At 41.7% G+C, this 54,418-nt stretch carries 23 protein-coding genes; 14 read left to right on the plus strand and 9 right to left on the minus strand.

Going from position 1 to position 54,418, the window contains the following annotated elements; all coding sequences use genetic code 11:
* The coding region (locus PY364_RS18920) for a zinc ribbon domain-containing protein (protein ID WP_275524812.1) at positions 1-354 on the plus strand (354 nt) is incomplete at its 5' end.
* Between the two features lie 78 nt (positions 355-432).
* Here PY364_RS18920 and PY364_RS18925 read toward each other — a convergent pair.
* A complete protein-coding gene (locus PY364_RS18925) occupies positions 433-1,743 on the minus strand; it encodes a photosystem II assembly protein (protein ID WP_275524813.1) in 1,311 nt (436 codons plus the stop codon).
* A complete protein-coding gene (locus PY364_RS18930; protein WP_275524815.1) occupies positions 1,736-2,656 on the minus strand; it encodes a radical SAM protein in 921 nt (306 codons plus the stop codon). The genes PY364_RS18925 and PY364_RS18930 overlap by 8 nt, the downstream gene beginning before the upstream one ends.
* A gap of 331 nt (positions 2,657-2,987) precedes the next feature.
* Between PY364_RS18930 and PY364_RS18935 the strand changes: the two genes are divergently transcribed.
* The 4 genes from PY364_RS18935 to PY364_RS18950 all read left to right on the plus strand — a co-directional run bounded on the left by PY364_RS18935 (position 2,988) and on the right by PY364_RS18950 (position 6,628).
* Complete coding sequence (locus tag PY364_RS18935) at positions 2,988-4,754, plus strand: ATP-binding protein (RefSeq protein ID WP_275524816.1); 1,767 nt, start codon at positions 2,988-2,990, stop codon at positions 4,752-4,754.
* A gap of 274 nt (positions 4,755-5,028) precedes the next feature.
* On the plus strand, positions 5,029-5,364 hold the full coding sequence (gene psb28, locus PY364_RS18940) for a photosystem II reaction center protein Psb28 (protein WP_275524818.1): 336 nt from the start codon (positions 5,029-5,031) through the stop codon (positions 5,362-5,364).
* A 78-nt stretch (positions 5,365-5,442) separates the two neighbouring features.
* A complete protein-coding gene (locus PY364_RS18945) occupies positions 5,443-5,973 on the plus strand; it encodes a MogA/MoaB family molybdenum cofactor biosynthesis protein (RefSeq protein WP_275524820.1) in 531 nt (176 codons plus the stop codon).
* A gap of 298 nt (positions 5,974-6,271) precedes the next feature.
* On the plus strand, positions 6,272-6,628 hold the full coding sequence (locus tag PY364_RS18950) for a hypothetical protein (RefSeq protein ID WP_275524821.1): 357 nt from the start codon (positions 6,272-6,274) through the stop codon (positions 6,626-6,628).
* A 195-nt stretch (positions 6,629-6,823) separates the two neighbouring features.
* On the opposite strand, the gene PY364_RS18955 is transcribed toward PY364_RS18950, so the two are convergent.
* Positions 6,824-7,369 carry a cyclic nucleotide-binding domain-containing protein gene (locus tag PY364_RS18955; RefSeq protein WP_275524823.1) on the minus strand — a complete coding sequence of 182 codons (546 nt, stop codon included), beginning with the start codon at positions 7,367-7,369 and terminating at the stop codon, positions 6,824-6,826.
* 378 nt (positions 7,370-7,747) lie between these two features.
* Entirely contained in the window at positions 7,748-8,740 is a 993-nt protein-coding gene (locus PY364_RS18960; RefSeq protein WP_275524825.1) for a DUF1517 domain-containing protein, read from the minus strand.
* 449 nt (positions 8,741-9,189) lie between these two features.
* Here PY364_RS18960 and PY364_RS18965 point away from each other — a divergent pair, with 449 nt between their 5' ends.
* The 6 genes from PY364_RS18965 to PY364_RS18990 all read left to right on the plus strand — a co-directional run bounded on the left by PY364_RS18965 (position 9,190) and on the right by PY364_RS18990 (position 43,514).
* On the plus strand, positions 9,190-15,468 hold the full coding sequence (locus PY364_RS18965) for a trifunctional serine/threonine-protein kinase/ATP-binding protein/sensor histidine kinase (RefSeq protein ID WP_275524827.1): 6,279 nt from the start codon (positions 9,190-9,192) through the stop codon (positions 15,466-15,468).
* A 61-nt stretch (positions 15,469-15,529) separates the two neighbouring features.
* Positions 15,530-20,938: an ATP-binding sensor histidine kinase gene (locus PY364_RS18970; RefSeq protein ID WP_275524829.1), complete on the plus strand. Its 5,409-nt coding sequence runs from the start codon at positions 15,530-15,532 to the stop codon at positions 20,936-20,938.
* Between the two features lie 69 nt (positions 20,939-21,007).
* Positions 21,008-26,467, plus strand: a complete 5,460-nt coding sequence (locus PY364_RS18975; RefSeq protein WP_275524830.1) for an ATP-binding sensor histidine kinase — start codon at positions 21,008-21,010, stop codon at positions 26,465-26,467.
* 70 nt (positions 26,468-26,537) lie between these two features.
* The gene (locus PY364_RS18980) at positions 26,538-32,435 is read left to right on the plus strand and encodes an AAA family ATPase (RefSeq protein WP_275524832.1); all 5,898 of its coding nucleotides are present in this window, start codon (positions 26,538-26,540) and stop codon (positions 32,433-32,435) included.
* Positions 32,436-32,505: 70 nt separating this feature from the next.
* Positions 32,506-37,995 (plus strand): ATP-binding sensor histidine kinase, encoded by a 5,490-nt coding sequence (locus PY364_RS18985; protein WP_275524834.1) that lies wholly within the window; start codon positions 32,506-32,508, stop codon positions 37,993-37,995.
* Between the two features lie 74 nt (positions 37,996-38,069).
* Positions 38,070-43,514, plus strand: coding sequence for an ATP-binding sensor histidine kinase (locus PY364_RS18990; RefSeq protein ID WP_275524836.1), 5,445 nt, complete (start codon positions 38,070-38,072; stop codon positions 43,512-43,514).
* A gap of 100 nt (positions 43,515-43,614) precedes the next feature.
* Here PY364_RS18990 and thiS read toward each other — a convergent pair whose 3' ends face one another.
* Positions 43,615-43,827 (minus strand): sulfur carrier protein ThiS, encoded by a 213-nt coding sequence (gene thiS, locus PY364_RS18995; RefSeq protein ID WP_275524837.1) that lies wholly within the window; start codon positions 43,825-43,827, stop codon positions 43,615-43,617.
* Between the two features lie 232 nt (positions 43,828-44,059).
* Positions 44,060-45,142, minus strand: coding sequence for a thiamine phosphate synthase (locus tag PY364_RS19000; RefSeq protein ID WP_275524839.1), 1,083 nt, complete (start codon positions 45,140-45,142; stop codon positions 44,060-44,062).
* Between the two features lie 333 nt (positions 45,143-45,475).
* Between PY364_RS19000 and PY364_RS19005 the strand changes: the two genes are divergently transcribed.
* Positions 45,476-47,341 (plus strand): DUF1565 domain-containing protein, encoded by a 1,866-nt coding sequence (locus tag PY364_RS19005; RefSeq protein WP_275524840.1) that lies wholly within the window; start codon positions 45,476-45,478, stop codon positions 47,339-47,341.
* A gap of 377 nt (positions 47,342-47,718) precedes the next feature.
* On the plus strand, positions 47,719-48,207 hold the full coding sequence (locus PY364_RS19010) for an FHA domain-containing protein (protein WP_343278040.1): 489 nt from the start codon (positions 47,719-47,721) through the stop codon (positions 48,205-48,207).
* Here PY364_RS19010 and PY364_RS19015 read toward each other — a convergent pair.
* A complete protein-coding gene (locus PY364_RS19015; RefSeq protein WP_275524841.1) occupies positions 48,091-48,450 on the minus strand; it encodes a transposase in 360 nt (119 codons plus the stop codon). The genes PY364_RS19010 and PY364_RS19015 overlap by 117 nt on opposite strands.
* Positions 48,451-48,769: 319 nt before the next feature.
* Between PY364_RS19015 and PY364_RS19020 the strand changes: the two genes are divergently transcribed.
* The gene (locus PY364_RS19020; protein ID WP_275524842.1) at positions 48,770-49,558 is read left to right on the plus strand and encodes a phage Gp37/Gp68 family protein; all 789 of its coding nucleotides are present in this window, start codon (positions 48,770-48,772) and stop codon (positions 49,556-49,558) included.
* Here the strand turns inward: PY364_RS19020 and PY364_RS19025 are convergent.
* Together PY364_RS19025 and PY364_RS19030 are read right to left on the minus strand one after the other, a co-directional pair.
* Positions 49,539-50,666, minus strand: a complete 1,128-nt coding sequence (locus tag PY364_RS19025) for a three-Cys-motif partner protein TcmP (RefSeq protein WP_275524844.1) — start codon at positions 50,664-50,666, stop codon at positions 49,539-49,541. The two genes, PY364_RS19020 and PY364_RS19025, sit on opposite strands and share 20 nt — an antisense overlap.
* A 52-nt stretch (positions 50,667-50,718) precedes the next feature.
* Entirely contained in the window at positions 50,719-54,369 is a 3,651-nt protein-coding gene (locus PY364_RS19030) for a hydantoinase B/oxoprolinase family protein (RefSeq protein ID WP_275524845.1), read from the minus strand.
* Positions 54,370-54,418 lie beyond the last annotated feature (49 nt).

The raw sequence follows: 54,418 nt of genomic DNA on the forward strand, positions 1-54,418 counted from the left end.
GTTAATCAACCGCCCAGAGGGCGGCGTTACGAGAAAAATTGCATAATTCCTGTAAACGTTCAAATCCTCAGTCTCAAAGTCAAAATAGATATGCCTCTTTACGATTTTCGCTGTGAAACTTGCGGTCTTTTTGAGAAATGGCGGGCCCTTGCAGAAGTAGATAGTCCTGTGGTTTGTCCTACCTGCGAAACTGTTGCTAAACGTATTTTTTCGCCACCGATGATTTTAACGGGAAATTTGAGATTGAAAGCTGAGGAAAATAAGGAACCGCAAGTGATAAAACGTTCTGAGGAACCTAAACCGCAGCGGAATCGCGAACACCAAGGGGGACGGCCTTGGATGATTGGTCACTAAGATTTGGGAATTACGATCGCGCACTATTTCCTAATCCCCTATCGTTACTAGCTAAGTGTAAAATTAGGTTGTGACACCTTATCTTTTTGCCAAAATTACATAATCATCAAGTCCATAGTGGAAGTCAAAATTTAATCCCAAATACTTACGTGCTAGGGGACTCATATATCGTTGTGCATATAGATTTTCTCTAGCAAACTTTCCAAAGTCAGAAATAGAAGTTCTTTTACCTGTTGAACTTAAATATTTGTACCAAACCAACTTTAATCCTAACTCTTCAATAAATCTAGTAACTACACTTAACTCCTGCATTTCATCATCATCTTGACGAATATTGTACGGCTTAAATAACTTTTTATCTTGAATGATTAGCAAGACGTAACTAGACTCTTTAAGACTGTTCGTACATATTTCATTAAAAACTCGGCTGGATTCACGTCTTTTGTCTCCATCGGAAAAGAAACAGTGAGAAATCACAATAAAATCAAAGAACTTTTTGGGCAACCTTCTATAATTATTATCATAATCAAAAATGTTCGCAGTATCAAAGCGAAAATAAGCATTCATAGCTAATGGTTCCATGTATTGCCGCCAAAACTGAAGACCTCGATACTGAAATGCTTTTTGCTGTTCCAAAGAGTAATAAGAAATGTGCATCGAAGGCATGGCAAAAAAGCCACTGGTACTCTGTAATAACAAAGCTAATCCATAGGCGGCGGTTCCAGGGCCAGCAGCAATATCAAGGATATTTACTTGAGTTGGCAATAACCCTGATTTGTAGATGAAAAACCAGGCTAGATAGGCACAATAAACATTATCTAAAAAATATCTAATTAAATAAATATGAGGACTTAACTCAAACCTATATTCAGGGTCTTGTCCAATCTTTAATTTATTAATATCATCAACAGCTTCTTTAACTAAAATATTTAATTTTTTTTGCCAACTATGGTGTTTAAACTCTTCCTTTATATATTCAGCCAAATTTGCCTCGAAATCATCAAATACTCTGTCGTCAATGCCCGTGCATTGCACTAAATTTTGATCGTGTTCAATCAAATTAAAGCTACTTACAATAAATTCAATAAACTTGGGATCAGGAATTAAGTTTAAATCATCAATTTGCTTCTTAAAATCATCAAATTGCCCAAAGCCTAGTTGCAGTTCTAATTCTTGTACGCGGCAGTCAACTTCTCTGATACGTTCATTTTTATCATCTAATAATTCCTCAAGCTGTAGCTTATCTCTAAATAGTTTCTCTTGCCATGACAGATTTGCCCTGGATTTTTCTATTTGCTTTAATAGTTTCTTCGCAAGGCGATTGTCTCCCTGTTTAAGTGCAGTGATAAATTTTTGAGAACGCCACCAATTTGCCAATAAATTACTCATAGCCAAAACCTTCTTTACCTTCCATAATTTCAACACCAGGAAGCATCATAATTAATTTATTTTTAAAATTATGATAACTTTCTCTTCCCGTATCATACCACCATGCGTACTTCTCTTTAAGAGCTAATGCTTCAGAGCGAGTTGACGCTACAAGCGATCGCGAGTTGCTGGCATGAAAATCCTGGATTACTACTCGATCTACAACTTCTAATTTACCAATAAAAGTAGCTTCATCTTCTGGTAGTATAGGTAGTAATGGCGTGATAGTCACAGAAAATCTAACTTCAGAATTTTCTCGATAAGGAAAGCTATATCTCAGTTTACCAATGGCTTTAAGTCTAGCAGGAATACTCGGCGATTTTGGCTCAAAATCTTTCCTAATTTTTTCGCTACCAGTGGGAATACTTATATTGATTCGCAAGCGCTTAAAGTTTTGTAAAATATCAATATCTCTGGCGATCATTGGGCTACGAGTTTGGATTACTAGGGTCGGTTGATAGGCAACCATAATCTCTAATAATTGCCGAGTAATTTGTTCTTTAGATTCAATTGGCTGATAGGGATCGGTGACACTACTCATGTAAATGCTAGGTGGAATATCAGGATTTTTATTGTACCAACTTTCTAGCTCCCTTTTTAAAATTTCGGCAGCATTTTGCTTGATAATTACCCAATTTCCCCAATCAGCCCGCATTTTTGAATTGGGGCTAAAAGCAGCAGCATAGCAATAGCTACATCCGTATTGACAACCACGATAAGGGTTTAGCGTGAAATCGTAAGCACTGATAAATCCACTAGCTTTATTGAGGATAGAACGTGCATTTTGTGCATATACTTTGGCACTTCCAAAGTTTTCACGGAGTGATATAGTGTATTTGCTTACGCAATATTCCTGATACTGAGGTTTTGCCATAATTAAACTTACTACATCGTAAAATTAGTAACCCTATTTTAATGAAAATGCTGCAATTAAACCTAGAACTAGCAGAAAAAGAAAAGCGAAGTGAATCAGTACTAGGGCCATTTGCCCCCAGTTGACTAAACGTAGGAAACATACTACAAGCTATTTTAAAATTTTGTGTACAATCACACAAAATACTGATATAGATCACAAACCTTTTACCCAAAAAAGATACATACTAAGTAATAACACTGGTAAATCAAGCCCATCGACTGCGATCGCGCAGATTTAGCTGGTTAAGTTGGCAGGAGTCTACTCCTGATGAGCTTGGGAGGAGCTTGTGATGTTGCTATTAACCCCCGGAAAGCCTACAAAAAGCAAAGGCAAAGCTGATAACTTCCCTCAGAAGCCGACATTCACAAATTCAGCTAAACCGAAAAATGTGACAAAACGAATATTTAGCCGATTACGAATCAGCCAAAAAATTGGCTACGGCTATGCTTTGGCCATTGGGATTGCAATTTTGGGAACGGGAATAGGCATGGGAGTAGGAGACTACTTTCGCAAGCAAGCTTTGTATCAGCTAAACATCGCTCAGCAGCAACAAGAACTTCTGCAAAGTTTACAGAATACTGTCTTTCAGGCGCGATCGCACGCCTCGCGACTGCCTGTTGTTATGGGAGATTTGGTTTGGCTAAAATATGAAAATTCTCAGTTTTTAGAGCAAATCAATTCCGCTAAAATCCTGATATCGAGAAGCCAAGCTTTTATAGAAACCAACAGCTCAAATTTACCACTTAACAGAGATGAATTGCTAAGTTTATTGAAAAAATACGCCATCACTATTGATTACTATGGCGAGATGATTAAGTTGCAGTTAAAAGAATCCAACGCTTGGAATATAAAGCCCAACCAGATCGTGCCAACACAGCTAAAAATATTAAGGAATATTAGCGGTGAAGAGGCATTGCTACTAGATCGACTTTCCGATAGTTTAACTCAACAAATTTCAGCAATCGGCATTCAAAAGCTGCAAGGAGTAGAAGGTGTACAGGATGCAGAAGCACTCAGATTCAGAATAATTCTTGGCAGTATGCTGATTTCCGCAGTAATAGCAGCCGCTCTTGCCTACCATACCAGCCGCGCGATCGCACAACCTTTAGAAACTGTTACTAATGTTGCTCAGCAAGCCGCTCGCGAATCAAATTTTCGCCTACAAACACCAGTCACAACCGAAGACGAAGTAGGAATTTTAGCCGCATCTTTTAATCAGCTAATCCAGCGAGTTGGCGACTATACTCAAGAATTAAAGCAAACTCAATCTCAATTAATTCAAACTGAAAAAATGTCCTCTCTTGGTCAAATGGTTGCAGGTATTGCTCACGAAATTAATAATCCGATTAACTTCATTTATGGTAATATTGAATATGCTGACGGCTATATTCACGATTTAATAGAATTATTATCCCTTTATCAGCAGCAATATCCGCAACCAACCGCTGCAATTCAAGACAAAGCCGAAGCGATCGAACTAGATTTTATTAGTGAGGATTTGCCGAAAACATTATCCTCTATGAAAATAGGCGCTGACAGAATTCGCGAGTTAGTCATCTCTCTGCGTAATTTTTCCCGCCTTGATGAATGTGAAATGAAGCTTACTGATATTCGTGAGGGGATTGATAGCACTCTCGTTATTCTTAACTATCGGGTAAAACATGGAATTAAAATCATCAAAGAATACGGCGAATTACCGCTGATTGATTGTTATCCTGCCCAACTCAATCAGGTATTTATGAACATCATTAGTAATGGAATTGATGCCCTAGAAGAATTAAAAAACCACCCATTCCCTACTATCTGGATTAATGCAGAAGCTTCTGAATCTAATTGTATCAGGGTGAAAATCCGAGATAATGGCCCTGGGATGCCGCCAGAGGTTCAAGAGAATATTTTCGATCCATTTTTTACCACTAAATCCATTGGTAAAGGTACTGGTTTAGGACTTGCCATTTCTCACCAAATTATCACCAAACATCAGGGTACAATCGAGGTTAATTCTGAACCAGGAGAGGGGACAGAATTTGTTATTACCTTGCCAATTAGTGCTTAAAAGTGATAATTGCTAATTGCTAATTGCTAATTGCTAATTTATGGCTGATATTTAGCTCTGCTAAAATTTGAGAATGAAACAGCCCTGGGGGGGCAGGGGAGCGGGGGAGCGGGGGAGCGGGGGAGCGCGGGAGATAGGGTAGCTAAATCCGCCTCATCCTTCCCATCCTCCCCATCCTCCCCCTCTTCCATCTCTTCCCTCTACAGATACCCACGCCGTTTTATGATTAAAGTAATGACAATTTAAGCAATCTTTAAGGTTCGATCGCAAAATCATGGCTAAAATTCAATTTTCCAGAGGTATTGACGAAGAAGTAGTGCCAGATGTGCGCCTCACTCGCTCTAAAACAGGCAATCAAGGTACTGCTACATTTATCTTTGAAAATCCCAAGGCTCTGAGTAACAGCAGTACCGAAGACATTACTGGGATGTATCTGATTGATGAAGAAGGCGAAATTACGACGCGGGAAGTTAAAGCTAAATTCATAAATGGTCAGCCGGCATCCCTGGAAGCACTATACTTGATGAAATCTGTAGAGGATTGGGATCGGTTTATGCGTTTCATGGAACGCTATTCCGAAGAACACGGCTTAGGATTCAGCAAGGCTTAAGCGGTACGAGCTAATTAGTGGTAATTGGGGATTGGTAATTTCCCAGTCCCGATTACCTACGATTTCACGGAAATATTTATGACACTAATTCCTCACCCTGATAGTTCTAAAATAAGTGTGAATTGTGCTGCGATTACTGTCAGCGACACGCGATCGCAGGAAACAGATAAGAGCGGTCAATTAATTAAACAATTACTTTTAGATGCTGGTCATTTTGTAGGGTTTTATAATATCGTCAAAGACGAACCCGATCGAATTATATCCCAGGCGCGATCGCTATGCCAGCGCTCGGACTTGGATGCGGTAATTTTCAACGGGGGTACTGGGATTGCGCCGCGAGATCATACCTACGATGCGATCGAGGGTTTGCTAGAAAAGACTTTACCGGGGTTTGGAGAGTTGTTTCGCTGGCTGAGTTATCAGGAAATAGGATCTAGAGCGATCGCATCTCGCGCTACGGCTGGGGTTTGTCAAGGAAAGTTGGTGTTTTCTCTTCCCGGTTCTAGCAATGCCGTACAACTAGCTCTCCAAAAGCTAATTTTACCAGAGTTAACTCACTTAGTGGGACAGTTGCGCCCTGAAAAGAACAAAAACAATAGTAAGACTTAGGTATCCCTGTAACGCCGCCCTCTGGGCGGTATCTTTACCGACCAGAGGGCGACGTTACGTTAGAAATGCGTAAATATTATATTACTAGGTGTACCAGTTCAGAAATCGTCTACATTCAGCCTCTAGCTTCGCATCTGCCTAACCGAATGTCAATTTAAACAGCATCAGGATTTCAGCCGCATCGCAGAGTTACTGTTTCCAGAGATTGATAATGTGGAGGTCAAGATAGTGTCATTTTCAAGATACTATTCGGGAGAGATACTTCATAAAGTAGAACCATAGAACAAAGGAACTACCAATGAAATCTACACTTTGCTTTCCCGAAACTCCTATTCAGTCTGACTCTGTTTATTATAATGATTCTAATGATTCTATTGATGCCTGTATCGCTAAGGCATGGTTTGAATTAGTAGCACAAGATGTAGAATCTCTGGGAGGAGATGACTGGCTTTCTCTCTGTGGCGATATTGATGATGGTGAAATTTATCAAGATTGGTTCTTGTGGGAAGATACTGATGTTACCCAACAATGGGAAGCTTACGATTCTTTGACTGATTTTCGATTAGTTGCGGCTGACAAACAATCGCTTATTTTGAAAATTGACCAAATAGAAGCCGATCGAAAAGAGCTCTCGGCGTTACTACCTAGGGGCTAGGGGCTAGGGGCTAGGGGCTAGGGAAGGAGAGGGGGAGATGGGGAGATGAGGAAGATTTTTCCCAGTTAGCAATTACCAGTTAGCAATTACCAATTACCAGTTAGCAATTACCAGTTAGCAATTACCAATTACCAATTAGCAATTACCAATTACCAATTACCAATTACCAAAAATTATTGAATATCCCTCAATTCTTCACCCTCTAGCATTTTGCATCAGCCAATTAAATTTGGCTTGAGCTAAGGCTAAATTGTCAAGTACACTAGGATTTACATCTTCCTCTTCTGTGTCGCCTTCGTCTATAGTTCTGCCGTATTCCAAACGCCTGACAGTACCGCGCATTCGGTCTGAAAGACAGAGGGAAATTCCATAATAAAATCGGGAAGCAAAGCCTGTATCTTGTTGGATTTTAGTAATTAGCTGCCGCCGAGGAATAGCTAAAACCTGAGTTTCTTCGATCGCCTTAACTGTTGCTAAAGGGGGACGGGTATCAATGAAAGAAATTTCACCGACAAGTTCTCCGCCTGATATCCGCGCGAGTTCCTTGTTGCCTTCAGGATCGATTAATACGGTCAAAATGCCCTTCAAAACGATGTAGAGAGCATCAATTTGTCTGCCTTCGTAGATCAAAGTCGCACCGGGCTGGAGAATTTCCTTTTTGGCTTTTTGGATAATCCAGTCTAGGTCGTCATTGTTTAATTCGCCCAAAATGAAAAGTGCTTTTTTCCTGCGGTCGGTCATAGATGTGGCTCCGTCTCACTGCTCCTCTACTGGTAAACTCTGCACATTATCTTTTATATCAACCAGAGGGAGCGCGATTGCAACTTTATCCCTGTGAACCGACTTTTTGCTATGCACCCTATTCCTCCATAAGTTTTATGCACAACGCCCGTACACCTCTGAACTGAATAGCTGTTGCACCTGAATTGGCAGAATTTATCAATAATAACACTGATTTAAGGATGTTTTGAGGATTTACCTAAAACTATAGGTAAGTCTTAATATTCATAACGCTGCTGTCCTGGCGGTTCCTTTCGGGCCAGGACAGCGAAAAGACGTTGAGGATTGGTAAATTCTGTCTTAATTTGGCCCCCCTAAAAATTCGGGGTCGATTTTGGATTAGACCAACTTCAGGTCAGAGTAGCCAGCTAACATATCGTCAGAGGTCAAGGTGTCGCCGCTGGCTTGAGGTGTCCAGAGAATCTCGACTGTTAAGAGGCGATCGCTCGATATGCCACCGATTTGACGCAAGGCTTGGCGCAAATCCTCGGAATTATTGACTACAGGTAGTTGTAGCGTTCCTTCAACACCTACCAAAATTGTGACTACGATGTATTCGCCAGGGTCTTGAGTCAAGTCAGGTTGACTAACTAATTCCCCATCTTGGTGAGGAACTGGCAGAGATTTGTTGGTAGCCGCTTGCCTTAACTGATTGTTAACATTAGAGAGCGTTTCTTCAGTAAATTTGCTCCTTTCTGCCAACAGCAGTTGGTTGAATTTTGCTTCAGCAGCTTCTAACCGAGCTTGCTGAGATTCGGCTCCAGCATAAACCCAATATTCAGGATGGCGCAATAAGGCCAGACTTGCTTCTTGCAGAAGTTGAGCGCGGCCGATGGCGGAACCAGTATCGGCAGTTTCGGCTAATTGGTCGAGCTCTGCTTGTAAATTTCTAGCGTCTGAGAGCAAACCTACTTGCACGCGACCGACGGAAACGCTGGGGTTGCTAGTGTAGCCTAGTTCCCCGGTTTCTTCTCCGGTGCGGCGGAAACTGGAAACTAGGAAGTTAGCGATCGCAATAAAAATCAAAATCGTAAACAAACCCCCAAATCCGCCTCCGAAGCCAAAGAAAGGAAGCAAGAAGGGAAAACCGAAGCCACCGCCGCCGGGATAATAGCCACCACCGGGATAATATCCCCCTCCCGGAGAGCTGTAAGTTCGGCTAGGAGACGAATAACTGCGAGACGGAGAGCTGAAAGAACCACCACCCATACGGCCGCCACTGCGAGCCGCCATTGCATCGTTAGCGTGACCTAGGGCCAAAACGAGTACCAGCGCGATCGCCAATAAAGGTTTCAAAAACGGTTTGATGGTTGAAAGCAGTTTTTTGTGCATAAGACCCTTAAATATTCAATACTTCTAATTTACCGCTTTGTCTCTCCATTGGGCAGCCAGCTTTCTGGTCTATTGCTAGTGGGATATCCGTACCAAGAAAAGCTTTGTGCTTTTTGACCTAAATTTTTACCCATTTAGACTGTAGCAGAAAGTGAGCTATAACTGTTGCTCTACAAAGATTTTCAATACTTAATACAACTTACGTAATTCGCATCAACGACTATACAGACCATTAGCCAATAAAGTTAAAGACATTAGTATTAATAGGGGAGGTTTCCCGATCTGGTTGATAAACTATAAGGTGTAGCCGGGAGCATCCCATTTTTGCCAAAGACCTAACCCCCCATCTCCCTTCCCTACAGGGGAGGGGGGAGAGGTCAAATTCGATCTTCATGCAGTATCGGGACGCTCCCGCATAGTCAGCCAAATTTTTTTTGAGGACTTGAATAATGGATGTCATCACTCACCTACCTGGATATCTGATCGCAGAAAGAATCTATACAGGCTCTCGCACCCTTGTCTATCAAGGTGTTCGAGAGAGCGATCGTAGAAGCCTCATTATCAAACTACTGCGAAACGAATACCCTAGCTTCAATGAATTGATGCAGTTTCGCAATCAGTACACCATTGCTAAAAATCTTAACTTTCCTAGTATTGTTAAACCTCTAACTCTAGAAGCATATCACAATAGCTATGCCCTGATCATGGAGGACTTTGGCGGAGTTTCCCTGTCTAATTATCTGAAGATGACAACAGATGAAAGCCAACAGTATAAATCTTTAACTTTGGCAGAATTTCTCAATTTGGCACTGCAACTAACAGATATTCTCCACTATCTCTACCAAAACCGAGTCATTCACAAAGATATCAAACCCAGTAATATTTTAATTAATCCAGATACCAAACAAATTAAATTAATTGACTTTAGTATTTCTTCCCTACTGCCACGAGAAACCCAGGAAATTCAGAATCCCAACGTCTTAGAGGGCACATTAGCCTATCTATCTCCAGAACAAACCGGGAGAATGAATCGAGGCATTGACTATCGCAGTGACTTTTATTCTCTAGGAGTTACATTCTATGAATTATTGACAGGATTATTACCCTTTGACTCAGAAGATCCGATGGAATTAGTGCATTGTCATCTCGCCAAACAACCCATACCCCTTCATCAAGTTAAGCCAGAAATTCCTCTGGTTTTATCAGAAATTGTCAGTAAGTTGATGGCAAAAAATGCCGAAGACCGCTATCAGAGTGCATTAGGACTAAAATACGATCTAGAGATATGTCTAGATCGATTAGAAAAAACAGGTGAGATTGAGGCATTTGGCTTAGGACAAGGAGATATTACCGATCGCTTTCTCATACCAGAAAAGCTCTACGGTAGAGAAAAAGAAATTGTTCGCCTATTAGCTGCATTTGAGCGAGTCGCAAACCCCCCTGAATCCCCCCTTAGCAAGGGGGGAAATAGGGGGGTAGAAATGATGCTAGTAGCAGGTTTTTCTGGTATTGGGAAAACCGCTGTTGTTAATGAAGTGCATAAACCCATTGTTAGGCAAAGAGGTTATTTCATTAAAGGCAAATATGACCAATTTCAGCGCAACCTTCCCTTTTCAGCCTTTGTACAAGCCTTTCGGGATTTAATCGGACAGTTATTATCAGAATCGGATGCACAACTGCAAACATGGAAAAATCAAATATTAGCAGCTTTGGGAGATAGCGGACAAGTCTTAATTGATGTAATTCCTGAATTAGAAAATATTATCGGCAAACAGCCACCAGCCATAGAATTATCAGGCAGTTCCGCCCAAAATCGCTTTAATTTGCTGTTTCAAAAATTTGTGCAAGTTTTCACAAGCATTGAACATCCATTAGTAATGTTTTTGGATGACTGGCAATGGGCAGATTCCGCCTCACTAAATTTATTGAAATTACTGCTACAAGATACGGGATACTTATTAGTATTAGGAGCTTATCGGGATAATGAAGTCTCCCCAGTACATCCATTTATCTTAACTGTAGATGAGATTATCAAAACCGGGACAACAGTAAATACAATTACTTTGCCACCGTTAAGGGAATCAGAGATGAATTGCTTGGTAGCAGATACCCTGAATTGCGAGTTTTCTCTGGCAAAACCTTTAACCAAATTAGTCTATCAAAAAACCAAGGGAAATCCTTTCTTTGCTACCCAGTTTCTCAAAGCATTGCATGATGATAAGTTAATTAGTTTTGATTGGGATATTCAGCATTGGCAATGCGATATTGCCAAAGTCAACGCCTTAGCACTTACTGATGATGTGGTAGAGTTCATGGCTTTACAATTGCAGAAATTGCCATTAGAAGCTCAGGAGATGCTCAAACTAGCAGCTTGTATTGGGGCTGAATTTGATTTGAATACCTTAGTAATTGTCAGCGAGAAATCTGCGATTGTAACTGCTGCAACTTTATGGAAAGCATTGCAGGAAGGCTTGGTAATTCCAACTACCAGAATCTATAAGTTTTTTACTCAATTGGAGAGTGAAGAAGCCTTTAATAGTTCAGCCAATCCCACTTATCGATTTTTGCATGACCGCGTTCAACAAGCTGCCTATTCTTTAATTTCTGACGATCAAAAGCAAGAAACTCATCTTAAAATAGGGCATTTACTTCTCAAAAATTTCTCTGAGCTAGAACAAGAGGAAAAACTGTTTGATATTGTTGGGCATTTGAATCTAGGGCAAAAGCTAATTACTCAACCGGGTGAACTCGAAGAACTAGCTCAAATGAATTTGAAAGCAGGAGTGAAGGCGAGAAATTCTACAGCTTACGCTACAGCAAGAATTTATCTTCAAACAGGAATTGAACTACTCGATATAAACTGCTGGAAACATCAGTATGAATTGACTCTGAATCTGTATGTTGCTGCTGCCGAAGCTGCCTATTTGAATTCTGATTTCGAGGGCATGGAACAGATAGCCGCACTGGTGTTACAAAATGCTCAGACGATTTTTGACAAAATCAAAATTTATGAAATTAAAATCGCTGCACTGACAGCCCAGAGCAAGATATTAGAAGCCATTGCAGTGGGAAGAGATGCACTCTTTCAATTAGGGGTTGAACTCCCCACTGCACCTGACGAAGCCAAAATTGCTAAAGCCCTACAAACCGTAGCTAGTCTTCAAGGTGATAGAGGAATTGAGGAATTAGTCGATCTACCTGTAATGAGCGATGCCTGCGGCGGGCTACGCCAACGCCAGACTCAGGCAGCTATGCAACTGTTAGGAATATTATTTTCACCGATTCTACAGGCAATGCCCGGGTTAATGCCCATACTGAGCGCAACGATGGTGAGTTTATCAATCCAGTTTGGGAATACACCAGGATCGACGGTGGGGTATGCGATTCACAGTATGGTGTTGTGTGCTTTTTTAGGAGAAGTGAAATCCGGGTATAGCTTTGGGCGATTAGCAATAAACTTGCTCGATCGATTGAATGTCAAGGAATTGAAGTCTAAAGTTCTACTTCTGTTTGCTGCTTGGGTTCAACATCATCAGGAATCTCTAAGGGCAACGATGGTGACGATGAAAGATGGCTATGCAACTGGTATAGAAACTGGTGATTTTCTCAACGCTGGCTACAACTCCCTCAATTACCTCATTGCCAAACTTTTTGCTGGGGTAGAACTGGACATTTGGGAACCCGAAATAGCAGCTTACAGAGCTGTATTAGTGCAGATAAAACAACATTCTGCCCTGATTTTTTTGGATATGATGCAGCAGACTGTGCAGAACTTGAGGGAAGGCCGTATTCTGTCGGATTGCTTAATTGGCACTGCCTACGATGAAACGGTGATGCTTTCTAAGCACCATCAGGACAACGATCTCACAGCGATCGCTATTGCTTACACTTACAAACTGATGCTTGCCTATATTTTTGGTAATTACACGGCTGCCCTAGAACATAGCGTCCAAGCCAAACAGTATTTAATGGCAGTATCAGGGATGATTTTTATTCCCATTTTTCATTTCTATGCAGCCTTGACGTACCTGGCAATCTTCCCCACAAAGCCAGAGCCAGAGCAATCCGAAATCCTCGCCTTGATGGAAACCCATCAAACTACTTTGCACCAATGGGCGCAAAATGCTCCCATGAATCATTTGCATAAATGGTATTTGGTTGAAGCCGAAAAGTATCGGGTTTTGGGTAATAAAGCCGAAGCAATTGACTTTTATGACCGCGCTATAGCGGGAGCTAAAGAAAACGAATATCTCAACGAAGAAGCTATTGCTAATGAACTTGCAGCAAAATTTTATCTCGATTGGGGTAAAGAAAAAATTGCCCAAGCTTACATGACTGAAGCCTACTATTGCTATGCTCGATGGGGAGCCAAAGCCAAAGTTACTAATTTAGAAAAACTTTATCCTCAACTACTTGCGCCCATCTTTGAACAATCTGACCGTGCTGACTCCTTGAAGGATGGGATACCTACGATAGGCTTCGTTAACGCACGGGGAACGATTGCTTCCACCAAAACCTCTAGCAGTATTTCTGAAGTGCTAGATTTGGCAACTCTGCTCAAAGCTTCTCAAGCTATTTTTGAGGAAATTGAACTTGATAAACTTCTAACTACTCTTCTAGAAATAGTCATTATTAATGCTGGGGCAAGTAAGTGTGTTTTGCTGCTGAAACAAGATAGCGAATTAAAAATAGTAGCGCTCTTAGAAGAAGGAGAATTGCCACAACTATTGCCATCAATTCCCCTAGAATCAAGCAGAGATATAGCGATTAGTTTGGTAAATAATGTTAAGCGAACCTTGAAACCTCTGGTACTGGGAGATGCTAGTATAAATCCTCAGTTTGCTGCTGATAGTTACATAGAAAAAAACCAGCCTAAAAGCATTTTTTGTAGCCCAATTTTGAATCAAGGACTATTGATAGGAGTTTTATATTTAGAAAATAATTTGACGGTGGGAGCCTTTACAAGCGATCGTGTTGAGCTGCTCAACTTGCTTTGTGCCCAAGCTGCAATTTCTCTGGAAAATGCTCGACTTTATCGAAATTCCCAGAATTATACACAAGAGTTAACACAATCTTTAGCAAAATTGCAGGCAACTGAAACCCGCTTCCAAAATTTAGCTAATAATATTCCTGGGATGGTGTACCAATTCCGTCTGGGGACAGATGGTTCAGTTTCTACCCCCTACGTTAGTTCTGGTTGTTTGGATTTGTATGAGGTAGAGCCAGAATTGGTGATGGGAGGAAAGTTTAGTCTTTACACTCTACATCATCCTGACGATAACCCAGCTATTGAAAAAGCGATCGCCTACTCTGCCCAAAATCTCACGCCATTTGAGCAAGAATGGCGAATTATTCTGCCTTCAGGAACCATGAAATGGATTCAATCTGCGGCTCGACCTGAGCGACAAGCTGATGGCTCAATTCTATGGGATGGAGTGGTGATTGATATTAGCGATCGCAAACATATTGAAGCTGAACAAACCCGCCTGTTAGCAATTTTAGAAAGCACACCAGACTTAATTGGCACTGCCGATCCAACAGGGAAAAATCTTTATCTCAACCGAGCTTGGCGGCATTTTTTAGGTTTAGAAAATGAGGTAGAAGAGAGGGGGACTGAAATCACTAAATATCACCCGGACTGGGCAACGGAGATAATTGTAAATCAGGGATTGCCCGAAGCTATCCACTCTGGCATTTGGGTGGGTGAGACAGCGGTTATCGATCGAAATGGACGGGAAATTCCCGTTTCTCAACTTATACTTTCCCATAAATCGAGGGATGGCGAGTTAGAGTATTTTTCCACGATTATTAGAGATATTAGCGATCGCAAACAAGCTGAGTCAGCCATCCTGCAAAAATCTCAAGAACTCGAACAAGCTGTGGAAGCTTTACAACAAGCACAATTGCACATTGTCCAAAGTGAGAAAATGTCAGCATTAGGTAATCTTGTTGCTGGGGTAGCCCATGAGATGAATAATCCTTTGGGGTTTATTTCTGCTAGTCTCAAACAAGCTAAGCCTACTCTTTCTGAGCTGATAGAACACTTAAGATTGTATCAAGAAATCGTCCCCGATCCGAATGAAAAAATTATCGATCATGCGGACGAAATCGACTTAGATTATACCTTGGAAGACTTCCCCAAGGTCATTGATTCAATGGAGATGGCTTGCGATCGCCTCAAAAATATCAGCACTTCACTCCGCACTTTTTCCCGGGCCGATCGAGATTATAAAGTCCCATTTAATATCCATGAAGGTATTGATAGTACAATTTTAATTCTCAAACATCGCCTGAAAGGGAACGATCGCCGTCCGGCTATTGAAGTGGTAACTGAGTATGGAAATTTACCTAAAATAGATTGTTTTCCCGGTCAATTAAATCAGGTATTTATCAATATATTAGCGAATGCTATTGATGCGTTAGATGAATCAAGTATAGGTCTAAGCTTTGAAGAGGTTAAGCTTAATAGTAGCCGAATTATAATTAAAACATCACTAGAAAATACAGTCGTAAAAATTGCCATTGCTGATAATGGTATGGGGATGAGTGAATCAGTCAAACAAAAAATATTTGACCATTTATTTACGACGAAAGCGGTGGGTAAAGGGACAGGATTAGGATTGGCAATCGCTCGTCAAATCGTCGTCGAAAAACATCAGGGACAAATTACTGTTAATTCTGTACCTGCTGAGGGTACTGTGTTTGAGATCACTCTTCCTGTTAAATAATAGAATAGAATGGAATCAAATATTCTAATTTAACTGTTATCTAATAAAGGATGAACTAATTATGAACCAGCACCCAAATCTGTCAGGCTATCAAATAACAGAAGAACTTTATATAGGTACTCGTACCCTTGTCTACCGAGGCATCCGTACTAGCGATCAACAGCCAATCATCATCAAAATACTGCGAAACGAGTACCCCAAATTCAACGAACTTGTCCAATTTCGCAACCAATATACTATTACCAAAAATCTCGACTTCTCTTACATCGTCAAACCCCTGAATCTAGAAGCATACCACAATAGCTATGCCTTAGTCATGGAAGATTTTGGTGGAATCTCCCTATCTACTTATCGACCGATGGCAACAGATCCAAGCAAAATTAATCAAAACTTACCTTTAGCAGAATTTCTCCAAATCGCTATACAACTGACAGATATTCTTAACTATCTCTATCAAAACCGAGTCATTCACAAAGATATTAAACCTGCGAATATTCTGATTAATCCAGATACCAAAGTAGTCAAATTAATTGACTTTAGTATTTCTTCTCTGCTACCACGAGAAACCCAAGAAATCCAAAATCCTAAAGTTTTAGAAGGAACCTTAGCCTATATTTCTCCCGAACAAACCGGGAGAATGAATCGAGGTATTGACTATCGTAGTGACTTTTATTCCTTGGGAGTAACCTTCTATGAATTGTTGACAGGAAGATTACCCTTTATCTCAACAGATGCAATGGAATTGGTACATTGTCATTTGGCAAAACAGGCGATAACTATTCACGATATCAATCCCGAACTTCCCCTAATTTTGTCAAAAATTATTAGTAAACTAATGGCAAAAAATGCCGAAGGACGCTATCAAACTGCCTTGGGAATTAAGCACGATTTAGAGATTTGTTTAGAACAATTACAAACAACAGGTAATATACAAACCTTTAAACTAGGAGAGCGAGATATTAGCGATCGCTTTACGCTACCCGAAAAACTCTATGGTCGAGAACAAGAAGTAAAAATTCTGCTGCAAGCATTTGAAAGAGTTGCTAACCCCCCTATATCCCCCCTTACCAAGGGGGGACATAGAGGGGTCGAAATGATGCTAGTGGCAGGTTTTTCGGGAATTGGTAAAACAGCAGTTATCAATGAAGTTCATAAACCTATTGTCCGTCAGCGTGGCTACTTCATTAAAGGCAAATATGACCAATTTCAACGCAATATTCCCTTTTCTGCTTTTGTCCAAGCCTTCCGCGACTTAATCGGACAGTTATTATCAGAATCGGATCTACAACTGCAAACATGGAAAACTCAGATTTTAGCAGCATTGGGAAACAACGGACAAGTCTTAATTGATGTGATTCCTGAGTTGGAAAATATCATCGGTAAACAGCCACCAGCAACAACATTGTCAGGAAGTGCTGCTCAAAATCGTTTTAATCTGCTCATGCAGAAATTTGTGCAAGTTTTTACGCGCAAAGAACATCCGTTAGTGATGTTTTTAGATGACTGGCAATGGGCGGATTCAGCCTCAATGAATTTGTTACAACTATTGATGCAAGATACGGAATATTTATTAATATTAGGTGCTTATCGAGATCGTGAAGTTTCTCCAGTCCATCCATTTATATTAACAGTAGATGAAATTGTCAAAACTGGGGCAAAAGTAAATACAATTACTTTGTCACCATTAAGCGAAGTAGATATGAATCGGTTGGTGGCAGATACTCTGAATTGCGAATTATCCCTTGCCAAAACTTTAACTAAATTAGTCTATCAAAAAACCAAGGGTAATCCTTTTTTTGCTACCCAGTTTCTCAAAGCATTATATGACGATCGACTCATTAGCTTTGATTGGAATATCCAGCATTGGCAATGCGATATTGCTCAAGTCAAAGCCTTGGCAATTACTGATGATGTAGTGGAGTTTATGGCGTTGCAATTGCAGAAATTGCCGATAGAAACTCAGGATGTTCTCAAACTGGCGGCTTGTATTGGTGCTGAGTTTGATTTGAATACCTTGGTAATTGTCAGTGAAAAATCTACAGGAAAAACGGCGACAGCTTTATGGAAAGCATTACAAGAAAACTTGGTAATTCCGACAACCAAAATCTATAAATTCTTTACGCAGTCAGATAGTAATGAAGTCTTTAAGGCTTCAGCTAATCCCACTTATCGATTTTTGCACGATCGCGTCCAACAAGCCGCCTATTCTCTAATTCCCGAACAAGATCGTGCGATCGTTCACTATCAGATTGGTCAATTACTGCTTCAGCAAATAGAGCCGGAAGCCAGAGAAGAGCGAATCTTTGCTTTGGTCAATCAGTTGAATTATGGAATTGCGCTGATTGAAGACCAAACCGAACGGGATAACCTGGCACAACTAAATCTCTTGGCTTGCCAAAAAGCTAGAGTTGCAACTGCCTATCAAGCGGCTCGCAAGTATACTGAACTTGGGCTAAATTTGCTCGGTAGTGAAGCTTGGCAAAGAAATTACCAGATGACATTAAGCTTACACGAACTAGGTGCAGAAGTAGCTTCTCTCTGTGGAGAATTCGAGCAGATGAATCAGTGGATTGAAACCGCGATTTGTCATGCTAGGACTTCCCTAGAACAAGTAAACGTTTACACTGTAAAAATTCAGGCATTAACGTCACAGAATAAATTTTTAGAAGCAATATCGATCGCTCAGTCTATTCTCAAAGAATTAGGGGTTGAGTTTCCCGAACGACCAACCTTGGAGGATATTCAGCAGGCAGTGCAGGAAATTAACGCCTCCATCGGAGATCGCCCCATTGAAGGTTTATTTAACCTACCAGCAATGGTAGATGCCGAAAAGCTGGCTACGATGCAGGTGGCAGCAAGTATTCTATCAGCTTGTTATCTAGTTGGTTCGCCCCTCTATTCCCTGGCGATCGCCCTACAAGTAAATCTATCACTTCAGTATGGTAACAGCCCCACTTCCGCCTTCAGCTATGGAATTTATGGCGCTCTTGTCATCAACCTACTACAAGATGTGACGGCAGCTACGCAGTTTGGTCAATTAGCTTATCGTCTTGCCTTAGAAGCAGATGCCAAAAATATTCGCTCTGCAACTTTTGTGATTATTGGATTATCTTTGCACCATTACAAGTATCATTTGCGAGAAACTCTACCCATTTTTCAGGCAGGCTATCAAGCCGGATTAGAAACAGGAAACTTTGAGTATGTCGGATATAACGCCCATGGATTTTGTTTGAGTTCCTACTGTTGCGGCCAACCTTTGGCAGAATTAGAATTCCAAAGCCGTGCCTATCGTCAGCAATTACTCGATTTCAATCAACTAGCAACAGCAAACTATTGTGCAATTTATTGGGAAACAACACTGTTCTTGCTGGGTAATCCAGACAAGATTGAGCTTTCCTTTGAACCCGTTGCCAATGAAGAAAAACTCGTTTCTCAGGCTCTTGCCTCCAAGGATCTGATGCGAGTATTTACATTCTATATGTGCAGAGCAATGTTAAGGTTCCTACTTGGAGACTTTGCTCTGGCAAACGCCGATATTGTTAGAGCCAGACAATATATAGCGGGAGGCGCAGGACGAATTGTCGCAGCTTTATACTTTTATGACTCCCTGATTGCTCTTGCCACTGAGTCCTATTCTGCTGATGAGTTAGAAGCGCAACGGCAACGAATTCAGGAGAATCAAGCTCGATTGCAGCTTTGGGCAGAATACGCTCCCATGAACTATTTGCATCAGTGGCAGTTGGTAGAAGCAGAGAAATACCGGGTTTTGGGACAGAAGGCAGAACCCCTAGACTTGTACGATCGCGCCATTGCCGGAGCAAAAGAAAACGAATATATCCAAGAAGAAGCCCTTGCCAATGAACTAGCAGCCAAATTCTATCTCGACTGGGGAAAAGAGAAATTAGCGGCTCTTTATATGCAGGAAGCCTACTATTGTTATGCTCGCTGGGGAGCAAAAGCTAAAGTAGTTGATTTAGAAAAAAGCTATCCCCAACTCCTCGCACCCATCCTACAACAACCTCGCGCTGCTGACTCCTTCAAGGAAACATTGGCACGAGGAACGATTTCTGCTACCAACACCTCTAGTAGTGTCTCTGAAGCCTTGGATTTGGCAACTTTACTCAAAGCCTCTCAAGCAATTTCTGGAGAAATTAAACTCAATAAACTCCTAACTACTCTCCTAGAAATAGTCATTGCCAATGCAGGAGCCAGTAAATGTGTCTTACTCCTCAAACAAGATACAAATTTTCAAGTAGTAGCCTTGGTAGTACAAGGAGAAGCGCCACAACTATTACCATCAATTCCTCTAGAATCTAGCCCTGATATCGCAATTAGTTTGGTAAATAATGTCAAGCGAACTTTATCCTCTTTAGTATTAGCAGATGCCCGGATAAATTATCAGTTTGTTGGTGATAGTTACATTCAAAAATATCAGCCAAAAAGTGTTCTTTGTAGCCCAATTCTGAATCAAGGGCAGTTGATAGGTATTTTATATCTGGAAAATAACTTAACTATAGGGGCATTTACCACCGAGCGTGTGGAAGTCCTGAATTTAATTTGCGCTCAAGCTGCCATTTCCTTAGAAAATGCCCGTTTATATCAAGCCGCACAACAAGCATTACAAGACCTACAACAAGCCCAACTAACAATAGTTCAAAGTGAAAAAATGTCAGCCTTGGGTCATTTAGTGGCTGGCGTTGCTCACGAAATTAATAACCCTGTTGGTTTCCTCGGTGGCAATATTCAGCCGGCCTTAGATTATATCAATGATTTATTCGGATTGCTCGATTTAGTTGAGAAAGAATCTGCTAATTTGAATGTGACAATTAAGGAAGAAATAGAAGCGATTGAGCTTGACTACATCCGGGAAGACTTACCAAAATTAGTCAGTTCAATGCAGGAAGGTGTGAAGCGAATCCAAGAGATTAGCACAAGTTTGCGAACCTTCTCTCGTGCGGATACTAATCATCCGGTTGCTTGCAATATCCACGATGGGATTGACAGTACCATTATGATCCTGAAACATCGCCTAAAAGCCAACGAAAATCGTCCTGAAATTAAAGTGATTAAAGACTATGGGGATTTACCCCAAATTGAATGTTATGCGGGACAGTTAAATCAGGTATTTATGAATTTGTTGAGTAATGCCATTGATGCAGTTGAAGAATCAAATACTGGGCATACTTATGGGGAAATCAATAATGAAATTACCGTTAAAACAGAGTTAACCAGTGACAAAAAACAGGCAGTAATTCGGATTAAAGACAATGGAATTGGTATGAATGCTGACGTGCAATCAAAGATTTTTGAACATTTATTTACCACGAAGGAAGTAGGAAAAGGGACGGGATTAGGATTGGCGATCGCGCGTCAAATCGTTGTCGAAAAACATGGCGGTTCCATACAAGTAAACTCTATACTAGGATCGGGAACTGAATTTATCATCACCTTACCCATCAAGGCGGTATAAACAAGTTAATTCTTCCCTGGCATTCGGACTCATGTAAACGCTCGCTTACTCATCAATTTTCAAACAAATATGGACATTAATAACTCTCACTCCTCCAGCAAACCTCACACAACCGTTCAAATTCCCAACTATAAAATTGTCTCCACAGTTTATTCAGGAAGTCGAACCGTAGTATATCGGGCCATCCGTACCCATGACCAATTACCTGTTGTCATTAAACTCCTGAAAAACGACTATCCTACCTGTAGCGAACTCGTGCAGTTTCGCAATCAATATACCATTGCTAAAAACCTTCATAAACCTGGAATTATCCAAACTTATAGCCTGGAACCTTACCAAAATGGCTATGCGTTAATCATGGAAGATTTTGGTGGGATTTCCCTTCAAGAATGGGTGATTAAAGGGAAGAACGCACTATCTTTGAGGGAGTTTTTAGTTCTAGCGATCGCACTGTGCAATATCTTAGATATACTGTATCGCGATCGCGTTATTCACAAAGACATCAAACCCAGCAATATCTTAATTAATCCTGAAACTAAACAACTCAAATTAATTGACTTTAGTATCGCCTCCTTGCTACCGCGAGAAACCCAGACACTCATCAATCCTAATATTTTAGAAGGGACACTCGCTTATATTTCCCCAGAACAGACAGGAAGAATGAATCGGGGGATTGACTATCGGACTGACTTTTATTCTTTAGGTGTCACCTTCTACGAATTACTGACAGGAAAGTTGCCTTTTGCGTCCAACGATCCAATGGAGTTGATACATTCTCATATTGCCAAACAACCACCCCTTTTAGGGAATAGAGAAGAAATTCCCCAAGTTATTTGCGATCTCGTGATGAAAATGATGGCAAAAAATGCTGAAGACCGCTATCAAAGTGCATTAGGAATTAAATTTGATTTAGAAAAATGTTTAACTAAACTCCAAGAAACGGGTTCGATTGAGAGCTTTGAAATTGGACAGAGGGATATATGCGATCGCTTCATCATCCCCGACAAACTCTATGGACGAGAAACCGAAGTAAAAACCCTACTCCAAGCCTTTGAACGAGTTGCTAACCCCCCTCAATCCCCCCTTGCTAAGGGGGGACATAGGGGGGTAGAAATGATGCTAGTCGCTGGTTTTTCGGGAATTGGAAAAACTGCGGTTGTTAACGAAGTTCATAAACCGATTGTGCGGCAACGTGGCTATTTTATCAAAGGGAAATATGACCAATTTCAACGCAATATTCCCTTTAGTGCATTTGTCCAAGCTTTCCGAGATTTAATGGGGCAATTATTAAGCGAAAGTGATGCACAAATTCAGCAATGGAGAAACCAGATATTATCAGCCGTTGGAGAAAACGGACAAGTCATTATTGAAGTCATTCCCGAATTATCAAAAATTATTGGTGAACAGCCACCCGCCATAGAATTATCAGGAGATGCAGCACAAAATAGATTTAATTTATTATTTCAAAAGTTTACCCAAGTCTTTACCAGTGCTGAACATCCCTTAGTGACGTTTTTAGATGATTTGCAATGGGCGGATTCAGCATCGCTGAAGTTAATACAGCTATTAATGGCTGATACAAATTATCTTTTTTTAATTGGTGCATACCGTGATAACGAAGTTAATTCAGCACATCCATTGGTGTTGACTTTGCGCGAGATTCAAAAAAAACAAGCAACGATTAATACGATTACTTTGATGCCACTGAGTCAACTCAAAGTAAATCAATTAGTTGCTGACACACTTAAATGTTCTGAAAGTTTGGCATGGACTTTTTCTCAATTAATTTATCAAAAAACTCAAGGAAATCCGTTTTTTGTAACCCAGTTTCTCAAGGCATTGTATCAAGAGAATCTCATTCAATTTGATTTTGAGTTAGGCTGTTGGCAATGTGATATTGCCCAAGTGCATCAGCAAGCACTTACAGATGACATTGTGGTTTTTATGGCATTGCAATTGCGAAAACTACCGTCATCAACTCAAAATATATTGCAGTTAGCTGCTTGTATTGGCAATCAGTTTGATTTAGCAACTTTGGCAATTGTTTCAGAACAATCGGAAATCGAAACGGCTGCGGATTTATGGAAAGCATTACAAGAAGGGCTAATTTTACCGCTCAGCGATGTTTATAAGTTTTATCAGGGAGAAGAAAATGAGAGATTGGTAGTGTCAAAGGAAAATACTACTAAACAAATAGCCAAGTATAGATTTTTACATGACCGAGTACAGCAAGCTGCTTACTCATTGATTCCCAGTCATCAAAAAACAGCAACTCATCTGAAAATAGGACAGTTACTTCAACAAAATTTATCCGAGCTAGAGCAAGAGGAAAAACTATTTGATATTGTTGGACATTTGAATTTAGGAATTGAGCTAATTACTCAACCAAGCGAATGCCAAGCATTAGCTCAACTGAATTTGCAAGCGGGAGTGAAAGCGAGAAATTCTACAGCTTATGTTGCAGCAAGGGTTTATTTGCAAACAGGGATGAACCTACTTGAGACAAACTGCTGGCAACATCAGTATAAATTGACTCTGAATCTGTATGTTATGGCTGGGGAAATTGCCTATTTGAATGGTGACTTTGAGGGCATGGAACAGATAGCAGGATTGGTATTACAGGAAGCACTGACAATTTTCGACAAAATTAAAATTTATGAAATTGAAATTGCAGCGCAAGTTATCCAAAGTAATGTGCTAGAAGCGATCGCAGTTGGCAGAAAAGCATTAGGGGAATTGGGGGTTGAACTGCCTACAGAAGCTGACGGAGCTAAGACTAGCAAAATGCTACAAATCCTTACCACGCAACTCGAAGGTAGACAAGTTGAAGACTTGATCGATCTGCCATTAATGACCGATCCTACTACTCAGGCGGCCATAGAAGTTCTGGGAATGTTGTTTTCACCAATTATTCAAGGAATGCCCGGTTTATTACCTTGGCTGAGTTCGATGATGGTGAGTTTATCTCTCAAATCAGGCAATACGGCAGCATCAATCAATGGGTATGGTATGCACGGGATGGTGTTGTGTGCTTTTTTAGAAGATACTTCCGCAGGCTATGCTTTTGGTAAATTAGCTCTAAGTTTACTCGAAAAATTTAACGCCCAAAAGATTAAATCCGTTGTCATGTGTCTGTTTGGTTGCTTTATTCAACACTCCCAAGAGCGATTGGATGCCACAGTTCCGACATTGAAAGCCGCCTACAATGCTGGCATAGAAACTGGAGATTTTTTACACGCTGGTTTTGCTCTCAGTGGTCAAAGTAGTAACAGATTTTTTAGTGGTGAAGAACTGCATAGTTTTATTCAAGACCTAGCTGACTATGATGTAGCCTTGGCTCAGGTGAAACAATATTCTGCTCAAGTATACCTAAATCTGGGAAAACAAGTAGCAGAAAACTTGATTGAATTAGTCAGTCAACCCGATTGCTTGATTGGCAATAGCTACAATGAAATGTTGATGCTACCTAAACACCAGCAGGATAATGACCTAATAGCGATCGCGCAAGCCTATATCTACAAATTGTTGCTTGCTTACTATTTTGGGAATTATCCAGATGCACGGAACTATATTGACCAAGCCAAGTTGTGTTTAATGGCAGTATCAGCATCGATTTTTGTGCCGATTTTCCATTTTTATGCTGCTCTAACTCATCTAGCACTTTTCCCTACCCAGCCAGAACCGGAGCAAGCCGAACTGCTTGATGTTGCTACCACCCATCAAAAGATTCTGCATCAGTGGGCGCAAAATGCTCCGATGAATCACTTGCATAAATGGTATTTAGTTGAGGCTGAACGTTATCGAGTTTTGGGTAAAAAAGTCGCAGCCAGTGAGTGTTATGACCGAGCCATAAATCTTGCTAAAGAACATCAGTTCATACAGGAAGAAGCCTTAGCTAATGAACTGGCAGCTAAATTCTACTTCGACTGGGGCAAACAGCGCATTGCTGGAGAATACATGACAAACGCCTACTATGGCTATGCTCGTTGGGGTGCCAAAGCCAAAGTCGCTGATTTAGAAAAACGCTATCCCCAATTACTTGCCCCCATATTACAGCAAACCCGTTCTCCCTTTTCCACTCACGAAACCGTCTTTGCCGAAGGAACTGTCACCTCTACCAGTTCTTCGACCAGTATTTCCCATTCCCTGGATTTAGCTGCAATTCTCAAAGCTTCCCAAACTCTCTCAGGCGAAATCGAACTGTCCAAACTGCTTTCATCGTTGCTTTCTATTGTTGTTGAAAATGCGGGAGCAGATAAGTGTGTGTTAATGCTCTTGCGATCCGATCGCTTGCTGGTTAAGGGGTCAATAACTGGCAATACAGAGCCAGTTGTGTTGCAGAGAATTCCAGTTGAAGAGAGTCAGGATATTCCCTTAAAGCTAATTTACAAAGTCTTGCATAACAGGCAGACTGTTGTGCTACTTGATGCGATCGCCGATCCGACTTTAGCTAATGACCCGTATATTATTCGTCAGCAGCCGAAGAGTATCTTGTGTAGCCCTATTTTACATCAAGGTAAGTTGATGGGCATTTTATATCTAGAAAATACTTTAGTAACGGGGGCGTTTACGAGCGATCGCGTGGAACTCCTCAACCTACTTTGCGCTCAAGCTGCTATCTCCCTACAAAATGCCCGACTTTACGAACAGGCACAAACCTATTCCCAACAGCTAGAGCAAGCCTTGCAGGATTTGCAGCAAACCCAATTGCAAATGATTCAAAGCGAAAAAATGTCGGCTTTGGGTAATTTAGTTGCTGGCGTTGCTCATGAAATTAATAACCCCGTTGGCTTTATTGCTGGCAATTTGGATGAAGCTAAACGCACGTTTCAAGACTTAACCGAACATCTAGATTTGTATCGGACTCAAGCACCTACTGCCAATATTGCCGACCATGCCGAAGATATCGATTTAGACTATATGATCGAAGACTTGCCCAAAATCATCGACTCGATGCAACTGGGATGCGATCGCATCAAAGATATCAGCACTTCACTCCGCACCTTTTCTCGGGCTGACAAAGACTACAAAGTGCCCTTCAATATCCATGAGGGTATCGACAGCACGATCTTAATTCTCAAATATCGATTGAAAGCCAACGATAAGCGACCCGCTATTGAAGTAGTGAAAGACTACGGCAATATTTCGGCGATTAATTGTTTTCCAGGACAGCTTAACCAAGTGTTTATGAATACTCTTGCTAATGCGATAGATGCACTGGAAGAATCAAATACAAATCGCAGTTTTGCCGAAATAAAGGCTAATCCCAACTGCATTACCCTTCAAACATTCTTAGTAGATCGCCAGGTAAAAATTAGTATTGCTGATAATGGTCGCGGGATGAATGAATCAGTCAAACAAAAAATATTTGACCATTTATTTACGACTAAAGCAGTGGGTAAAGGCACGGGATTAGGACTGGCTATAGCGCGTCAAATCGTCGTAGAAAAACATAGCGGTTCCATTCACGTTAACTCTATACTAGGAAAAGGAACTGAATTTATCATCACCTTACCCACTCAGGCCTAAAAAAAGTTAACTTTTCACTCTTCTTCAGACTCATTTCACCAATTACTCACCCACCAATCCTCAAACAACAATGAACATGAATAACTCTCATCAAAACACCAACTCTCCGACAAATGTTCAAATTCCCAACTATCAAATTATCCAAACAGTTTATTCAGGAAGTCGCACCTTAGTATATCGGGCAATCCGTACTTCAGACCAATTACCAGTTGTCATCAAACTGCTGAAAAACGACTATCCCACCTTTAGCGAACTGGTGCAGTTTCGCAATCAATACACCATTGCTAAAAATCTCAACTCACCTTCGATCGTCCAAACCTACAGCCTGGAACCCTATCAAAATGGCTATGCCTTAGTCATGGAAGACTTTGGGGGGATTTCTCTGAAAGAATGGGCAATGAAGGGAAATCTACAATCAGTACAGGAGTTTTTAACAATCGCGATCGCACTGTGCAACACCTTATATCTACTCTATCACGAGCGAATTATTCATAAAGACATCAAACCTGCCAATATTTTAATTAATCCTGAAACGAAACAAGTCAAATTAATTGACTTCAGTATTGCCTCTTTGCTACCACGAGAAACCCAAACCCTCATCAATCCCAATGGGCTGGAAGGGACATTAAGTTATATTTCTCCCGAACAAACTGGACGGATGAATCGTGGGATTGACTATCGTACTGACTTTTATTCTTTAGGTGTCACCTTCTACGAATTACTGACAGGGAAATTACCATTTCAATCACATGACCTGATGGAGTTAGTACATGGTCATATTGCCAAAGCAGCACCCTTAGTACAGGAAATTAACCCACAAATTCCGTCTGTACTCTCAGATATTGTCAACAAATTGATGGCAAAGAATGCCGAATCCAGATATCAAAGTGCTTTGGGACTGAAATATGATTTAGAAAATTGTTTAACTCAGTTACAAGTTACGGGTTCGATTGAGAGCTTTGAGATTGCACAGAGGGATGTATGCGATCGCTTCCTCATCCCCGACAAACTCTATGGACGAGAAGCCGAGGTAGAAACTCTACTCCAAGCCTTTGAGCGAGTCAGTCAAGGAGCCACAGAAATGATGCTAGTCGCTGGTTTTTCGGGGATTGGAAAAACAGCCGTTGTCAATGAAGTTCATAAACCAATTGTCAGACAACGCGGTTATTTTATCAAAGGCAAATACGACCAATTTCAACGAAATATTCCCTTCTCTGGTTTTGTGCAAGCATTTCGAGATTTGATTGGACAATTGTTAACCGAAAGCGATCTCCAACTAGAGCAATGGAAAAGCCAAATATTATCAGCGGTGGGAGAAAATGGACAGGTAATTATTGAAGTCATCCCCGAATTATCAATAATTATTGGTCAACAACAACCTGCTACAGAATTATCAGGAAGTGCTGCACAAAATAGATTTAATTTATTGTTTCAAAAATTCACCCAAGTCTTTACCAGTGCAGAACATCCCTTAGTAATGTTCTTAGATGATTTGCAATGGGTAGATTCAGCATCGCTGAAGTTAATGGAGCTATTAATAGCTGATACAGGTCATCTTTTGTTAATTGGTGCCTACCGTGATAATGAAGTCAACCCGGCACATCCATTGATGTTGACTTTGAGTGAGATTCAAAAAAACCAAGCAACGATTAATACGATTACTTTAGCGCCATTGAGTCAAGTCAAAGTAAATCAATTAGTTGCTGACACACTGAAATGTCCAGAAAATTTAGCATTACCTCTTTCTCAATTAATTTCTCAAAAAACTCAAGGAAATCCGTTTTTCGCTACCCAGTTTCTCAAAGCATTACATCAAGATCGACTGATTCAATTCACGCCCCCAACCCCCCCTTACCAAGGGGGGGCTACAGGGGGATGGCAATGTGACATTGCACAAGTGAATCAGCAAGCAGTTACAGATGACGTTGTGGCATTTATGGGTTTTCAATTGCGAAAATTACCAACCTCAACTCAACAGATATTGCAGTTAGCAGCTTGTATTGGCAATCAGTTTGATTTAGCAACTTTGGCAATTGTTTCAGAAAAATCAGAAATTGAAACCTCGGCAGATTTATGGAAAGCATTACAAGAAGGGTTGATTTTGCCACTCAGCGATGTTTATAAGTTTTATCAGGGAGAAGAAAATGAGAGATTGGTAGTGTCAAATGAAAATACTGCTAAACAAATAGCCAAGTATAGATTTTTACATGACCGAGTACAACAAGCGGCTTATTCCCTGATTCCCGATAAACAGAAAACAGCAACTCATCTCAAAATTGGCAGGTTACTTGAACAAAAATTATCCAAGCTAGAGCAAGAAGAAAAACTGTTTGATCTTGTTGGGCATTTAAACCAAGGAATTGAGCTAATAACCCAACCGCAACAACGAGAAGCCTTAGCTCAACTTAACTTAAAAGCAGGACAGAAAGCCAGAAATTCTACAGCTTATGCTGCGGCAATAGTTTATCTGCAAACGAGCATTGGGCTACTAGAGATAAATTGTTGGCAAAGCCAGTATGAATTGACCCTAAAACTCTATGTTGCCTCCGCTGAAGCTGCTTATTTGAATGCTGACCTCGACGGCATGGAAGAGATGGCAGCAGTGGTGTTGCAATCAGCTCAGACAATTTTCGACAAGGTGAAAATCTACGAAATTCAAATTGCGGCACTAACGGCTAGAAGCCTAATGTTAGGGGCGATCGCAGTGGGAAGAGAGGTTCTAGCGCAATTGGGGGTAGAACTCCCGACGGAAGTAGACGAAACCAAGATTGGCAAAGCCTTACAAGACATTAATCGCCAACTCCAGGACAGAGAGATTGCAGGGCTGATTGACCTACCGATGATGAGCGATCGCACTACTCAAGCCGCGATGCAACTGTTAGGAGCGTTGTCTACACCAGTGATCCAGGGAATGCCAGGTTTACTGCCCCTCTTGGGCGCAACGATGGTGCGGTTGTCGCTCCAATTTGGCAATGCCCCCGTCTCGACAGTAGGATATGTGATTCATGGAATGGTGCTGTGTACCTTTTTGGGCGAAGTCGAAGCAGGCTACAAGTTTGGTAGATTAGCGCTCTCGTTGCTGGAGAGGTTGAATGCTCAGTCCATGAAGTCTAACACTCTAAACCTGTTTGGGTCTCTCATTCAACATCATCAAGAATCGCTCTTGGCAACGATACCGGTGCTCAAAGATAGCTACACGGCAGGTATGGAAACAGGCGATTTTCTCTTTGCTGGCTACAGCATGACAGCTTGCATGACTATTGCGCTTTTGGCAGGTGTAGACCTAGACACTTTGGTCTCCGAATTCGCCGTTTACAGTGCTGCTCTGGCTCAAATGAAACAAGATTCGGCGCATATTTATTTGGGCATAACTGGGCAAACGATAAAGCATTTGAGAGAAACGGTCAACCAACCAGATTGCTTAATTGGTAATGCCTACGATGAAACGGTGATGCTGCCCAAGCACCAGCAGGATAACGATCTCATACCGATCGCGCTTGCCTACATCTACAAACTGCTGCTTGCCTACTCATGGGGCAATTATCAAGCTGCCCTCGACTACATCACCCAAGTCAAGCTGTATTTGATGGCGATATCGGGAATGTTTGTGGTTCCCGTTTTCCATTTTTATGCCGCACTTACGTACTTGGTACTCTTTCCCACTCAGCCACAACCAGAGCAAGCCGAAATGCTTGCCCAAGCTGGAACCCATCAAACTATTCTGCATCAATGGGCGCAAAATGCCCCGATGAATTATTTGCATAAATGGTATTTAGTTGAGGCTGAACGGCAACGGGTTTTGGGCAACAAAGCAGGCGCAGTAGATTTGTACGATCGCGCCATCTCCCTCGCTAAAGAAAATCAATTCCTCAACGAAGAAGCACTAGCTAATGAACTGGCGGCGAAATTTTACCTAGAGTGGGGTAAAGTACGGATTGCCCAGGAATACATGACGAACGCCTACTATGGCTATGCTCATTGGGGTGCTAAAGCCAAAGTCGCCGACTTGGAAACACGCTATCGGGAACTGCTTGCTCCCATTCTCCAACAAACTCGTTCTCCCCTCTCCCCTCACGAAACTATCTTCACCTTGGGAACTGTTACATCCACCAGTGGAGCCACTTCCAGTAGTAGTAGTGTCTCTGTAGCTTTAGATTTAGCTACAATTCTCAAAGCTTCCCAAACTCTCTCCAGTGAAATCGAACTGTCCAAACTGCTTTCATCGTTGCTTTCTATTGTTGTTGAAAATGCGGGAGCAGATAAGTGTGTGTTAATGCTCTTGCGAGACGATCGCTTGCTGGTTAAGGGGTCAATGACTGTTGGGGCGGAGCCAGTCGTGTTGCAGCGGATTCCGGTTGAGGAGAGTCAGGATATTCCTCACAAGCTGATTTACAAAGTCAAGCACAACCAGCAGACTGTTGTGCTAATGGACGCAACAGCCGATCCGACTTTAGCCAACGATCCGTATATTATTCGTCAGCAGCCTAAAAGTATCTTGTGCAGTCCCATCTTGCATCAAGGGAAGTTGTTGGGCATTTTATATTTAGAAAATACTTTAGCAAAAGGTGCTTTCACAAGCGATCGCGTCGAACTGCTGAATTTACTCTGCGCTCAAGCCGCAATTTCTTTGGAAAATGCCCGACTTTATGAGCAGTCACAAACTTATTCCCAACAGTTAGAGCGATCGCTCGAAAACTTGAGTGCGAGTAACTCTCGCTTCCATAACCTGGTAGACAATGTGCCTGGGGTAGTTTATCAATATCGCATGAGTGCCGATGGGGTTATATCGTTGAGCTACATCAGTGCCGATTGTTACAGCTTGCTCGAAATTACCCCGGAGCAAGCCATGTCGAATTGGCAGTTTTTCAACAATATGGTGCATCCAGATGACATCGCAAGTTTTCTACAGTCCCAAACTCACACCATTCAAACCGAATCTTCCTGGCACTGGGAAGGGCGAATCATCACCCCATCAGGAATTATCAAGTGGATTCATGGGGAATCTCAAATCCAAAGATTTGCCGATGGGTCTATGGTTTGGGATGGATTGTTTTTGGATATTAGCGATCGCAAACGTGCTGAAGCCGGCATTATCCAAAAATCCCAAGAATTAGAGCAAGCTTTACATGACTTGCAACAAACCCAATTGCAAATGATTCAAAGCGAAAAGATGTCGGCTTTGGGTAACTTAGTTGCTGGCGTGGCTCATGAAATTAATAACCCCGTTGGCTTCCTAACTGGTAATTTGAATGAAGCCAAATCCACAGTTCAAGACTTAGTGGAGCATCTCAATCTCTATCGCGATCGCGCCCCGGAAACAGAGGTTGCCGACCATGCCGAAGATATCGATTTAGACTATATTATCGCAGACCTGCCCAAAATGATTGACTCGATGCAATTAGGGTGCGATCGCATCAAAGATATCAGCACGAGTCTCCGCACCTTTTCCAGAGCTGACAAAGATTACAAAGTGCCTTTTAATATCCATGAGGGCATCGACAGCACGATCTTAATCCTCAAATATCGATTGAAAGCCAACGATGAGCGACCCGCTATTGAAGTAGTGAAAGACTACGGCAATATTCCGGCGATTAATTGTTTTCCAGGACAGCTTAACCAAGTGTTTATGAATACTCTTGCTAATGCGATAGATGCACTGGAAGAATCAAATACAAATCGCAGTTTTGCCGAAATAAAGGCTAATCCCAACTGCATTACCCTTCAAACATTCTTAGTAGATCGCCAGGTAAAAATTAGTATTGCTGATAATGGTCGCGGGATGAATGAATCAGTCAAACAAAAAATATTTGACCATTTATTTACGACTAAAGCAGTGGGTAAAGGCACGGGATTAGGACTGGCTATAGCGCGTCAAATCGTCGTAGAAAAACATAGCGGTTCCATTCACGTTAACTCTATACTAGGAAAAGGAACTGAATTTATCATCACCTTACCCACTCAGGCCTAAAAAAAGTTAACTTTTCACTCTTCTTCAGACTCATTTCACCAATTACTCACCCACCAATCCTCAAACAACAATGAACATGAATAACTCTCATCAAAACACCAACTCTCCGACAAATGTTCAAATTCCCAACTATCAAATTATCCAAACAGTTTATTCAGGAAGTCGCACCTTAGTATATCGGGCAATCCGTACTTCAGACCAATTACCTGTGGTCATCAAACTGCTGAAAAACGACTATCCCACCTTTAGCGAACTGGTGCAGTTTCGCAATCAATACACTATTGCCAAAAACCTTAATTCACCTTTGATCGTCCAAACCTATAGTCTGGAACCCTATGAAAATGGCTATGCGCTGGTAATGGAAGACTTTGGCGGGATTTCTATTCAGGAATGGGCAGTCAAAGGGAAAAACGCATTCTCATTGAGAGAATTTTTAGAAGTCGCGATCGCACTGTGCAATACCTTAGATATATTGTATCGCGAGCGCATCATTCACAAAGACATTAAACCCAGCAATATATTAATTAATCCTGAAACCAAAAAAGTCAAATTAATCGACTTCAGCATTGCTTCCTTGTTACCGCGAGAAACCCAAATACTAATCAATCCCAATGTCTTAGAAGGAACACTAGCTTATATTTCCCCAGAACAAACAGGCAGAATGAATCGGGGGATTGACTATCGGACTGATTTTTATTCTTTAGGTGTCACTTTCTACGAATTACTGACAGGAAAATTGCCTTTTGAATCCAATGACCCAATGGAGTTAGTACATTCTCATATTGCAAAAGCCTCGCCTTTAGTACATGAAATCACTGATAAAATTCCCTTTGTACTATCAAAAATAGTCACAAAACTGATGGCAAAAAATGCCGAAGAAAGATATCAGAGTGCGTTGGGCATAAAGTTTGATTTAGAAAATTGTTTAACTCAGTTACAAGTTACGGGTTCAATTAAGAGCTTTGAAATTGCACAGAGGGATGTATGCGATCGCTTCCTCATCCCCGACAAACTCTATGGACGAGAAGCCGAGGTATCAACTCTATTGCAAGCATTTGAAAGAGTCGCCAACCCCCCTGAATCCCCCCTTGCTAAGGGGGGACATAGGGGGGTAGAAATGATGCTAGTCGCTGGTTTTTCGGGGATTGGAAAAACAGCCGTTGTCAACGAAGTTCATAAACCTATTGTCAGGCAACGCGGTTATTTTATCAAAGGCAAATTTGACCAATTTCAACGGAATATTCCCTTCAGTGCTTTTGTGCAAGCGTTCCGAGATTTAATGGGACAATTGTTAACCGAAAGCGATCCACAAATCCACCAATGGAAAAACCAAATATTATCAGCAGTTGGAGAAAATGGTCAAGTAATTATTGAAGTCATCCCCGAACTAGAAAGAATTATTGGTCAACAACCACCAACACCAGAATTATCAGGAAGTGCGGCCCAAAATAGATTTAATTTATTATTCCAAAAATTTACCCAAGTCTTTACCAGCTTAGAACATCCCTTAGTGATGTTCCTTGATGATTTGCAATGGGCAGATTCAGCATCGCTGAAGTTAATGCAGCTTTTAATAGCTGATACAGGTCATCTTTTATTAATTGGTGCGTACCGCGATAATGAAGTCAATCTAGGACATCCATTGATGTTGACTTTGAGCGAGATGCAAAAAACACTCTTCACGATTAATACGATTACTTTAACACCCCTGAGTCAAATCAAAGTGAATCAGTTAGTTGCTGACACACTTAAATGTCCAGAAAGTTTGGCATTACCTCTTTCTCAATTGGTCTTTCAGAAAACCAAAGGAAATCCGTTTTTTGCTACGCAATTTCTCAAAGCATTGCATCAAGATGGACTGATTCAATTCACCCCCCCAACCTCCCCTTACCAAGGGGAAGCTACGGGGGGTTGGCAATGTGATATTGCACAAGTGAATCAGCTTGCTGTTACAGATGATGTTGTTGCTTTTATGGCATTGCAATTAGGTAAAATGCCTCTCTCAACTCAAAAGATATTGCAGTTAGCTGCTTGTATTGGCAACCAGTTTGATTTAGCAACTTTGGCAATTGTTTCGGAACGATCGGAAATCGAAACGGCTGCGGATTTGTGGAAAGCGCTACAAGAAGGGTTGATTTTACCGATTAGTGATGTTTATAAGTTTTATGTCTGGCAAGAAAGTCAAGCACTTACTCAAGAAAATTCTCAGACGGTGACATACAAATTTTTGCACGATCGCGTCCAACAAGCCGCCTATTCGCTGATTCCCGATGAACAGAAAACAGCAACTCATCTCAAAATTGGCAGGTTACTTCAACAAAATTTCTCTGAGTTAGAGCAAGAGGAAAAACTATTTGATATTGTCGGGCATTTAAATCGAGGCATTGAGTTAATTACTCAACCAAGAGAACGAGAAGAACTGCTACAACTCAACTTAAAAGCCGGACGGAAAGCTAGAGGTTCTACAGCCTACGCAGCAGCAAAAATCTATCTAGAAAGAGGGATTGAGTTACTGACAAATAACAGTTGGCAACATCAGTATGAATTGACTCTGAATCTGTATGTTGCATCGACTGAAGTTGCCTATTTGAATGGTAATTTTGAGGAAATGGAACAGATGGCAGCACTGGTGTTGCGCTCGGCTCAAACCATACTAGACCGAGTGAAAATTTATCAGATCCAAATCAGCGCACTGACAGCCCAGAGTCAGATGTTAGAAGCAATATCTGTCGGCAAAAATGCGCTTGTAGAATTGGGGGTTGAGTTCTCATCTGAACCTGATGAAGCATTGACAGGAAAAGCACTACAAACCCTTGGCGATCGCCTTCAGGGCAAACAGATTTCAGAACTGATTAACCTCCCTGCGATGAGCGACTCAGAGACAATTGCAGCGATGCAACTATTAGCCATGTTGTTTTCAGCGATTTTTGCAGCGTGTCCTGCCTTGCTACCTCTGTATTGCTCCACAATGGTGAGTCTATCTCTCCAATTTGGAAATGCGCCTGCATCAACAATCGGATATGTAGGTTACGGCATGGTGTTGTCTTCTTTTTTAGGAGAAGTAAAAACAGGTTATGACTTTGGGCGACTAGCACTGAGCTTAGTCAATGAGTTGAATGTACAGGAATTTAAGTCCTCAGCTTTACTTTTTTTTGGCGCTTTTCTCCAGCATCGTCAAGAAACACTAAGGTCAGTAATACTAACGCTCAAAGATAGCTATCTAGCGGGGATGGAAACAGGTGATTTCCTCGATGCTGGCTACAGTATCGCTATTTGTTTTTACGATCATCTATTCGGTGGAGTGGCTCTGGACGATTGGGCACTAGAAATAGAAAATTACTGTGCTGTCTTAGCAACTCTGAAGCAAGATTCTCCTCTGGCTTACCTAAAGGCAACACAACAGACGGTGCAGAACTTGACGGAAATTGTCAAGCAACCGGATTTATTAATCGGTACTGCCTACGATGAAACAGTTATGTTTCCCAAGCAGTATCAAAATAACGAACTCACTGTTCTTGCTGTTGTTTATATCTATAAACTGATGCTTGCCTATATTTTTGGCAACTACACCAATGCCCTAGACTACCTTACCCAAGCTAACCGCTATTTGATGGCAGCAACAGGAATGATTCAAATTCCTGTTTTTCATTTCTATGCTGGGTTAACCTACCTGGCACTATGCTCTATGGAGTCAGAAATTGAGCAAGCAGACACTCTGGCCTTGATGGAAATTCATCAAACGAATATTACTGAATGGGCGCATCATGCCCCCATGAATCACCAACATAAATTTGACTTAATCAAGGCAGAAAAATGCCGAGTTTTAGGACAAAAAGCAGAAGCAATTGAGTTATACGACTTGGCAATTGCTGGAGCCAAAGCCAACGAATATCTCCAGGAGGAAGCCCTTGCCAATGAACTAGCCGCGAAATTTTATCTCAACTGGGGTAAAGAAAAAATTGCCCAAATCTATATGCAAGAAGCCTACTACTGCTACATTCGTTGGGGAGCTAAAGCCAAAGTCGCCGACTTAGAACAACGCTATCCCCAATTGCTTGCTCCCATCCTTCAACAAATTCGTTCTCCCCTCTCCCCTCACGAAACTCTGTTCACATTGGGGAGTGTCACCTCTACCAGTTACGTCACATCCAGTAGTAGCAGTATCTCTGTAGCTTTAGATTTAGCTGCCATTCTTAAAGCTTCTCAAACTATCTCAGGTGAAATTGAACTGGAAAAACTGCTTTCATCGTTGCTTTCTATTGTTGTTGAAAATGCGGGAGCAGATAAGTGTGTGTTAATGCTCTTGCGAGACGATCGCTTACTAATTAAAGGGTCAATTACGCTAGGAACGGAGCCAACTGTATTGCAGAGCCTTGCCGTTGAGGATAGCCAAGATATTCCCTTAAAGCTAATTTACAAAGTCAAGCATAACCAGCAGACTATTGTGCTGATTGATGCCAGTGCCGATCTTACTTTAGCCCATGACCCGTATATCATGCGTCAGCAACCGAAAAGTATCTTGTGTAGCCCAATTTTGCATCAAGGAAAGTTGATGGGAATTTTGTATCTAGAGAATAATTTAGCAACGGGGGCGTTTACGAGCGATCGCGTGGAATTACTCAACTTACTTTGCGCTCAAGCCGCGATTTCTTTGGAAAATGCTCGACTTTATGAGCAGTCACAAACCTATTCCCAACAGCTAGAACAAGCCTTACAAAACTTGCAGCAAACCCAATTGCAAATGATTCAAAGCGAAAAGATGTCAGCATTGGGTAACTTAGTTGCTGGCGTTGCTCATGAAATTAATAACCCCGTTGGCTTTATTTCCGGCAATTTGGATGAAGCTAAACGCACGTTTCAAGACTTAACCACACATCTAGATTTGTATCGTACTCAAGCACCTGCTGTCAATATTGACGACCATGCCGAAGATATCGATTTAGACTATATGATCGAAGACTTGCCCAAAATCATTGACTCGATGCAATTAGGGTGCGATCGCATTCAAGATATCAGCACTAGCCTCCGCACGTTTTCCAGAGCTGACAAAGATTACAAAGTGCCTTTTAATATCCATGAGGGCATCGACAGCACGATCTTAATCCTCAAATATCGATTGAAAGCTAACGATGAGCGACCCGCCATTGAAGTAGTGAAAGACTACGGGAATATTCCTGAACTCGAATGCTTTCCCGGACAGCTTAACCAGGTGTTTATGAACATTCTTGCCAATGCGATCGATGCCTTAGAAGAATCAAACATTGGGCGGAGTTTTGCTGAGGCTAAAGCAAATTCCAACAGAATTACAATTACAACTTCAGTAGAAGATAAGGTCGTAAAAATTACCATTGCTGATAATGGCAAGGGAATGAATGAATCAGTCAAACAAAAAATCTTTGACCATTTATTTACGACTAAAGCAGTGGGTAAAGGCACGGGATTAGGACTGGCGATCGCTCAACAAATCGTTACAGAAAAACATAGCGGTTCCATCCACGTTAACTCGATACTAGAAGAAGGAACTGAATTTATCATCACTTTACCTATCAAGGCAGAATAAACCCGTTAATTTTCCCTAGCATCCAGAGTCATTTAACCCATGACTCACCCATCAATTCTCAAATAAAAACGGTCATGAATAACTCTCACAAAAACACCAACTCTCCCACAACCGTTCAAATTCCTAACTATCAAATTGTTGAAACCGTTTATTCAGGAAGTCGGACTGTAGTATATCGGGCTATCCGTACATCAGACCAATTACCAGTTGTCATCAAACTGCTGAAAAACGACTATCCCAATTTTAGCGAACTCGTGCAGTTTCGCAATCAATACACGATTGCTAAAAATCTTAATTCACCTCTGATTATTCAAACTTATAGCCTAGAAGTCTACCAAAATGGCTATGTGTTAGTCATGGAAGATTTTGGGGGAATTTCTCTTCAAGAATGGGCACTGAAAGGACAAAATCGACTCTCTTTGAGGGAGTTTTTACAGATCGCGATCGCCCTCTGCAATACCTTAGATATACTGTATCGCGATCGCATTATTCACAAAGATATTAAACTCAGTAATATCTTAATTAATCCTGAGACAAAACAAGTCAAATTAATTGACTTCAGTATTGCCTCTCTACTCCCACGAGAAACGCAAACACTCATCAATCCCAATGTGTTAGAAGGGACACTCGCTTATATTTCTCCAGAACAAACCGGGAGAATGAATCGGGGAATTGACTACCGAACTGACTTCTATTCTTTGGGTGTAACTTTTTACGAATTACTCACAGAAAAGTTACCGTTTAAGTCAAATGACCCAATGGAGCTAGTACATTGTCATATTGCGAAACCCTCTCCTTTAGTAGATGAAATTCATTCCGAAATTCCATCTGTACTATCAGAAATCGTCACCAAATTGATGGCGAAAAATGCCGAAGATAGATATCAAAGTGCATTGGGATTAAAGTTTGATTTAGAAAATTGTTTACATCAACTAACAGAAACGGGTTCGATTGAGAGTTTTGAAATTGCGCGAAGGGATGTGAGCGATCGCTTCATCATCCCCGATCGACTCTACGGACGAGAAACCGAAGCAGCCACTTTACTGCAAGCCTTTGAAAGAGTCAGTCTGGGTGCAACAGAAATGATGCTGGTAGCAGGTTTTTCGGGGATTGGGAAAACCGCCGTTGTCAACGAAGTTCATAAACCAATTGTGCGGCAACGCGGTTATTTTATCAAAGGCAAATTTGACCAATTTCAACGCAATATTCCCTTCTCTGCTTTCGTACAAGCATTTCGGGATTTAATGGGGCAATTGTTAACCGAAAGCGATCTCCAACTAGAGCAATGGAAACATCAAATATTAGAAACTGTCGGAGACAACGGTCAGGTAATTATTGAAGTCATTCCCGAATTAGAAAAAATCATTGGCGAACAACCACCAGCAGTGGAATTATCAGGAACGGCAGCCCAAAATCGCTTTAATTTATTGTTTCAAAAATTCACCCAAGTATTTACTAGCGCCGAACATCCGTTAACGATCTTTTTAGATGATTTACAATGGGCTGATTCAGCATCATTAAAGTTGATGCAGCTATTAATGGCTGATACAGGTCATCTTTTCATCATTGGTGCTTATCGGGATAACGAAGTCAATCCAGCCCATCCATTAATGCTGACATTGAGCGAAATTCAAAAAAACCAAGCAGTCATTAATACTATTACTTTAACACCCCTGAGTCAATCCCAAATCAATCAATTAGTCGCTGATACCCTGAAAAGTACAGAAACTTTGGCATTACCCCTTTCACAATTAGTCTATCAGAAAACCAAAGGCAACCCATTTTTTGCCACCCAATTTCTCAAAGCCCTACACGAAGAAAATCTCATTCAATTTACCCCCCCAACCCCCCCTTACCAAGGGGGGGCTACGGGGGGGTGGCAATGCGATCTGTCCCAGATTAATCAACAAGCCTTGACCGATGATGTCGTAGAATTTATGGCGTTGCAGTTAGAGAAGTTACCCTTAGCAACCCAGAATATTCTGAAGTTAGCCGCTTGTATTGGCAATCAGTTCGATCTAGCAACATTAGCAATTGTTTCGGAACACTCAGAAGTAGAAACCGCAGCCAATTTATGGAAAGCATTGCAAGAAGGTTTGATTTTACCGATCGGTGATGTTTATAAATTTTATGTAGGGGCAGAAAGTCAAGCCGTTACTTCAGAAAAGTCTCAAAACGTTACCTACAAATTTTTACACGATCGCGTTCAACAAGCCGCCTATTCCCTAATTCCCGATGACCAAAAACAGGCGACTCATTACCAAATCGGAAAACTACTGCTGCAACAGATTTCCGCACAAGCAAGAGAAGACCGGATTTTTGAAATCGTCAATCAATTAAATCACGGAACTGTTTTAATTACCCAACCAACAGAACGAGAAGAATTAGCTGGGCTCAATTTAATTGCCTGTCGCAAAGCCAAAAGTTCAACCGCCTATCAAGCAGCGCGTGAATATGCCACAATAGGATTGTCTTTGTTGTCAGAAAATACTTGGCAGCAGCAGTATGAAATGACCCTCGCCTTGCATGAATTAGCTGCGGAAGTGGCACTGCTAAATGGTAATTTTGAGGCGATGGAACAGTTCATTGATACTGTCATTGAACAGGCACATTCGTTACTAGAAAAGGTTAATGTTTACTGCATTAGAATTCAATCGCATATTTTCCAAAGTAAATTGACCTCAGCGATCGCGATCGCCCAACCGGTCTTACAACAGCTTGGTGTTACCTTTCCTGAAACACCCACACCATCAGATCTGCAACAAGAAATCCAAGAGATTGAGGAACTGATTGGAAATAGGCAAATTGCCGATTTGGTTAACTTGCCTGAGATGCGAGATGCCGAAAAACTCGCTATTCTGAAGATTGGGAATATCATCAGCCCAGCAGCCTACCTCACTGGCTCAGCGCTGTTCCCATTGCTGAATACTTTCTCGGTTAAACTTTCCATTCAGTACGGTAACACATCGATTTCTGCTTACAGCTATGCGAACTATGGCAATATTCTCTGCAATTTCTTCCAAGTCGTAGATACAGGAACACAGTTTGGTTCTCTGGCACTCCAGATTATCTCAAAACTCGATGCCAAAGCCACTAAAACAGAGGTTTTGATGATTTTGGGGTTATTTGTTGTACACCGCAAATCTCACATTAAAGAAACACTACCCCTCTTGCAAGAAGGTTACACCACTGCCATAGAATTTGGGAACTTGGTACTTGCTGGGTACAATGGCCACAGTTTTTGTCTCAATTCTTTTTGGTGTGGTCAATCCTTGGCTACCTTAGAGCAGGATATTTGCGCCTACTGCCATAGTTTGATGCAATTAAATCAATTGACAACCGCAAATTATTGCCGGATTTATTGGCAACCTGTTTTAAATTTGCTAGGTCTTGCAGAACATACCACCCTTTTGTCTGGGAAAGCCCTTGAAGAAACAGAATTTCGACCGCATCTACAGTCTGCCAAAGATGGATATGGATTGTATATTTTCCATTTGTATAAACTAATGCTTTGTTTCTTGTTTGGAGAAATTGAGCCAGCGAAAAATCATGCTATTGAAGTCAGGCGCTATTTTATGGCTGGTGCGGGATTAGTCACCGAACCAGTATTTTATCTTTATGATTCTCTGCTAACTCTGGCACAATTAAATCCACAGTTAGATGAAACATCAGAAGCATTGCAGGGTGTCATAGAAAATCAAACCAAGTTACAGCAATGGGCGGATCATGCACCCATGAATTATCAACATAAGGTTGATTTGGTAGCGGCGGAAAAATATCGAGTGTTAGGACAAAAAGCCGAAGCAATTGAGTTTTATGACAAGGCGATAACTCTAGCCAAAGCCAACGAATATACCCAAGAAGAAGCACTTGCCAACGAACTCGCAGCTAAATTCTACCTCGACTGGGGCAGACAGCGCATTGCTGGGGACTACATGATTGAAGCCTACTATGGCTATGCTCGTTGGGGTGCGAAAGCCAAAGTTGCTGACTTAGAACAACGCTATCCTCAATTGCTTGCTCCCATCCTCCAGCAAACCAGTTCTCCCCTGTCAACTAACGAAACTATCTTCACATTGAGGAGTGTCACTTCTACCAGTTCCGCCACTTCCCAGAGTAGCAATATTTCTGGAACTCTAGATTTAGCTGCCATTCTTAAAGCTTCTCAAACTATCTCAGGCGAAATCGAACTCGAAAAACTGCTTTCATCGTTGCTTTCTATCGTTATCGAAAATGCTGGAGCCGATAAATGTGTGTTAATGCTGTTGCGAGACGATCGCTTACTAATTAAAGGGTTAATTATTGAGGGTTCGGAGCCAGTCGTATTGCAACGCCTTCCCATTGAGGACAGTCAGGATATTCCCTTAAAGCTAATTTACAAAGTCAAGCACGAGAGGCAGACTGTTGTGCTAATTGATGCGATCGCCGAGCTCACCTTAGCTAATGACCCCTATATCATTCGTCAGCAGCCTAAAAGTATTTTGTGTAGCCCGATTTTGCATCAAGGTAAGTTGATGGGGATTTTGTACCTGGAAAACAGTTTAGTAACGGGGGCGTTTACAAGCGATCGCGTGGAACTCCTGAATTTACTTTGCGCTCAAGCCGCCATCTCTTTAGAAAATGCCCGACTTTATGAGCAGTCACAAACCTATTCCCAACAGCTAGAGCAAGCCTTACAAGATTTACAACAAACCCAACTGCAAATGATTCAAAGCGAAAAGATGTCAGCATTGGGTAACTTAGTTGCTGGCGTTGCTCATGAAATTAATAATCCCGTCGGCTTTATTTCTGGCAATTTGAATGAAGCCAAATCCACAGTTCAAGACTTAACGGAACATCTAGATTTGTATCGCACCCAAGCATCTGCTGCCAACATTGCCGATCATGCCGAAGATATCGATTTAGACTATATTATCGAAGATTTGCCCAAAATGATTGACTCGATGCAATTGGGGTGCGATCGCATCAAAGGTATCAGCACTTCACTCCGCACTTTCTCTCGTGCTGACAAAGACTACAAAGTGCCTTTTAACATCCACGAGGGCATCGATAGCACGATCTTAATTCTCAAATATCGATTGAAAGCCAACGATGAGCGACCCGCCATTGAAGTAGTGAAAGACTACGGCAATATTCCTGCGATTGAATGCTTCCCTGGACAGCTTAACCAGGTGTTTATGAATATCTTGGCCAATGCGATTGATGCCTTAGATGAGTCAAATATTGGTCGAAGTTTTGCGGAAATCAAGACCGAACCTAATCGGATTAAAATTATTACTTCCGGGGAAAATCAACAGGTAAAAATCACCATTGCTGATAATGGTCGAGGGATGAGTGAAGAAGTTAAAGCCCAAATATTCGCTCATTTATTTACTACTAAGGCTGTAGGGAAAGGGACAGGTTTAGGACTGGCGATCGCGCGTCAAATCGTTGAGGAAAAACATGGCGGTTCTTTGAAAGTCAACTCTAGATTAGGAGAAGGAACTGAATTTGTCATCACCTTACATTACCCAAAATAATGAAAGCTTATTCTATTTAGTTTACTGGAACCTTTAGGTTTTGCTCTGAATCCCCCAAACCATTTCTCTGATTGCATTTTCCTCCTGCCCCCTGCCTCCTTTAACCTCCTCCCACAATAGTGACAATTTCCAAGCGATCGCCTTCTTGCATTTCGGTTTCTTCCCAAAATTGCCGATGCAGTATCTCACCGTTGTATTCCACTGCTACTAATCGGGGGTTTAATCCTAAATGTTGCAGTAAGTTAGGCAGTTGAGTTTGTTGCGGACAGTTACACTTTTCTCCGTTAACTTGTAATGTAATTTGATTAGACATGAGTTTTATAGCTAGGGGCTAGGGAAAGAAGGGGCTAGGGGCTAGGGGCTAGGGGCTAGGGAAAGAAGGGAATAGAATCAAGCTTCAGGAACTCAGAACGTCTTAACCACCTTGGCGGTTGCTATAAGTTAACAGTCTTAAATTTTGATAGAATCCAGCGTAACGCCGCCGTCTTAACGGTAAGAATACCGCCGACACGGCGGCGTTACGAACTCTTATAAATCAAAACTTCTTAAGAGTTTCCTGGGAGATTTTTCTGAGAGCGCATAGTTTGAACGCGAGTTAATTGGGAGATAAAATACTGCGTAACCAGAGTTGGCTGTTCAGCTTCCATCACAGAGCGCACGACTGCGATGCGATCGGCTCCCGCTTTCAATACTTCCTCAAGGTTATTGATATCAATTCCGCCGATCGCGAACCAGGGAACTGTCGAATGTTCAACCGCATAACGTACATAATCCAAACCTGCTGCTGATTTACCAGGTTTAGTGGGAGTTTCGTAAACGGGGCCAACTCCAATATAATCAGCTCCGTCTTTAATTGCTTGCTGCATTTCCTCCTTATTAGTAGTAGAACGGCCGATAATGCGTCCAGGGCCGAGTAATTGCCGTGCTAAACTAATGGGTATATCTTGCTGTCCGAGATGTACGCCATCTGCACCTGTGGCGATCGCTAAATCCACTCGGTCATTGATAATAAACAAAGCACCGTAACGGTGGCAAAGTTGACATAGTTTTTCAGCTTTAGAAAGTCTAACAGTATCATCAGCGGATTTATCGCGGTACTGCACAACATTCAAACCACCTTGCAAAGCCGCTTCTACGATCGCGAATAAATGTTCTGAGGGATTCGTCACCAAATAGAAATGCGATCGCGCTAATTGCTGTTGTCGCCGATAAGCCAGCAAACTACTTTCCAGAGTATAAACCCGATAGCGCATCTGCTTAAAAGCAGCTCCCATCTCAGGATCGTGAATCTTACTGTACTCTTCTACTACTCGCAGCGCCTCTTCTACACGGCAGAAATTCACCTGCAATAAACTTTCTATGCTCGATCGATGCTCTTCTTGTGGGTGACTTAAATCTGTGCCCGGATCGCCTGGAGTATCCCGCGCATTTCTCAGATCCACACTGTGCCACGAAGCCAATTCCTGCCGTAATTGTTTGCATTCCTTAGCTAGCTCGACACTTTTGAGGCCAAACCGACACCATTCTTCAATAATCCTCAAGCCTTCGCGGGATCTGTCTAGATTTGCGTCTAAAATCCGGCAGAGAGCTGGTTGCGCCAATATATTCTTACTGTGTTTATCGCCCATCAGAACCACCCTTATAATTTTTTACCACACCATTAGCCCCCTATTTCTAGATAAACTTTACAATATAGCAACCGCCAAGGCAGTTAGGACACTCTGAGTTCCAGAAGCTCGCTGATTCTATTCCCTTCTTCCCTTCTTCCCTAGCCCCTAGCCCCTAGCCCCTAGTCCCTATCTATAATCCTGCATCCTTGCCAGATTTCCCAACGGTAGCTCTTTCAAATTGTGCCATTAAGAGATATAATTTTATAAATTTTTACCTTGTGATTTGACCGGATTCAAGATTAACAAAAGTGCAACGGTTAGTTAAACTACACCACACTTCGGAGGAGCGCTGTGAGTTTAGGAGAGGAACACAGGAGAACACAGGAGCAGGGGAGCAGAGGGGCAGGGGAGCGGGGGAGCGGGAGAGCGAAGGGAATAACAAAAGTAAGTCTTCCCCATCCTCTCCATCCTCTCCATCCCATGCGAGAAAGATTATGCCGCCTTGCGCCGCTATTTGCCACCGCTTTGTTAGGGGTACACCAGCCAGTTTTGGCGCAAGGTGTGCCGCCCGTGCAGCCATCCCAAGTTTCCCAGGGGCAACAGTTGTCTCAGACGAATATATTGTACGTCAGCGTGTCTGCGGGTAGCGATACGGGTGGGAATGGTAGCGATCGCGCTCCTTTCAAAAGCATTACCCGCGCTTTGAGCGCGGCTGAACCCAACACAACAATTCTACTAGGGCCCGGTACTTACAGTACCCAAACAGGCGAAACTTTTCCTCTGATCCTCAAGCCGAATGTGACAATTCAGGGAGATCCCAACTCTCGCGGTCAAAATATCCTGATCCAAGGTGGAGGGCAATTTCTCAGTCCGACTTCTGCTGGTCAAAATATCGCGATTTTAGCGGCTGATGGGGCCGGAATTACGGGAGTGACAGTGACGAACCCCAATTACCGGGGTTATGGTTTGTGGATTGAATCGAGCTCTCCGACGGTGGCGAACAATACTTTTACTGGAAACACTCACGACGGGATTTCTGTAGTTGGCAATTCTCGGCCAATGGTGCGGGGAAATTATTTCTCCAAAAATGGAGCTAACGGCATTACGATTTTTGGCAATTCTCAAGGGGAAATTCGAGACAATACCTTTGAAAATACTGGATTTGGGATTAATATCGCACAGCACGCGACACCTATACTAATTGGCAACCGGATTACTTTTAATAAAGATGGGATTGTAGTGCAAGCTTCAGCTAGACCGGTGTTGCGGGGGAATTATATTGAACGGAATCAACGGGATGGGATAGTGGCGATCGCACATTCTCTCCCAGATTTGGGAACTTCGGCAGAACCAGGGAGCAATGTCATCCGCAATAACGGTCGCTACGATATTAACAGCACTGGAACTAGCGAAATTATTCCTGCTTACGGCAATCAATTGGTAAGTAACCGCACTGTTGGGCGGGTAGATATAGCCGGAACCTTCCGCCCCGTGACGGCTATTTTGCCGCCGTTAAATCGCGATAATCAGCCAATTGTTGGCCCTGTAGGGAACTCCCAACCAGTTTACAATCCCCCAGCTCCAATTTCTAGAAATGAGCCAACGACTCCGAGGCCATTGCCGATCGCTATACCGCCAGTGAGGAATCAACCGGCACCACCTTCTCGATCCTTGCCGATTCCTATACCACCAGCGGAAAATCAACCTAAACCGCTTCCTCGGCCATTGCCAACTCCCATACCCAGGGCCCCAGAGCGATCGTCAATTCCCCCAGGGGCAGTAGAAATTCCAGTACCGACTCCTGAAAATAGTTCTATATCCCCTCCCTTGACGAGGGAGATCGATCCCTCTATTGAAAGTCCCAGTCCGGTTTTCTCGCAAGGTGTACTCCCTGTTCCCAGTTCGAGTATTCCCATCGGTAGCGGTGGTTATGTTCCAACTGGTTTGGGAGGCGCTAATTCTTTGTCTGAGGGCGATCTCAGTTCCTTGAGTGCCAACGGGGTCGTTTTGGGTTTGCGGTATCGGGTAGTAGTTGGAGCTCAGGGGGAACGGGAACTGGCAAGAGTAAGGGCGATCGCACCAGGTGCTTTTCGTACCTTTCTCAACGGCCAGTCAGTGATACAGGCGGGTGCTTTTCGGGAACGAGAAAAGGCTGAGGCACTGTTACAAATGTTTGTAGCTAATGGTTTGAATGCCAGAATTGAGGAGATGAAATAATTGTTAACAGTTAACTGTTAACTGTTAACTGTTAACTGTTAACTGTTAACCGCTAACTGTTAAATGCCAATTCTGAAGTTAAATCGTCCCAAACCTTTGCTACACCATTACAATGCCTAAGTCCTGTAATTTTAATCAATTCCTAAAATATTGCAGTGCAACAGATCGACTTGATCTGTGACTTACTGGAGAAACTGATAGAAAATCTCAATAGTGACCCGTTTAAACCCAATATTAACAGTCCAGCGCATGAGAAGTAACTTGACACACAGCTCTGTGAGGATTCATCATAGAATTAAACCACCCTAGAGAAGGGCGTACTATTCATAGTCCAGCTAGATATGAGTTCTACTGACAGGTCTAGAGCGTCGATTAAATTGACAAATTTTAGAACAGTGATTACGCTTACCCTGCTGCATCCCACCCAGTCTGTGCCGGTTCAAAGTTGGAGTTTTGAATCAGAATCGGTAGTTCGGATTGGCCGAGCGACCGATAATGATGTAATTATTTACAGTGCTGTAGTTTCTCGCCACCATGTAGAGTTATGGAATAATCCTTCTGGTTGGGAAATTATTAATTTTGGTGCAAATGGAACCTATGTAGACGATCGAGTTATAACTCAAGTACCTCTAGTGGACGGAATGATGATTCGTTTGGGCAGTTCTGGGCCCAAAATTCGGGTGCGGATAGAAGTAGCAGATTCGGAAACAAAAAGAAAAACGCCCTTCTCTAGGCGATTATCTGGTAGTCTAACTGCGGATGCTGCACAAAAGAGGGAGAGTTTGATTTCCCGCCGTTCGCGGATTGAGAAGGAGGAGGCGATTATTTACACTGATGAGGGATTGACTCAAACGGATTTTGAGTAGATTTCGATCTATTTCCCCAAACCACCGTTTAATCATTGGCACACTATTTCGATAGTATGGCTCGGCTTTTTCAATCCAATCTATTAGTTTTAATATCCCTTCCCCTAAGTTTTTACTCTTTTCAAATAAGGAGTGAAATTCTTCCTTTAATGAGTGTATTATTCCTACTAACGGTGAAGCTTTTTTTACTTGGTTCAACTTTTCTTTTTGTTTATTTGATAATTTAATTGCGCCTTTTAACAAGATATATTTACTTCCTTTATTTTAGCATAGTAAGTACGAAAGAGCCGGAATTATGGGATGTTTGGTTTCACCCTTTTTTAATTCGCCAACAGTCTCTTGAAATCGCTACTACACAAACAAAGTCCGCCTACGCGGACTAAAGAGTAATGGGTATTTAAGCCGGATTTGGTATAATTAGTAATTGGCGAAAGATGTTGATTATTATTTCAATCTAAGGTATATTAGTTATGTGATCTACTGTGTAAGTCCTAATTAGGATAGCTAAATTAAAACTTTCAGTAATCATAGAAAATTGTTTTTTTAGTGGTAGGGTTAAAATATGGCTAGTATTAATACTGGTATTGAATGGACAGATAGAACATGGAATCCTACGACTGGCTGCAATAAAATTAGTCCAGGTTGTACCCATTGTTATGCAGAAGCAATTACCAAGCGTTTTCATACTAATTTTCCTCATGGGTTTACTTTAACAGAATACCCAGAAAGGTTGAAAGAACCTTTGAGTTGGCGAAAACCGAGTCGGATTTTTGTTAACTCAATGAGTGATTTATTCCATGAAGATGTTACTCTTGATTTTCTGAAACAAGTGTTTGACGTAATGGGTAAAACTCCTCATCATATTTATCAAATTCTTACCAAGCGACATGAGCGTTTAGTAGAGTTAGCGTCTGAACTTAATTGGCATGATAATATTTGGATGGGTGTGTCTGTTGAAAATCAAAATTATGTTCATCGTGTTGATTATTTGCGAAAAGTCGATGCCAAGGTACGCTTTTTATCCTGCGAACCACTTTTAGGGCCTTTACAACTTGATTTAACGGGAATTGATTGGGTAATTGTTGGGGGAGAGTCGGGGGTAAAACATCGGCCGATGGATATAGAATGGGTGCAAAGTATCCGCGATCAATGTCAGGAGAATGAGGTAGCTTTTTTCTTTAAGCAATGGGGGGGGAGAACACCTAAAATTGGTGGGAGAATGCTAGATGGGAAAATTTGGGATGAGATGCCTAAAGCTTGGAAGCAACATCAAAAGAAATGGAATAGCCACACTTTGAGTGTAAATCAAAACTCAAATAAAGCAGGGATTGCTACTTTGGTGGGAAGGTAACTCTGACTCCACCCCCAAAAGTAATTTCTCCTTTTTGCTTCTTTCTTTTACTAGCAGGAGGATCTACCATAATTTGCCCTTGCTGTTCTAGTTTTCTAAGTGCGTCTTTGTAATTTTTACTAATGTAACGCTTGCCAACATTATGCTGATTGTAAATTTCTTCCATTGTCAGTGTTTGACCCAGAAACTCATCCAAGAGCATATTTTCAAGAGCATCAAGAGGTCGTGACAACTCGAAAAGTAAAGGTTGATATGGTGTGGCTGGATTGTAATCAAAAGACGGTACTCCTTGTTCTGTAGTAGAACTTTCCTTAGCCATAATCTCTTTCATAATTGAGTAACCAAGCGGATGCTTAGATACAAAAACTAGGTGATGGCTAGTTCGGGTTCCCCTATCATTTTTAAAGCAAAAAGGTAAAACGTAAGTACCACCTATTTCTTGCAAAGCCTGAGCAATAGTCTCCACAATAATTAACTCTCGCTCATAAGGCCGTTTCGTCGATTCCAATTGTGTTCTAAGTGCATTTGCCCTTTCTTCACCAAAAAAGGAGTTCATGTCTTTCTTAACAACTGGATTATTTAGATCCATATTTATGCGATTGTAGTTAAAGAAAAATATGCAATCACTACCCCAATTGTTGATAACTTTTCCAATTAAATTGATTGACAAACCTTTATAACCAAAAGGATCAATAAAAAAAAGGGTTGGCATTGATTTAATATTATTTTTAATCTCATTGATGATTTCTTCTCCCACCTCCTTATTTAAAATAATTGGTTTGTGTTTTAACTTATCTATCTCAGGTAAGGCTGTTATTGCCTGCTGGAGAGACTCGGTATTGTTTGAGTCTATATCATTAAAAATTGTTACTAACAGTTTTCGCATATCTGGTTCAGAAATGGCACGCTCTAAAATTAGTAATGGTGTAGACTTACAACCATCTTTATAACAACCAGGACCAGAAAACAGATCGACGTAGGCAACTTCTTGTCTTTTTTTTGTTTTATTTATAATTATCTTCGCCCATGCCCAAAAGTATTTAGCTACTATTTCAATTTTAACCAAAGACTGTTCTTTAGGTTTATCGAAGAAAGATTGATTAGCCATAACTTTGCCTCTCCAATATCAATAATTATTACCTTCTACCGAATTATACTACTTATTTTACTCTACCATACCCTCCACCCCCCGGAGTCTCAATCACAAACACATCCCCAGGCCGCATTTCCACAGTTGCCGTACTCCCTAATTCTTCCACCATTCCATCACTTCTTTCCACCCAATTTTTCCCTACAATACCATCTCCTCCACCATGTAAACCATAAGGAGAAATTACCCGTCTTCCTGATAAAATTCCCGCCGTCATTCCCTCCCGAAACCGTATCCGCCTCACCACTCCATTCCCTCCAGAATGATAGCCAATTCCCCCACTATTAGCACGAATGGCAAAACTTTCTAACAACACCGGAAACCGCCATTCTAATACTTCTGGATCGGTTAAACGAGAATTAGTCATCTGAGTTTGTACCGCATCCGTACCGTCAAAATTAGCGCCTGCGCCCGAACCACCACAGATGGTTTCATAATATTGATAACGCTGATTACCAAAGGTAAAATTATTCATAGTTCCCTGAGAAGCGGCCATAATTCCTAACGCACCATATAAAGCATCAGTAATATTTTGGGAAGTCTCCACATTACCTGCAACTACCGCCGCCGGATAGCGCGGATTTAACATTGAACCTTCAGGAATGATAATTTCTAAAGGTTTCAAACATCCCGCATTTAAGGGAATGTCATCATCTACTAAAGTGCGGAAAACATACAAAACTGCGGCTTTACAAACAGCAGCAGGGGCATTAAAATTACTATGTTGTTGTGGTGAAGTTCCGGTAAAATCAACTTTAGCACTACGGCTAGATTTATCAATCGTAATTGCTACTTTAATTACTCCGCCGGCATCCATTGGATAAGTAAACTCACCATCTTTTAATAAGTCAATTACCCGGCGTACCGATTCCTCGGCATTATCTTGGACATAACCCATATAAGCTTGGACTGTTGCCAATCCATAATAGTCTACCATCTTAATAAGTTCTTGCAATCCTCGCTCATTAGCGGCAATTTGCGCCTGTAAATCTGCTATATTTTGAGCCGAGTTGCGAACTGGAAAATCACCATAATTTAAAATTTCTAGTAACTCTTTTTCTCGGAAATTGCCTTCGCTAACTAGCTGAAAATTATCAATTAATATGCCTTCTTCTTCAACGGATTTACTATTAGGAGGCATAGAACCGGGAGTTATACCACCGATATCGACATGATGTCCCCTTGATGCGACATAAAAGATCGCTTTGGGGACAGATTGACTAGATTCTTGTGTTGTAGCAAAAATAGGAGTAATTACAGTAATATCAGGTAAGTGTGTACCACCGTTGTAGGGATTATTGGAAACATAAACATCTCCGGGTTTGATATCATCACCTTTGGCGTTAATTAAAGCCTCAACGCTTTCACTCATGGAACCAAGATGCACGGGAATGTGTGGCGCATTAGCCACTAATTGCCCGTTTCTATCGAAGATAGCGCAGGAAAAATCTAGTCTTTCTTTAATGTTAACTGATGAACTTGTGTTTTGCAAGGTAATGCCCATTTGTTCGGCAATTGCGCGAAACAAATTATTAAAAATCTCCAGTATCACTGGATCTTTAGCTGTGAGATTTTTCTGGTAAGATTTTGGCTTTATATTACCCGATTGCCGTTTTAAAATCAAATAATTGCGTTCCGTCAATTCCCCTTGCCAACCTGGTTCAATGACATTCGTACCCGTTGCTTCTACAATAATTGCAGGGCCAAGAATGCACTCGCCAGATTGTAAATACTCCCGCTGATAAACTGGGGTATCCCACCACCGATCGCCTGCGTACATTTGCACATTAGAAATAGGTAATAAACCTGTTTCAAAAGAGATCGAAATTTCTGGTTCCTCTGAAAATTCTATCTTTTCTACAACTTCTACCGAAATCGCTTCTACAATCAAGTCTTTTTCTGCTAAAATAAAACCGTATCGCAGTTGGTGTGCCAACTCAAACTCTGACTCGATCGCAGCTAGATTATCGACAAAATTAACAATCAAAGCTGAATCACTTCCTTGATACTTCAAATGTAGCTTGCGAATAACTTTGACCTCTGCGCCTTTGCTGTTTAATTCTTGTTTGCCATCCGCTTCTAAATCAGAAAATACTGACGGTAGTTTAGTTAATAATTCACTATTTAACTTGGCTTCAATTGCCTTTTCCCTAATTACTCGTACATCCGCCAAACCCATTCCGTAAGCTGATAAAACCCCCGCATAAGGATGAATAAATACCTGTTTCATTCCCAAAGCGTCTGCGATCGCGCAAGCGTGTTGACCGCCAGCGCCCCCAAAACAGCACAAAGTATACTCACTCACATCATAACCGCGCTGAAGTGAGATTTTTTTGATCGCGTTCGCCATTTTTGCCACTGCGATCGCTAAAAAACCGGCCGCCACCTGTTCCGCAGTTCGGCCATCTGCGTAGGCGTAGCCAGCCGTAGGTATCGCGATCGCCAACTCCTCAAATTTCCGCCTTACAACCCCCGCATCCAGGGGTAAATCGCCTTGCGGGCCAAACACTTTCGGGAAAAATTCGGGGTGAATTTTGCCCAACATCACATTACAATCCGTCACCGTCAGCGGGCCACCTCTGCGATAACAGGCGGGCCCTGGATTCGCGCCTGCGGACTCCGGCCCCACCCGGTAGCGGGAACCATCAAAAAACGCGATCGAACCGCCACCGGCCGCGACAGTGTGAATGGCCATCATTGGCGATCGCAATCTTACCCCGGCAATTTCTGTTTCAAATTCCCGTTCATATTCACCATTAAAATGTGCGACATCCGTTGATGTACCGCCCATATCAAAGGTAATTATTTTATCAAATCCTGCCCTTAAACTGGTTTCAACTGCGCCGACAATTCCCCCTGCTGGACCGGATAAGATGCTATTTTTGCCTTGAAATTTTTCCGCAGCTACTAATCCACCATTGGACTGCATAAACATTAAGTTTGGCTGAGTATTTTCTGCGGATAATTGACTGGTTATTTGATCTACATATCGCCGTGAAATGGGAGATAAATAAGCATCGACAACGGTGGTATCTCCCCGTGATACAAACTTCATTAATGGGCTAACTTCGTGAGACACGGAAATCTGGGTAAAGCCAATTTCTTTGGCTATTTTGGCAACTTGTTTCTCATGGTCTGGGTAACGATAGCTGTGCATAAATACAATGGCACAACTACGGATTCCGTCATTATATGCTTGTTGTAAATAGGGTATAAATTCTATATTGACAGGAATTAATTCTTCTCCATTGGCACTGTAACGTTCTTCTACTTCTACTACTTTTTCATATAGCATTTCTGGTAAAATAATCTGAAGGGCGAAGATATTGGGGCGATTTTGATAGCCAATTCTTAAGGCATCGCGAAAGCCTTTAGTAACGATTAATAAGGTGCGATCGCCTTTTCTTTCTAGTAAGGCATTGGTGGCGACAGTTGTACCCATTTTGATGACTTCTATTTCTGCTGATGGGATGGGTTCACTATCGCCAATTCCTAATATTTCTCGGATTCCCTGACAAGGTGCGTCGATGTAGCGATCGGGATTTTCTGATAGTAGTTTATGAATTACTAATTTACCGTCGGGGCGTTTGGCGACGATATCGGTAAATGTGCCGCCGCGATCGATCCAGAATTGCCAGGTTTTGTGATAATTATTAGCCATAAATTCACCTATGATTACCGTAACGCCGCCCTCTGGGCGGTGATTTTAC

It is taken from the genome of Kamptonema sp. UHCC 0994 (genome assembly GCF_029167235.1).
In the GTDB taxonomy this organism is placed as follows: domain Bacteria; phylum Cyanobacteriota; class Cyanobacteriia; order Cyanobacteriales; family Microcoleaceae; genus Kamptonema.

Coding starts and splice junctions, on each gene's coding strand:
- PY364_RS18925 (WP_275524813.1), bottom strand. CDS start 1,743: ATGAGTAATTTATTGGCAAATTGGTGGCGTTCTCAAAAATTTATCACT.
- PY364_RS18930 (WP_275524815.1), bottom strand. CDS start 2,656: ATGGCAAAACCTCAGTATCAGGAATATTGCGTAAGCAAATACACTATA.
- PY364_RS18935 (WP_275524816.1), top strand. CDS start 2,988: ATGTTGCTATTAACCCCCGGAAAGCCTACAAAAAGCAAAGGCAAAGCT.
- psb28 (WP_275524818.1), top strand. CDS start 5,029: ATGGCTAAAATTCAATTTTCCAGAGGTATTGACGAAGAAGTAGTGCCA.
- PY364_RS18945 (WP_275524820.1), top strand. CDS start 5,443: ATGACACTAATTCCTCACCCTGATAGTTCTAAAATAAGTGTGAATTGT.
- PY364_RS18950 (WP_275524821.1), top strand. CDS start 6,272: ATGAAATCTACACTTTGCTTTCCCGAAACTCCTATTCAGTCTGACTCT.
- PY364_RS18955 (WP_275524823.1), bottom strand. CDS start 7,369: ATGACCGACCGCAGGAAAAAAGCACTTTTCATTTTGGGCGAATTAAAC.
- PY364_RS18960 (WP_275524825.1), bottom strand. CDS start 8,740: ATGCACAAAAAACTGCTTTCAACCATCAAACCGTTTTTGAAACCTTTA.
- PY364_RS18965 (WP_275524827.1), top strand. CDS start 9,190: ATGGATGTCATCACTCACCTACCTGGATATCTGATCGCAGAAAGAATC.
- PY364_RS18970 (WP_275524829.1), top strand. CDS start 15,530: ATGAACCAGCACCCAAATCTGTCAGGCTATCAAATAACAGAAGAACTT.
- PY364_RS18975 (WP_275524830.1), top strand. CDS start 21,008: ATGGACATTAATAACTCTCACTCCTCCAGCAAACCTCACACAACCGTT.
- PY364_RS18980 (WP_275524832.1), top strand. CDS start 26,538: ATGAACATGAATAACTCTCATCAAAACACCAACTCTCCGACAAATGTT.
- PY364_RS18985 (WP_275524834.1), top strand. CDS start 32,506: ATGAACATGAATAACTCTCATCAAAACACCAACTCTCCGACAAATGTT.
- PY364_RS18990 (WP_275524836.1), top strand. CDS start 38,070: ATGAATAACTCTCACAAAAACACCAACTCTCCCACAACCGTTCAAATT.
- thiS (WP_275524837.1), bottom strand. CDS start 43,827: ATGTCTAATCAAATTACATTACAAGTTAACGGAGAAAAGTGTAACTGT.
- PY364_RS19000 (WP_275524839.1), bottom strand. CDS start 45,142: ATGGGCGATAAACACAGTAAGAATATATTGGCGCAACCAGCTCTCTGC.
- PY364_RS19020 (WP_275524842.1), top strand. CDS start 48,770: ATGGCTAGTATTAATACTGGTATTGAATGGACAGATAGAACATGGAAT.
- PY364_RS19025 (WP_275524844.1), bottom strand. CDS start 50,666: ATGGCTAATCAATCTTTCTTCGATAAACCTAAAGAACAGTCTTTGGTT.
- PY364_RS19030 (WP_275524845.1), bottom strand. CDS start 54,369: ATGGCTAATAATTATCACAAAACCTGGCAATTCTGGATCGATCGCGGC.